Raw genomic sequence first — 57671 nt, forward strand, 5'->3', positions numbered from 1 at the left:
TCCCTCTCCCCAACCCTCTCCCGCGAAGGGCATCATCATACTATCAAAGCTCCTATCGTGGGAGAGGGGGTAGATCGAAGTGAAATAGAAAAATTTGTGCTCAATTTAAGATGAAATCTTGTCTAAAAAACTTTAGGGACGTTGCCTACTATGCAAGGGATTAATGCCGTTTTTCTTAATTGCTCATGTTATTAGCGGATAGCTAATTGGGTATGGATTGCTCTTCATCAAAAAAATACACTTGACCCGTTTTAATATCATGTAAGCCTGCAATAATACCTACTTGCTTGTTTTTAACCAGTTCTTTAAGTATTAAACTTTTTTCTTGCATATCTCGGACTACTTGCAGGGCATTGGCTTTAGCTATTTCATCGATCAGCTTTGTATCATCACAATTGTTTAACCCAGTCACTTCCATAACTGGCTTAACAGTAGGTGCAATTTTATTCAAAACATCGGTTAAGTGCCCCATTTTGACCTGCTGACAAGCTCCTGCTACCGCCCCACAAGAAGTATGCCCCAGAACGACAATAAGACGTACGCCTACTACCTTGGTGGCAAATTCAACACTTCCTAAAATATCATTATTAAGCACATTCCCGGCAACCCTTAGGGTAAATAAATCAGCCAATCCTTGGTCAAAAAACAATTCGGGCACACTGCGCGAATCCATACAATTAAGAACCACGGCAAAAGGATATTGTCCATAAGCTGCCTGCTTTGCCTGCGCATGATAATCACGAACTATGGTTGTATTCGTTAAAAAACGTTGATTTCCCTCTTTTAGTCGCTGCAAGGCTTGCTTGGGCGTCATTTGTTGTTGTTTGGCTTGAGTTAGAGTTTTGCCAAGAATAGGAATATCTTTGGAAGGAGTATCGGAAAAACTATTGGAAAACCAAATGAACCAGCTGAAAAATATAACTAGTTTGCAGAGTGAGGATTGCATAGTTTCTCCATTTTTTGTAAAGATTCATCTTGCATGAATTACCTTTAAAAGATTCTAGTATGCCCAGGAAATATTGCAAAAAATAAGGATTTAAAAATATTATTTGCAAATCAGAGCCATAAATCATCCATAACTGCTGATAGTGAATTAAGAGATTATGCTGTTGGTCAGATTAGAAAGTAAGCCGGCACAGTAACTATCCTGGCTTTGAAATACAGCGGATCAATGCAGAAATTTAAAGGGCGGCATAGGCCGGAGTGCCTGCTCATACATTGCTTTGCAAGGTATGCTTTTGCTAAAGTATTAACGCAGATGAAACTAATACGAATAAAGCCAAATAAAATTATAATCATCCAGAAGTTAAAACATCATGGCCATACAGCAGCACCGCGGTAGTATTTACGCTATTTTATCCGGATTTTTATATGGGTTTCTCGGTTATTTTGGCTTAAGCGTCATGCAGGCAGGAATTTCTGCCAGCACCATGTTATTTTGGCGATTTTTAATTTCAAGCGTGGTTATTTTTTTAATTTTATTGCCTTCTTTAAAACGCATTCAAGACTCATGGCGCGACATTGGGTTTGCTTTTCTAAACGGTGCTGCTTTTTATAGCTTTTCCACGGTTCTTTATTTTTGGTCTTGCACGTACATTGGCTCTGGTTTGGCCATGGTCATATTTTTTACCTATCCGGGCATAGTAATTTTATGTAATTTTTTTGCTTACGGACAGAAAATTTCGCCAGCTTATTATGTAGCAATGTTTTTGATTTTTATGGGTATGTTGCTATTTGTCGATCTTCATGAAATGAAACTTGATTTTATCGGTATCATTCTTGCCGTTATTTCGGCGGCTTTTTATGCCTTTTATATTTTTTTCAGTAAAAAAAATATAATTTCTGCAAATTTATCCGCATTGATGGTTTCCCTAGGGTGTATGCTAAGCTGCTTGTGTCTAAGCTTACTCAATCAGAGTTTCTCCATACCGGTTGCAGGCGATGTTTGGCTGAATCTTTTGGGCATTGGCATATTATCCACGGCGTTTCCCATTTTATTATTATTGTACAGTTTAAGGTATGTCAGTTCAGAAAAAGCCTCCATTCTATCGGTCCTTGAACCGGTTTTTGTCGTGCTTTGCGGTGTGGTTTTATTGGGGGAAACGTTAAAGCCTGCCCACATCCTGGGCGTGGTTATTGTGCTTGGTGGGGCTTTACTTACTCTTTTTAGTGATAAATTACGCTTATCTTTCCTAAATTCACGCAAGTTAGTCTAGTATACCGCAGGACACCCGTTGGTAGTAATTGCTCACATTGTGTATAAATATGATATTATTGAAGTTTATATTATTGCTTAAGAAAAAATTATGCGGGGACTTGGGAACCATATCTCTATTCTTTTCAGCTACATGAACAAGCAAACGCTTGAATCCAGCAAGCAGATTAATTTGTTTGCCATCGTGATGCTAATAAATTTTCCTGTATTTGGTTTGGTATGGAGAGTAGAGGCTATCCTCCTGAAAGAAGAATATATCCTCAGGGTAACTGCCACTTGCTTATGCGCTTTGCTTTTTTCTACCCGTTTTTGGCCGTCTTCCTTACTAAAATGTTTACCTCTGCTGTGGTATGTCACTTTATTATTTTGTTTGCCGTTCTTTTTCTCTTATTTAACCTTGTTACACAATTGCTCAACCATCTGGCTTATGAATTGTGTGTCTGCAATCTTTTTGCTCTTATTAGTTACCCGCGTCATGGATGCTCTTATCCTGATGTTCCTAGGTTTTGGCCTGGCTTTTACGAGTTATTTTTTAGGGGAGCACACGTTATCTTATATTCCAGGGGAAATATCTTTATTCAGTTTAAGCATGACCTTCGCTGCAGCAGTGATTATCGGCGCTCTTTTCGCCAGAGACAGGGAAATTAGCCACGCCGACAAGATTTCAGGGATGCGGCTTTTAGCTGGAAGTCTGGCGCATGATTTACGTACTTCCTTAGCCAGTATTCATTTGCAGGCTGAGTTGCAGGATATGATCATTAATAAATTAAAAAACCCTGCTATTCAAAAAGATCTTAAGCGAAGTTTGAGTAAAATAAATCGCGGAATTGAATTGGGAAATCAATTGATCAGCATGCAACTTAATAACATTCAACATGAAAAATTTGATACGACGCGTTTCACCATTCAACCCGTCAGCAATCTAATGGTTAGAACTTTGCAAGAATACCCTTTCAGAAAAGAGCAAAGAAAATTGCTGCGAGTCGATTTACAAAGTGATTTTCTCGTCTGGATAGAAGAAGTTGCATTTAAAAATCTTATCTGGAATTTATTAAAAAATAGTATGGATTATATCGATGAAACCGGAAAAGGCGACGTTGAGATTTGGCTGACTCAAGGAGATAAAAACGATGATTTCAATTACTTAAACTTTAAAGATACTGCAAAAGGTATCTATCCTAAGCAAGCTGCAAAAATATTTGACTCATTTTATTCCGATCGTAAGGGTGGGACTGGAGTTGGTTTAGCTTATTGCAAATTACTGATGAAAGCCGCAGGCGGCGATATTTATTGTCAGGGAAAATCCAATGAATTTGCACATTTTACTTTAAAGTTCCCGAAGATTGATTAAGTCTGGTTATTTTAAACGTAATTTGTGTTGCCAGGCAGAAATATGACTCATAAGCAACCGAATGTACGACCTTCTCCTGGAGCCTGAGCTTCTACAACCGTTGCGCCAATTCGGCTTATTGCCCCGATCACAGTCATAAGCGGGGACAACAAGGTTATTACAGCACAAGCTAGTGTAAGTGCCATATGGGGCGGTGCTTTTTTTAGGGAATTTAATGCCGACTCATAGCATTGTTCTGCTGCCCAGGATTGCTCAACAAGGGATAAATACCCGGATGCGATAAAACCTACAGCTGCCTTTGCCAAATAAAAAAGGGCGCCTATGCCGTTTATTAGGGCAGTTACGGCAAAAAAAGCTGGGTAAGTCACAGGGGAAATGAGCGTAAAGGCAACATCAAACACACCACGATAAGGTCGCCAGAAGGTATACTTCAATCCTTTGTCAACGATGGGGACTATAGAGTGGATGGAGTTGGTCATTTAGAAACCTCTTATATTTGCGCAAATATTATCGCATATCGTTTATTTATGTTCAATATGTAAAATAATGCGCATATATTTATAATTAACAGAGCATATTTGATAATTCCTGCCACATGTTTAATTGATGCGAATATATGAAATTGAAGCTTTTTTTAACTTTTTCTGCATCAGCAATCCAAATTTCTTTTAATATTTCGGTTGTCACATCAAAATGATTTACCCTTTCATGGACTTTGAAAAAAGTCAGAGCATCGTTAGGAATGGCCAGGGATTGAGCTAATGCAGTTAAATATGGGTAATCTGTATTATCAAGCTTTTCATAGGCGGCAAAAGTTGCAAACTGCTCTTGCAGGCTATGTTCCGTAAGCCACTGTAGATGAGTCTGGTTGAATTTTCTTGCAAAAGGCAGGTAGTTAGATTCATATGCTATTTCATGCTGTACATCAACGCCGCAAACCTCAGCAAATCGCACGTATAATTTTTCATGGGAAATTCTGTTGTCTATGCCCAATTCTTCCTGAATATTTTCAAAAATGATTTTTTTAATTCTCAGGTCATCGGCAAAATTGGCTACATACCACATAAAATTCACAAAATGTCCGCGTATATGATAAAACACAGCTGCAAAAGCTTTTTTTTGAGAATCCTCCCAAGTTGCAGTGTGTGTTATATCAAACAATGGTAATTTAACCAGCTGCTGACGGTACTGAGAATCGGTTTCTTCTAAGAAGTTATAAAATTCAGATGACACGGTAAATATCACTCCAAATATAAAATTGGCTTTATGGGTAATTAAAGTTCAAAAAGTAGTTATTTTACCATATATTTTTTATATAATCATAATCTTTAACGAATAAATGTTAAGTCGTGTTCATTTCAACTTGCACCTTGATGTCCGATGGGAAAATAGAATGTATCAAAAATTGAAATTGGGTTTAATGCTGGGGTTATTGTTTCAAGTGTTTGCCGTATGCGCCGCAAGCCACCATCCTCAGGATTTTTTGAAAGAAGTGGCTGGAGCTAAAGACGAAGGGGAGCAAATAGTGCAGCATTACTGTGCGAATTGTCATGCAAAAAAGCCACTGATTTCCCTGGGAGCCCCGCGTATGGGCCATGTTCATGACTGGCAACCGCGTATAAAGCAAGGAATTGCCTCCTTGTTAAATCATACTAATGAAGGCATTAATGCCATGCCGCCGCGTGGGGGATGTTTTGAATGCAGCGACGAACAACTCCTTTTAGCCGTCTTGGCCATGCTTCCACCGGAAGATGCCAAGTTACTGATTAAAGATAAAAAGATTATAAAAAAAACAGATAGTTAAAAAAATTATTAAAAAATGCTAAATAAATTGTCAGTCTGCCCGATAAAATAGAAAAATAGGGAGGATTGACACATGAAAAATAAATTAATAATTTTGCCTTTCTGTTTAGGAACTGTAGCTTGTGCTCCTATTGATCCATCCACCGTTGTAGTTGACGACGCGGGTAATGCGCATCACACAATGCATTACAGCATGGATAGCCGCGGCAGCAATTACTTCCCGGAGGAGCGCCAGGCTACAGGCAGAAAAGTATTTATATTCGATCCTAAGATTGCTGCTTGGGCAGTATATGATGCCCAAGGCAAACGGGTTAGAACCGGTAGCGCATCAGGAGGGAAGGATTTCTGCGAGGATGTAGGCCGGCCTTGTCGTACAGTGACTGGTACGTTTAAAGTTTATTCGAAAAAAGGGGAAGAATGCACTTCGAGTATCTATCCTATTGAAACGAATGGTGGAGCTAAAATGCCATATTGCATGCACTTTAATGGCGGTTATTCCATCCATGGTGCCTATGAAGTGCCCACTTACAATGCTAGCCACGGATGCATTCGGGTTTTGCCAAGTGCTGCCAAATGGTTAAATGAGAATTTTATGGATATCGGGACTACGGTTATTGTGAAGCCTTATCACTAATAAATACAAAAATAAAAAGCCAACTTAAGTTGGCTTTTTATTTGCTACTAAGCTTGATTAATTGGTGGAATTTTTATTTGGATTATTGAAAAGCGGTTTATGCTCCTTCAATTCCATGGATATGCGCTCAACGCCATCCATACCAGTAATATTATTATGTGTCGCCCATTTCAAAAGTTCTTCGGTTGTTTTAATAGCCACGACAGCACCTTTTTCTTCATGAATCCGGCTTAGTGCAGGAATGGCTTCCTGGCCTAAATTAGCCGAATTTTTATCAATATCGTACAAAGATAAAATTTCAGGGAATCGAGGCGCTGTACGGCCAAAAAAACCATGGGCATGAGAGGATGCATGATTGATTTGATAAGCTTTGACCATCGTCCTGATTCTTGCGATTTGTTGAGCTAATTCAGGATCTTGTTCCAAGTTTAAATGAGGATCATGATTTAAAGAGTGCAAATATTCACGGCCCAGCGCATACATGTCTGCATTTTTCCCACTTTTTTGTGCTTTCAACATCTTTGCTAAAACGACATTAGCCGAGAAGATAGTTTCAGATGGAGAGACATCTTCTGCGGCGACAATGGCTACACCGCCCCCAATTTTTTTACCTTGGGATGCAGTTACAAATTTTGCGGCTTCCCGATCAAGTACTGCCGTATTGGTGGATTTGTAAATTGGCTGGTCCCAGTCCGAAATTGTTCCCTCAACGTAGCCCGTGTTAAGGACAGGGATGGTTCGTGCATACACTTTAAATCTTGGCTCATCATCTCCCTGAGTGGGCATGTGCATGGGTGCCATTAAATTTAAAAAATTAGTAAAAAGCAGCCGCACATCTTTTTCAATATCAGGATGATTGGGTGCATTTAAAATCGTTTTGGCTTGTTGTTGCAATTGCTCTTTTTGCTCTTTCAGCGCACCAGTAAAATCCATGTGTGCAAAAGCTTTTCCCAGAAAAGCTTTACCTTCTGCAATTTCTTTAATTAAATCTGTACCGATTTCTTTCCAAAATGGGTTGATGACTTTGGGGTTCTGTTCCCCTCCAAAATTATAAAATAACTTGCTATAGCGTTCGTCTTTACATAAATTTTCAGCCGTCGTCCAACGTCCACTTTCTGGAAAATCATCGAAACTTTGACCGTTGTTTGCCCACATAAATGCATCAACATAATCCTGAACGGTCATGGTATGGTCGTTAGCCCACGCATTTAATTCCCTGGATACAAAAGGGTCAATTTCCAAAGGATCCGCTGCAATCTTTGTGATGTGTTCTTCGGCTATATAGATGTGATTGGCAATAGAATGGTGAATAATTTGTAAAAATAACTGGTTTTCCATTTCGACTGTTTTAGCACCATATCGCCCAACTGCTTTTTTATCATGTTCTGTAAAGAATAAATTTCCAGAGGCGGTGATGCTAAACTCATAATCAGACGCTTCTTTTTTAAAGAATGCCTCATACATTTTTTTATCTGAAACAATGTGGTTCTGTAGGGCAATGTCGGCATCTTTATAATTTATTTTTTGATAGATACTTTTGTTTTTTCGGGCAATTTCTTTTTCAATATCAATTAAATCAGTATAAAAAGTCCTTAAGTGTCCGGATAAAGCCTGAGCTTTGAACTTAAATTCATCATGGTTTTCCAAATCTTTAATATGCGTTTCCAAAAGCTCATTTCTTTGGCTTTGCAGCTGGTGGATTTGTGTATTGAGAGCATTTATATTGTCATGACAGTAACGTTGAATCCTCGCATCATGATGGCTTTGTGCATACACTTTCAGTAAGTGTTGCACCATTCCATAGCATTCGCTCAATTCAGCTGCACATTTTTGGTAGGCTTCCTGTACTTCTGTAGTTAAAACTTGGACTTCCTGACTCAGTGGGTGAGTTAACAAGCGGTTGATTTTTTCAGATAATTTTTGCTGATTTTCATAATAGACATCATTGGTTTCCATAAATTTATGCAGCTCTTCCGCATGTTTTTTATAGCCAATGCTCATTTGCTGCAAGAAGAGTTGTAATTCTTTTTGTAGCCGATTTTGACCACTGTTTCCTTCAAAGGGCTGGCCTTCTTTATCATCGCTCATTCTATGAATAGTAAAAATGCCGGAATTTGGCGTACCATAAGTGATTTCCCCATAATAACGCTTATCTTCGGGGCGCATTTTTTCCATAATCTTAACGCTGCTATGGCCAGTGGCATCTGCGGCTAATCTGGCAAGATTAGCTACATCATGCACCATATTAATGCCGGTATAATTGGGATCTTGAGCCTGAGCTTTGATTTCTTCAGCCAATTTGTAAAATTTTGTGTAAGCCAATTCTTTATTTAAACTGGTTGTGTCCATTCGTGTGCGCTCATGTTGCGTTTTGCAGTATTTTTCCAGATAGTCAATCAGGCAAAGTGGATCCACATGAGTACGGATATCAATAACACCTTCGGTAGTCGTCATCGTGCCCGGTGCGACATCTTTGTGGGAAGAGCCGCCAGCTCCGTAGGTTTTGATATGAATGGGACGGGGTCTGCCACGTTCATGAAATATCCCATTATCAATTAAGGAATTCATGATGATATCGCTTTCGTGTAGAACCAAATCACCGTTTAAACCCATGTTTAACTGCTGATGTACAATGCCCTTGATACTGGTGATTTCCTCATTTGCGTTTTTTGTTACCAGACCAAAACAAATCCCATGATTGTCAAATGCTTTAATTTTGGCATTACCTTGAGAAAAGAGCTTGTTTGCTACGCGATTTTCCTCTGCATTTTTAGAAAGATTGTCTACCAATTCTTGCATGGGACCGTCCTGGTTCCCACCGGACACATAATTCCAGTCATGGCCAGAAATTTGCTGGATATTGGATTCAAGTAAGACGCTGCTGTTAGCTCCTTTTTCCAGGCGAAAGACCACTAATGCCGCTTCACCAGGATTTAAATTTTCAATGTATCTTTTAAGAAGAGGGCGCGTTTCTTCATCCATGACTCCGCCAATATATTCAATGGGTTTGACTGTATCTTTTTGAAGAGATTCCTGCAGGTTTTCTTCACGGGGCATGGCTCAACTCATAAAGGCTGATTTGTAATAAGTATAGACAAATTTTATCTTTACTGTTTTTTATTTGCGCTAAAAAGCGATGAAATTTTTTAGTGTTTTACGCTGGTTTTTTGAGAAATTAATTGTTCAAAAAATAAAATAATTCATCATATTGTCTGTTTTTATATCTTATTTTGCAGTATGATCCCTTTCCAGCCTAGGCAGAGAGGTCAATATGCACTTAGCATTAAATAAATTAAGCATTGAAGAAATTATTACAACAATTCAATTAATACCCGCACAGGATGATGTACTGGATTTGAGCAGTAATGATTTGGTGACGAGACTTTCGGGAACAGAACTCAATCATACGCTGGTCAACTCCGGGGAGCAGATTAGAAAAGTTTATCTTGCCGATAATGAATTGGGTTATATGGACAATCCGGAGCTCATCACAGGATTAAAAGGGCTTAAGCCCTTGGTTCAAGAGCTTAGCTTAAACAATAATAAATTTTACCAAAAAACATCAGAAGAAATGCAAGAAGTTATGGCTGCGTTGCCGGAAGGTATTCAGCACATCGATTTAATGGATAACAAATTTGAAACGAAAGATACCCTGGAATTGGAGACAATCTTGCTTGCTGCCCCAAATTCAGTTCATACAATCCGCATTTCATTTACTAAAACAATTGATTTAATTGCGCTAAGGAATCAGCACAAAGAATGTGAGTTGGTTAAACACAGCATGTTTAATGCAAAACAGGAATCACAAGCAGCTGAAGCAGAAGAAGATAAAGCCAATGCTTATCAGTTTATCTGAAAGCGGCTTTATCAGTTGCTTTTAGATAAATAAGTTTTCAGTAAATCACTTACCTGTGCAGGATCGGCTTTGCCTTTCGTTTCTCGCATAACTAAGCCTACAAAAAAGCCTAATAATTTTTCCTTTCCTGCCCGGTAATCGCAAGCTTGCAGAGGATGATTGTCAACGATCGTTTCAATTAATTCGGCAAGCGCTGCTTGATTGGTATTCATGCCTTGGTTTTCCAAAGCAATGATTGCTTCGACGTCTTTAGCACCTGAGATTAGTTTTGAGAAAACGTTTTTTGCAATTTGGGCTGATAACAGGCCTTGCTGCAATTTATCCAGCAATAAGGCAAGTTGGGCGGCCGGTACTGGGGGATTGTCGAAAGTCAATCCAGCATCATTCAAGGCGGCTGAATAGGGGCCTTTTAACCAGTTCACAATGGATTTTATGGGGGATTTACTTTGATTTTTGACTTCAGAAAAAAAATTATAGAGTGCGGGGGAGGATAATAAAAACTCAATGTCGCCGTCGGACAATTGTTGCTCCTGCTGCATTTGCAAACGAATCTCGTGCGGCAAGGGCGGCATGTTTTTTCTGACTGTGGTCAAATCATCCTCAGTGATTTGAATGGGCAGTAAATCCGGATCTGGAAAATAACGATAATCATGCTCGCTTTCTTTTTCCCGCATTGGCTGGGTAGTATCGGTAGTAGGAGAATATAACCTGGTTTCCTGCTTTATGCACTGTCCCGTCTCCAGCAAATCCTGATGTCTCCATTGTTCATAGCGAATTGCTTTCTCAATAAATCGAAATGAATTGAGATTTTTTAATTCCGTTCTTGTCCCCAGGTTTTTTTCACCGCTCGGGCGTAATGAAATATTTACGTCACAGCGAAAAGAACCTTCCTGCATATTGCCATCGCATATTCCCAGGAAACGCACGAGTTGATGCAACGTTTTTAAATAAGCGACTGCTTCCTCAGCCGAAAAAAGACAGGGAGCCGTGACAATTTCCAATAGCGGTGTACCGGCGCGATTTAAGTCAATCCCGGTATAATGCGGGTGAATGTCATGTAAGGATTTTCCAGCATCTTCTTCCAAATGGGCACGCACAATGTGGACGTATTTAGCTAAGCCGGTGGGCGTTTTAATCCCCAGCTGGCCGTTACTGATGATAGGGCGTTGAAATTGGCTGATTTGATATCCTTTAGGCAAATCCGGATAAAAATAATTTTTGCGTTCAAAATAGGATGAATCATTAATTTCCGCTGCAATAGCCAGTCCAAACTTAATGGCCATGCGCACTGCTTCTTCATTCAATACAGGCAAGACGCCAGGCAGGCCGGCATCGATGAAACTAGCTTGTGAGTTGGGCGCAGCGCCATATTTTACCGAAGCATTGGAAAATAATTTTGACTTTGTTTTTAACTGGACATGTACTTCTAATCCTATGACGGTTTCCCAATTCATAAACTGTCCTCATCCGTAGTCGGCCTTGCCCGGTGCCAAGTGGTGCATTGCTGATAGTTATGGGCTAAATGCAATAATCGGGCTTCACTAAAATGAGGGCCGATAATTTGCATGCCGATGGGTAATCCTTGGCTGAATCCAACTGGGATGGAGAGCGCGGGAAGCCCTGCAAGATTTGCGGCAACTGTGAAGACATCCGCTAAATAACGCTGAGTGGGATCGCTTATTTTTTCACCGAGTTTAAATGCAGCAGTAGGTGTTGTCGGGCCAATAATAACATCTACGTGTTCCAGGGTTTGCAGTAATTCATCTTGAATCATGCGCCGTACTTTTTGTGCTTGCAAATAATAGGCATCAAAATATCCTGAAGAGAGCACGTAGGTTCCAGTCAGAATACGCCGTTTTACTTCAAGGCCAAAGCCCTCGTCGCGCGAACGTGTAATCAGCTCAAAGAGAGTTTCTACTTGGGTAGCTTGATGGCCAAACCGTATGCCATCATATCGGGATAGATTGGAAGATGCTTCGGCACAAGCAATGACGTAATAACAGGGCACCCATAAGGATTGCAAATGCAGGTCAAGTTCAATCACCTCGTGCCCGGCCTCAGTGAGCAAGCTGATGGCAGTTTGCAAAGCTTGCCGAACTTCTGCATCTACCTGGGACTGAAAAAAACAGGCAGGTAAGCCAATTTTTAATGGTTTAAGCGGTGTGTCGAGAAGATTAAGATAATTCGGAATGGCTTGCTTGACTGAAGTTGAATCTTGTTCATCAAAGCCTGCCATGACTTGTAAAATCAAGGCGATATCGCTGACGCTATAAGCCATGGGCCCAGCCTGATCAAGACTTGAGGCAAAAGCAACCATACCGAAACGTGAAACAAGCCCATACGTGGGTTTTAACCCTGAGATACCACAAAAAGCGGCTGGTTGTCTGATTGAGCCGCCTGTGTCAGAACCGGTGGCATACGGTACTAAACCCGCTGCAACAGCTGCTGCCGATCCGCCAGAAGATCCTCCTGCAACGCAGGTTTTATCCCAAGGGTTTTTTACTGGTCCAAAATAACTGGTTTCACTGGTGGAGCCCATGGCAAATTCATCCATATTGGTTTTGCCCAGCAGCACTGCTCCCTGTGCTTGTATACGATTAACCACAGTTGCATTGTACGGAGCATGGAAATTGGCAAGCATCCTAGAGCCGCAAGTCGTTGGCATGATTTGCGTACAAAAAATATCTTTATGCGCCATGGGGATGCCTGTTAATGCATGTGCTCTCCCTTGCTGAAGCAAGCGATCGGCTGCTGTGGCTGCTTTAAAAGCATGTTCCTCATCCAGACTGATAAAGGCGTTGAGTTCCTGCATTTTTTGCATGCGCTTTAAATAATATTCTGTTAGCTCTTTACTGGAAATGCGTCTTGTGTGTAAAGACTCGCTTAATGCACGGAGTGATGATAAAGGCATGCGTTATTTTCCTGGTTCAATGACTTTCGGCACTAGGTATAAGTTATCGGTAAATAAAGGGGCTATTTTCGCCAATTCTTGGCTTCGATCTGGCTCATTAACTTCATCTAAACGTAAACGTTGCTTTAAATTTAAAGGATGGAACAATGGGGATATACCTTCAGTATTCACCTGATGCAGTTGTTCTACAAACTTTAAGATAGCATCCACATCCTTCGCAAGTGAGGCGGCGCTTGCAGTGTTTAAGTCGATGCAAGCCAAGGCTGCAATTTTTTTTAAATCTTGAGATGAAGGCATGATGACTCCAGTGCAAGGTGCAGATACAAATAAAGAATGCAAAGATTATACCGCGCGAATAAGCCAAACGCACGACAGGAAAATTAACGTATCCTGCTGCTATTGCGGGTAAAACGCAGTAATCTTAAGTTTTTTGCAGCAATTAGGCCGGATAAACAAAAGTGCGAGGTGCTTGGGCTTTTTGTTGCAGATAAAAGGTACAATTTTAAAGTCCCAGTGTTTACAATGGGTAAACGAAAAAAGTGAGATTCCTATGTTGCTACAGGTGAAGACAGCAAGTGGTGTTCATATTGAATATGAACAGCAAAAATTAATCTATGCAAAGGCCATCGAACCCCTTTTAGAGCGTTTGGATTCACAACGCGGTGCATTATTTGCTTCAAGTTTTGAATATCCTGGCCGTTACACTTGTTGGGATATAGGGTTTTATAATCCGCCACTGGCCATTGTTTGTACGGGCCAGGTGATTCAATTCCAGGCATTAAATCAGCGCGGAGAAGTTTTGCTTTCCATGTTCACCGAGATCATGGAGAAAATGGAAAATATAAAAATCACGACGCAAGAAAAGAAGCTGCATCAGTTTGAGGTGACACCCAGTTTAAAAATTTTCAGTGAAGAAGAGCGCAGCCATAAACCTTCGGTTTTTAGTGTGCTGAGAGCATTGCTGGCATTCTTTAAAGAAGATGACGAAGAATATTTAGGTTTGTATGGGGCATTTGGTTATGACCTTATTTTCCAGTTTGAAGAAGTGCTTGTGCAGCAAACCCGCTCTGAGAAACAACGCGACATGATACTTTATTTGCCAGATGAAATTTTTGTTGTGAATCATAGGAAAGAAGAAGCTTTCGTCAGACGTTACGATTTTCAGTTTCAAGGTAAATCGACGCAAGGCTTGCCACGTGAGGGCGACTTTTTTGCTTATGAGGCAAATAGGACACCTGGTAAACCATGTGATCATGAACCCGGGGAATATGCTGCCTTAGTCAATCAGGCTAAAGAGAGATTTGCATGCGGTGATTTGTTCGAAGTCGTGCCCAGCCAGACTTTTTACATGCATTGTCCTGCCAAACCTTCTGAAATTTTTAAACGCATGCGGGTAAAAAATCCTTCACCGTATGGTTTTTTTATCAATCTTGGGCAAGCTGAATATTTAGTAGGTGCGTCGCCGGAAATGTACGTGCGTGTACAGGGCAAACGAGTAGAAACCTGTCCGATTTCCGGTACGATTAAGCGAGGTCAGGATGCAATCGAAGATGCATATAACATTCAGTTACTCCTGGATTCCGAAAAAGAAGCGTCTGAACTAACCATGTGTACGGATGTGGATCGCAATGATAAATCACGCATTTGTGAAGCAGGTAGTGTGAAAGTCATCGGGCGCAGACAAATTGAAATGTATTCGCGCCTAATCCATACGGTTGATCATATCGAGGGGAAATTGCGTGAAGGTTTTGATGCCATAGACGCTTTTTTAACCCATATGTGGGTAGTCACGGTGACGGGCGCTCCCAAATTGTGGGCAATGAATTTTATTGAACAACATGAAAAATCACCACGTAGATGGTATGGCGGAGCGGTGGGCTGGTTGAATTTCAATGGTGATATGAATACTGGTTTGGTATTACGTACCATGCGCATTGAAGAAGGTATTGCTGAAATCAGAGTTGGCGCGACTTTATTGTATGATTCTCAACCGGAGGCGGAAGAAGAGGAAACAAGGCTTAAAGCATCGGCTTTTATGGATTTGCTGGAAAATACCGCTGCGTCTAAACCGCAAGACTGGTGCTCTTCGTTGCATGCGGCCGGTAAAAAAGTTCTTTTAGTGGATCATCAAGATTCTTTCGTACACACTTTGGCCAATTACATTCGCCAAACTGGAGCTCTGGTCGTTACTGTGCGTTCTGAGCATGCGCTTAATTATCTTAACAGCAACCAATACGACTTGGTTTTATTGTCGCCTGGTCCTGGAAAGCCTCAAGATTTCAATTTACAGCAAACTATTAAGGCCGTACTTGAGCGAAATATACCCTTGTTTGGCGTGTGTTTAGGTTTGCAAGGCATTGTTGAATATTTCGGTGGTAAATTGGGAGTATTGGCTTATCCCATGCATGGTAAAGCATCCCTTATCAAAGTGCTGAACGAGGAGGGATTGTTCGCAGGGCTGGGTAAGGAATTTACAGCTGGCCGATATCATTCCCTGTATGCGCAAAAAGATCATATGCCTGATGAGTTGGAAATTACGGCAGTCAGTGAAGATGACGTGGTGATGGCGATTGCTCACCGTGAGTTGCCAATCCAGGCTGTGCAATTTCATCCGGAAACCATTTTGTCTATGCATGAGCAAGCGGGATTGCGGATTATCAATAATTTAATGCAGATGATTTGCAAAAATGCGCACTAAAATTCTTCTCCTTTATGGAGTTGCAATTCTCTTGGGAGCATTTACCGGGTTGCTTGGTTCGTGTTTGCAGCTGACTATTATAAAAGTCAATCAAATATTAGCCTTTGGGTTTTATTATGCCCATGAACAGCAGTGGCCGGCAGGGTTGATTTCCGCATTGATTTCCATGTGCATGGTGTTTGGTGCCTGGCTTTTAGTGAAATGGGTGGCGGCTGAAGCTGCTGGCAGCGGCGTGCAGGAAATTGAAGGGGCTTTGCTGCATGAGCGCGCCATTTTTTGGCGGCGTTTGCTGCCTGTAAAATTTATAGGTGGTGTCTTGGCTATTTCTGCCAAAATGGTGCTTGGACGCGAAGGGCCTATGATCCAGATGGGGGGAAATCTTGGTGAGATGTTAGGCGAATGGTTCAAGATTTCTCGCCGCAGACGCGATACCTTAATTGCTGCAGGGGCCGCTGCAGGTTTAGCCGCCGCGTTCAATGCTCCTCTGGCCGGGGTTTTATTTGTAATAGAAGAAATGCGTAATGAATTTAATTTCTCGTTTACCAATTTTAAAACAGTAGCCATCAGTTGCGTGAGCGCTACGATTGTTTTACATATGATAATCGGTGCTGCCCCTGTTATTCCCATGGACGTTTTCCAGCTCCCCAGTTTAAGTTCCTTATGGCTTTTTTTTATTTTAGGGGTTGTCGTTGGTTTCGCAGGGCTTTTTTTCAATCTAATTTTAATGAAAAGTTTGGGGCTCATCGACCGCTTAAGCATGCGCGTACGCGAAGCTTATGTTCTTCTCACCGGTTTATTGGTCGGCTATTTAGCTTATATTTATCCGGACATCGTCGGGGGAGGGTATGAAATCATTGAGCGCTCCTTAACGATGGAACCGGCATTTGGGGTGTTGCTTTTGCTCTTGGCGGTACGTTTTATTCTCACTGTCTTTTGTTATGGCACTGGAGTACCTGGCGGAATTTTCGCGCCTATGCTTGCTTTGGGGACTTTATTAGGATTAGCCGTATTTTATATTGTTCAATCGCTGATAAGCGATGTCACGGTGCATGCAGGAATGTTTGCTGTGGCTGGAATGGGAGCTTTATTTTCAGCAGCAGTACGGGCCCCTGTCACAGGCATTGTGTTGATTGTCGAACTTACCCAAAATTATCTGCTGATCTTGCCGTTAATGGTTTGTTGCCTGACTTCCACTACCATCGTGCAGTTGGCAAAGAATCCACCAATTTATATACAATTATTGAAGCGCAGTCTAAAAAGACATGTTAATTAATCAAGTTTGGGCAACTCATTTTCATCAAGTGTTTTTTTTATTTTGTTTTCTAGCATGGCAATCTGTGCCTGAAAACGTTGGGAAATAATTTGGGTAATATTGTGGAGAATTTGCGGAAATTCATTGGTAATAGTAAAGAAATGCTCTTTATCAAGCACCAGCAATAAAGCACGATCTTTTGCTATCACCGTAGAGGTGCGCTTGTTTCCTCCAAAAAAAGCCATTTCGCCAAAACATTTAAACGGCTTGAGGCTTGCAAGCAATTCATTATTTTTATAAATCAGTACCTCGCCTTGGACGAGCACATAAAGGCTGTCTCCTTCTTCACCTTCCGTGATGATGACTTGTTCGGGAGCACAGTCCAAAAGCTCACAGGATTGTCCTAGTTCAAACAATACTTCGTCGGGTAAGGACTCGAAAAAGTCTGTTTGCTGTAACGCAATAGTACGTTGTAAAGGATTCATTTCCGTCGCTACTCCAATTAAGTATTTCGACAAGCACTGCATAAGCCAGGGATCATCGATTAATATCGCTTCCCAATCCTCTGTTTTTGGTTCTTGCTTTAAATGGCTGGCATCGGTAAAAGCAGCTTCTATAAGTTTACGCAGAATTAATTTATTTTCATTGGCAATGAGGTATTCAATTGCCTTATCCTGAATATTTTTGTTGGCTCGCGTGACATAATAAGGATTTATTTTGGCAATACTTGCCGAAATGTTTACTGTGTTTTCATGATAAGAAGCATACCAGTATAAAAAACGTTGTTTGGCATAGTAAATGCGATTGTGTAATACAGGCTTAACGGATTGCAAACTATCCAAACTGAGCAATAATTTGTATTGCTGAATGAGAGACGTCTCAAAATGTAAAGCATCGAGCAAGGAGTTAACGAGTGGTTTGGAAAAAGTAACTTTCAATTTTCGCTCTAACAATTGCATGGCAATGATTGTTCTTAAATAAATATTTTTTTCTTTTAAGAATTCAATAATGAAGGGTTCGACACTTTGATGAGGTAAGGGAACAATGAATGCTTGTGCCGATTCCCTGTATTCATGGGGATTTTTATAATAAAGTGTCATTAATTGCTTCGCCAGAGGAAGCAATTTTTTCATCTCAAAACGCTGATGTAAAATTTTAATTGTATTGCGGTTTAGAAATTTCCCTAAAGCAGGCAACATATCCAATACGTCTTGTGCCGGCAAATTATGAAAAGCAGTAAGGCGTACCAATGGTTCCTTATCCGTTAATAATTTTCCCTTTAAATCATAAAGTCGTCCAGGTCCCAATGCATGCAGCAATTTAGCAGCAATCACCCGATGTTTTGTTTGCGGTGATTTAACCAAGTCTATCATTAAGTCAATTGCGAACAGATAGTCTTTGACATCGCCATTTTTTAACAACATCAGTAAGGCATTTTTTGCAGTGGGATTTTCTTTAAGCCTTGCTTTAGCATCTTTAATAAGAATATCCGAATGAACGTCACTTAAAAGTTTATATAATAATTCCCGTGCCTTTAGGTTTAGTTCAGCATGCCGGTAAAGATCGATTAATTTATTGGCATTTAAACTATCAGGTGGATATTGATCTAACACATGAATGACTACATCTTGTATCTCTTTTTTTCTATTATCACTCAAGATCTGATAGAGCAAAGAAGGGGGTGTTGCAAACAATTTAGGAGTGATTAAGGCTATTTCAAGGGGACCTACTGAAGGTTTGTTTAAGGTTGTCAATACTAAATTTTGGATGTACTCCCGCTCTTTTTCATCACGTGTGATAACTGAAAAACCGCTGGTCATGACCATTTCTTTTAATGTCATTGAGTACCGTTTAAAAAGTTCAATAGAAAGTAAAATTCCAAGGAGTGAAAATACAATAAAAAGAAGCGGAAGATAGTTTATAAAAAGGGTCGAATGCGTTGAGATTAGAGCAAAAAATGCTGCAATAATAACAGAAATAGGACCACAATAAGATTTAACAAAGATTTCGCCTTTTATGATGATAACCGGAGGAAAAACATTGACTATATTTTTAAAAATCATGGTAAGCCAACCATAGGAAAAAATAACTCCCAAGCCATTTAATACTGCAATTAGCCAAAGTGAAGGGTAAAGCCAATAAATGGTGCCCATAACTAAAATTAATGACAATATAAATTGCAGAACGTTAGAAAATTTAATCCTTGCAAATACCATTGACGCGAGTAATTGTGTGCCTAATGATATGGTATTGCATACGGATAAAAAGAGAGCAACGAACGTGCCAATTTCCTCTTTATTAAAATTAAGATCCAGTTGCGTTCTGAATAAAAACTCAGCTATTTGGAATATCGTCGTAAAGAGCACTATCAAGAGGACTAATGTCCTAAACAATGGGTAATGCAAAGGGGAGCGAGAGCTAATCTTATTTTTATCCTGCTCGCTTGCATCTGATGCAACGATTCTTACGGTAAAGTCAGAAATAAAAAAAGCCATGACTAAAAATAAAATGAACACAAGAGGCAGCAAAGAGATTGGCAAAAAAGAAGTAATGCCTGCATATAAAAGAGGCGTCATAATGGATGATAATGATGCAGTGACCGTAAAACGATTAAAAATGGCTTTAAACTGCCGGTAATAGAATAACGTTGAAATAAAGCTCCACATGATCGCGGCAAGAATACTCGCACAAGCTCTAAAGAGTAGGATGCTTGTAAATGGCGCCCAATACCAAGACGCCTGGTTTAAAAATAGGACTAAAATTAAAATGAAGCCAATGGCCAAGAAACTGGCTTGCACGTATTTTTTTAGATTTTTTGGAGTGTATAGAGAAAAAAGATTCCCAAGCAGGAAAATGGTGATGGCTTCGCCAAGCATCCAGTAAGGAATCCAGGATGTAGGATAAGTGGAGAGAAAAACCGAATAACTAAATACCGTAGCACCAAGAGAAAAAGCAGCAGGAAAAGTGCTTAATATCAAGGACAGGAAAAAATTTTTTTGTAAATCCCTGTCTCCTAAAAGAACTTTGGGAATTAACTTGCTAAACCAGGCTTTCATTTTTTTAAACCTAATTTATCAGTTTAAAATGCGGCTTCCCACGCTAAGCAGGGAGTTTCAGGACGGACGTTTGTCCTTTAGCATCTCCCATTTGCAGCGCGAGGGTTAGTGGATAAATGATAAGTTTTTTGAATTGCTATCATTATCCCACTTTGTAATACCAACCATTACGCTGAAATACTGCAACGGTACAGTTCTGGAGTTTGCTGCATGGATTTCATTATGTCCCTTTATGACTCCACTCCATCGAAATAACTGCTATCCGGATTTGGTCGATTCGACCACACCGCTCCTAATTTCATCTTGGGTGACTTCCTCTGATTTTGCAAGGTCATGCATATTCCAACCCACTGCTTAACGAATTGCTTTTGTATCCAGCGTTTCCGGCTAATGACATGCATGAATTCTTATTTACATAATATCGAGCCTGGTAAACGAAAATAGCCGGGTTGAGTTAGGTAAATACTCGGTGCGGAAGCTAAATACGATCAGACTTTGATACGCTTGTTCTATTTCGCGTGGATACTCGTTATACTCACGAGAGATTAGTAATCCTGACGTTTTAATGGCCAAATTTACTCACCATTCTAAAATTGCATTTCTATTCATTGCACCCCAGTTACTGGTCACCTTGTTATTTTTTATATGGCCAGCATTCGGCGCTATTGTGCAATCCTTGTTTTTAAGTGACCCCTTTGATTTGCATACGCAATTTGCCGGATTGGAAAATTATATTGATTTATTCCTAAATCCAGATTATGGAAAAGCGATAGGGGTTACAGCGGTTTTAGCCATCGCCATTACTGCTTTGACGATGTGCTTTGGATTAGGTCTTGCCGTGTTGGTAAATGGCAGACGCAGGAGCCAATCCCTTTATAAGTCCCTGTTGCTATGGCCATACGCGGTTGCTCCTGCCGTTGCGGCTATTTTATGGCGTTTTTTGTTTCATCCGGCTCTTGGCTGGCTGCCCGGCCTGGCGGGCTGGTGGGGTATTGATTTTAATTACATGATTCATCCATCCCAAGCTTTAATTGTAATTATTATTGCCGCTTCCTGGCAGCAATTTAGTTATAATTTTTTATTTTTTTTTGCAGCCTTAAAGCTTGTTCCGAATTCTTTGATAGAAGCTGCAATTATTGATGGCGCCTCTTCCTGGCGGCGATTCTGGCAAATTATTTTCCCTTTACTGGCACCTACGACTTTTTTCCTATTTGTCATGAACCTGGCATACGCCTTTTTTGATACTTTTGGCATGATTCAAGTCATTACGAATGGCGGTCCGCAATCCAGTACCACGACATTAATTTATAAAGTGTATGAAGATGGATTTATTGGCATGGATCCCGGCAGTTCTTCTGCCCAATCCGTAGTGCTTATGCTGATTGTTTTGGGACTTACCCTCCTGCAATTTCGCTATCTTGAAAAAAAAATTTACTATCAATGACTCAAACAACGATTATTACTCAGCAAATGAAACAATGGAAAACATCATGAATGAGATGCTAAACGTAAGCTCTGAGGCTAAGGCTGTTTTCCACGAAAAAGCTGCGTACAAAAAAGGCATCATGATTCAGCAGTTGCGCACGTGGTGTTTACGCGCCATCCCCCATGGTTTACTTTGGCTATTCATCCTATTTTTGTTTTTACCGCTTTATTTGGCTCTCATCGCCGCAAGCCATGATGCATCTGCGCTGATGCAGGCGCCACTGCCAAGTTTCCCCGGGAAAATGCTGTGGCAGAACATGAAAGTGGTCTGCATGCATGGAATAACCGCCACGGGAGGAGAGCCAATAGCCAATATGCTATGGAATAGTTTTTTTATGGCTGTATTAATTGCTGTTGGCAAAATAACACTTGCATTGTTTTCTGCTTTTGCTCTGGTTTATTTTGATTTTCCCTACAAAAAAATGTGCTTCTCTTTGATATTATTGACGATGATGTTGCCGGTTGAAGTAAGAATTGTACCCACGTTTCAAGTGGTTGCTTCAATGGGGTGGTTAAATTCGTTTGCCGGCCTTACCTTGCCGCTTATTGCATCTGCAACTGCTACCTTTCTTTTTCAACAATTCTTCAAAACAGTACCCAAAGAATTAGTGGATGCAGCAAAGATAGATGGTGCAGGGCCCGTGCGTTTTTTTATTGACGTTTTATTGCCGTTATCACGCTCTCATATCGCAGCCATGTTTATTATCATGTTTGTGTATGGATGGAACCAGTATTTATGGCCTCTTATCATTACCACAGAGCCGAAGATGGCCACCATTGTCATGGGGATTCATTATTTAGCTGGAGTTGCCGATCAAGTGCCTCAATGGCATTACATTATGACGGTAGCATTAATTGCATTATTACCTCCCTGTCTCGTTGTCATTATATTACAACGTTGGTTTGAAAAAGGATTAAGACAATAATGGCTGCAGTAAATATGATAGCGGTTAATAAATTTTGTGATGGTCACAAAATTTTAAACAATATTAATTTGAATATAGAAAAAGGTGAATTCGTAGCAGTGGTGGGCCCATCGGGTAGTGGGAAATCGACTCTGTTAAGATTAGTGGCCGGCCTTGATTCGGTAAGCCAAGGTAGTATTCTCATTGATGATCAATGTGTGAATAAAATTCCTCCGGCGCAACGAAATATGGCCATGGTTTTTCAAAATTATGCTCTTTACCCGCATATGACTGTGTTTGATAATATGGCATATGGTTTAAAAATGCGCGGCATAAAAAAGCAAGTTATCAAAGAACGCGTCGAAGAAGTCAGTAATTTGCTGCAGTTAGATGATTATCTACAGCGTAAACCTGCTTCGCTTTCGGGTGGACAGCGGCAACGTGTGGCCATGGGCCGGGCGATTGTGCGTTCACCGGCAGTGTTTTTATTTGATGAACCTTTATCAAATCTTGATGCAAAATTACGCACGGAAATGCGACATGAAATAAAAAAACTCCATAACAAACTTAACACGACTTGTTTGTATGTAACTCATGATCAAACGGAAGCAATGACGCTGGCCAACCGCATTGTGATGTTAAATAAGGGTTGCATCGAACAAGTTGGCACGCCTATGGAACTTTATCTGCGCCCGGCAACTGAATTTGTGGCAAGCTTTATCGGCCATTATCCAATGAATTTTTTGTCGGGTAGTATTGAGCTTACAAGCAATAAGATTAAGACGGTTCTTGGTATTGAGCTACCGCTGCCGAATTGTCTTAAAGCCAGATCTTCAGGGGATAAAGTGGTAGTTGGCATCAGGCCAGAACATATTTTGCCAGCGGTAGAGCCAGCTTCCAATAGCATAGAAGCCACAGTGGATTTTATTGATGATATGGGCTCTGATAAGATTCTGCATTTATTCAGTGTAACCGGGAATATAAAGTTTTTAGTTCGCGTATTTGCAGATACGCATTTAGCATATGAAAAATTAAATTTTCAACTTGATCTAGCCAAAGCAAATATTTTTTGTCAGGAGACCGGGATTCGGTTAGGAGGATGGAATGATTAAGGGAAAGGGAAAGCTGCGCGCGCTGGATGCTCCTGTTTACCGATATTGGCAAGCTGTTTATTTATCTTTTTATTCATATCGCCTGTATGTTGATGTATTTAAGCGGTGGCGTGGTTATGGGATTTTATATTTGCTATTTTTGCTTACTTTGACGACGATTCCTTTGGCATTGCGAATGATCGTTGAATTTAATACCTTTTTTAACGAGCAAGTGCTTTTTCCATTACAAGAATTGCCACCTCTTTATGTGCAAGATGGAAAAATTTCGCTGGATAAACCTACGCCATACTTCATTAAAAATAAGGGGGGTGAGGTGGTAGCCATCGTTGATACTACAGGCTCCATCACCTCGATAAAAAATAAACAGTATCCTCACTTAACGATGCTCATCACCAGCAATCAAATTCACTTCCGCCCGCCCGTGCCGCAATTATTTTTTAGCCAGCAAATTCCTGGGACATTAAAAGAAGACTCCGTATATACTCAAACATTAACCAACAATACCAATGAAATTTTCGTTGCCAAAAAATGGGTGCAAGCAAGTGGGATTTTAAACATGAAGTTATTGGCGGATGCTTTAATTTATCCAATGTTGCTGGGTTTTTTTATTTCACTTTACTTAGTCCTCATGCTCATTTTGGGTTTTTTAGGACAAGTTTTTGCCTCTACCCTATTCGGATTGAAGCTTCGCTTTAAAGATTCTACACGTTTATTTGCTGTGTCCGTGACGCCCCAGGTTATTTTTTCCACTCTGTTATTAATCGCTAAAATTAGTTTTGCTGCTTCAGGCTTGGTTAATATGATATTAGTGGCAGTTTATTACAGTTATGCAGTGGCATCCGTAAAACGTGAGCATACGAAAATGGTTCTCTCATGAAAGAACAAGTGCATTTTGCCCATGGCAACGGGTTCCCTTCGCCTTGCTACCGTCAATTTCTCCTCCACTTACAGGAGCGATTCACTTGCTTTTTTATCGACAGAATTGGCCATTCTCCAGATTTTCCTGTCACAGAAAACTGGCATTATTTGGTTGATGAAGTGGTTGCGAGCATCAAACAGCAAGCGTCCTCGCCGGTTATTGCTATCGGACATTCTTTAGGCGGCGTGCTGAGTTTTCTTGCAGCTATTGAGCAACCTGACTTATTTAAAGCTGTTATTTTACTCGATTCACCGATTATCGGGCGATTAAAATCCAATATTTTAAGATTTTCCAAAAAACTGGGCATTATTGATCATATCACCCCTGCATTTCGCACCCGCGGCAGACGGCAATATTGGCCCACTCGTGAACAAGCTTTGCATTATTTAAAAAGCCGGAAACTTTTTAAAACATTTCACGATGCATGCCTGCAGGATTATATTGATTATGGCATGCAAAAAGATGAACATGGTTATTCGCTGCGTTTTAATCGTCACATCGAATATCAAATTTATCGCACCATTCCGCATATATTGCATGAACATGAAGGAAAGTTAAAATTACCTGCAGCTTTAATTTATGGCAGTAAAAGTAATGTTATCGATAAGTTTGATTTGCGTTATATGAAAAAACATTATGGCATAATCAATTTTGAGATCTCCGGCACCCACATGTTTCCCATGGAGCATCCCAAGGAAGCTGCGGACTTAGTCTTGCGTGCAATAGATACTATAGTTAAATAAAAAGGAAGTCGTTTAAAATTTTTGTTAGTTAAAATCTGCATCGTATTAATTGGAATATTTGCAAAAGGAGAAAGACCGTGATGACTGCTCTGATGGTTCTTATTGTTTTAAGTTTGTGTTTTACCTTATTTATCCAGCAGGCTTCCATTGCGGTTTGGACAATAAGTTTTACTGTATTTGCCCTTCTACTTCTTAAGTATGCTTCTTTAGGAATTATTGCCAAGACCGGGATTTGTCTGTTATTTGCTCTCTTTTTAATCGGTTCTATAAAGCCCTTGCGTAAAAACTTATTATCCAGTTTCTTATTTCGTGCCGTAAGCCGAGTCATTCCTTCCATGTCTAAAACCGAACGGGAAGCTCTGGAAGCTGGAACAGTTGGCTGGGAGGGTGACTTATTCAGCGGCTCTCCTGATTTTGAAAAATTACGCTCTTCATTAGGAGTATCTCTTAGTGAAGAAGAGCAGGTTTTTATGAATGGGCCGGTAAACGCATTGTGCCGTATGATAGATGATTGGGATATAACGCATAACCGTGCCGATTTGCCGCCTGAAATGTGGGAATTTATTAAAAAACAAGGCTTTTTAGGGATGATTATTCCCAAACGTTATGGCGGATTGGGTTTTTCCGCCACAGCGCAAACGGCGGTATTGAGCAAGCTTTATGGGCGCTCGATCACCGTTGCTTCCACTATTGCGGTACCCAATTCATTAGGGCCTGGTGAGTTGTTGCTAAAATACGGGACAGAAGAGCAAAAAGAATATTATTTACCACGCCTTGCTGATGGTCGGGAAATTCCCTGTTTTGCATTGACCGGTCCGAATGCTGGCTCGGATGCTGCTTCCATCCCGGATAAAGGCGTGGTATGCAAGGAAACAATAAACGGTAAAGAAGTTTTGGGAATACGCTTAAATTGGGACAAGCGCTACATAACTTTATGTCCGGTTGCTACCCTGATTGGTTTAGCTTTTCGTTTGTTTGATCCCGATAACTTGTTGGGCAAAGGGTATGATGTGGGCATCAGCTGTGCTTTAATTCCCGAAAACACGCCGGGAGTTACGAAAGGCAGACGGCATTTTCCGTTGAACATCGTTTTTCAAAATGGACCTACACAAGGGAAAAATGTATTTATCCCGGTCGATTATTTAATTGGCGGTGCAAAAATGGCAGGGCAAGGCTGGCGGATGTTAATGGAATGTCTGAGTGCAGGACGTGCTATCTCCTTGCCATCAAGCGCTGCCGGCGCTACGCAAGCAGCAGCTCTGGCTTGTGGTGCTTATGCGAGAATACGCAAACAATTTAATCAACCTATTTCCAAGTTCGAGGGGATAGAAGAAGTGTTGGCGAGGATTGCCGGCAATACTTATTTGATTGATGCCGCATTGAGTATGACGGTTGCCGCCATTGATCATGGCGCAAAATCAGGGGTTGCCGGTGCTATTTTAAAATACCATACCACAGAGCGGGCTCGGCAAATTGGCTGCGATGCCATGGATATTCATGGTGGCAAGGGTATCTGCCTGGGGCCTAATAACTATTTGGGCCGTGGTTATCAGGGCGCACCGATTAGCATTACTGTTGAAGGGGCAAATATTTTAACGCGCAGTTTGATTATATTTGGTCAGGGCGCTGTACGTTGCCATCCTTATGTGTTCAAAGAAATGGAAAGCATCCGCACTAAGGATTTAAGTGCATTTGATGATGCCATTTGGGGGCATGCAGGCTTTATTTTTGCGAATTTCAGTAAATCCCTATTATTCAATTTTACCGATGGCCATTTTACACGGGCACCCACCGGTACAACAAAACGCTATTATCAATTAATCCACCGCTACAGTAGCAACCTGGCATTTTTGGCTGATTTTTCCTTATTGGTTTTGGGGGGAGCGCTCAAGCGCAAGGAAAGAGTTTCAGCGCGATTGGGAGATGTGCTCAGCTATTTGTATTTGGCATCCGGGGTTTTACAGCGTTTTTATTTGGATGGTGAGCCAAAAGAAGACTTGGTTTTAGTGGATTGGTGCTGTCAGCATTTGTTTTACGAATGCGAGCAAGCCATTAATGGGGTCATAGCAAACTTTCCCGCACGCTGGAGTCGTATCTTCTTAAAATGCATGGTGCAGCCTTTCGGTGGCAGACGTAGCAAGCCTGCTGATGCACTTGAGAAGCAGTTAGCTCATTTACTAACCACCTCTAATCCAGCTCGCACGCGGCTTACCCGCACTGTATTTTCCGAACCGATTGAAAATTGCCCTTTAGGAAGACTGGAAGAAGCATTCCACAAAATAGGTGCCGTCGCGGGCTTGGAAAAGAAAATTTCCTCAGCCATCCGCGAAGGCAAGCTCCATTCTTTAACATTGCTTGAGCAAATTGAAGAAGCAAAAGAATTGGGCATCCTTTCTCCTGATGAAGTCAAAGAATTAAAAAATGCTGAATTGGCGCGTCAACAAATCATTGCCGTGGATGATTTCGATAACAGCGAGTTGAGGCATGAACCGAAAAAGGAAGAGGTAAAGAAAAAGAAAATACGCGATAAAGATGATTTAACCTTTGAGCCGGTATAAGTTTCAGGTTACCGGTAAAACGGTAACCTGAAGCAGACGTTGAGCCTATATCCTCACTGCTAAAATCCTTTTAGTGTTTTAAGGTAGGCGTAGGAGACGATTCTCTAATTACCTGTTCATCTTTGGCGGCTGTTTTTTCCACAGGTTTATCGCCAATTTCCTGAACTTGCTCCAGCATGGCTTGGCCATGAGACTTCCAGAAAGCAAATGTACCTTTCGTGACTTTTGAATAAATTCCCAGGGTGACAATATTAAGTATCGTTTCTAAAAAGCGATCTTCAGCTGGTAAGCCGCGATGTTTTTTCAAAATATCTGCGTAAGTCTCACCACTCCCATATCGTTTAGAACGAAGCGCCAGCATATCATTGATTTTTTCCTCTGCGCCTTTGCTGGAATTTAATGCTTGCTCCATCTCCGTTACTATTCTGTATTTTCGCAGACCTTCATAAAGGGCTGGATGCTTTTCTTGCACAACGGCAGCGTTAACATCCTCTCCAGTTATGCCGTATTTTTCCGTAGTGGATGTATCAGCCCAGTATATGGAAAGGCCGTTACTGAATGGTCCCCCTAGTAATGCAGTAGTCAAAGATGGATATTTTTTTTGCTCTTTTTCTTTTTTTTCTTCATATGCTGCAAGCACGTCTTCTGGTAATTCCTTGGCAAGCTTCTCGATACTTGCTTCCAGATGCGCTTTATAATCTTGGCAAGCTAATTTTAATAATTCGACTTTACGCTCGATGGAAATGGCTTTGGACATGTGCTTCACCTCAAATTATTTCTTACTATTATAAAAAATAATTATTAAGGCAATATGATGTATATTTTTACTGAGTGTGATTTTTATGATAAAAAAGGATAAGCCGAGGTCACTAAAAAGCCCTAAAGAACAATATTAAGACAAAATGAAGATTATTCCGATAAAGCTTCATCCGGCATCGTTACATTAAGTTCCAAAACGGCGCTATCGCCCATGCGCTCCAAATTGACACTCACTTTGTCACGGCTTATTGGAATGTATTTCGCAATGACTGCGAGGATTTCCTCCTGCAGTTTGGGTAAATAATCGGGCGTATTACGCTGGGAGCGCTCATGAGAAATGATGATTTGTAATCGTTCTTTCGCAACTTTTGCCGTACTGGTGCGTTTACGTAAATAATTAAAAATACTCATGCTGGAACATCCTCCTTGTGTTTGCCAAACAAGCGCCGTAATAATCCTTTACGTTCGTTGCTGATAAAGCGCATGGGTCTTTCTTCACCAAGAAATCGGGCAATTGCATCTTTGTAAGCAAGCCCGGCATCGCTATTTTCATCCAAAATAACTGGCGTACCTGTGTTGGAAGCTTTTAATACGGCTTTGGATTCCGGGATAATACCAATTAAAGGGATAGCTAAAATTTCCTTTACGTCCTGAACCGACAACATATCGCCTTTTTCAACCCGCTCGGCGTCATAGCGGGTGAGTAAGAGATGCTCTTGGACGCCTTGCCCTTCTTTCGCCCGCTTGGTTTTGCTGGCAAGAATGCCCAAAATTCGATCGGAGTCGCGCACCGAGGAAACTTCGGGGTTGGTGACCACAATGGCGTGATCGGCATAATACATTGCCATTAATGCGCCTGTTTCAATGCCGGCCGGAGAATCGCACACAATATAATCAAAATCCTTGGCTAATTCAGTCAAAACTTTTTCCACACCTTCAAGCGTCAAGGCGTCTTTATCCCGTGTTTGTGAAGCGGGTAAAATGTAGAGTTCAGGAATGCGCTTGTCTTTTATGAGTGCTTGTTTCAAGGTGGCATCACCGTTAATGACGTTTACGAAATCATAAACCACGCGACGCTCACAACCCATGATGAGATCAAGATTGCGCAGCCCGATGTCAAAGTCAATCACGACCGTTTTATGTCCGCGCAGTGCAAGACCGGATGAAATTGCCGCAGAAGAAGTAGTTTTACCTACGCCGCCTTTGCCTGATGTAATAACGATAATTTTAGCCAACGCTGAACCCTTCCTGTTAGTTGACAAAATGGTACAAAAAATATGCCTCCAGTTTACACATACTTGTTTGTTTTATTCAACTGTTTATTGTATTAAATTATTCCAAAAGCTCATTCCTGTATTGGCTAAGGGACGATTAGCTTTTGTGACTGGATATTCTTCTTAAAATATTCCTCGGCTATGCGTGCTGTTTGCGGCAATGCAGGATGCCGTATGATCAGCGAAACTCACGAAATATAATTATCTTTTTACTCGTCTTATATTTATTGCCCGCGACAAAGATTGTATAATGTCTGGTTAATTTTAATTAACAGGAGGTGGTATGCCACTTTCCATTATTCAACAAGCGTTGACTTTTGATGACGTTTTATTAGTTCCTGCTCATTCCACCATTCTTCCTAAAGAAGTTTCTTTAAAAACACGTCTAACAAGAGAAATTGAATTAAACATGCCTTTAATCTCTGCTGCAATGGATACCGTTACAGAATCCAGGTTGGCAATTGCCATGGCGCAAGAAGGGGGGATTGGTATCATCCATAAAAACATGAATATTCACGCGCAGGCGGAAGAAGTAAGGCGTGTTAAGAAATTTGAAAGTGGCATGGTAAAAGATCCCATTTCGGTGCCGCCCTCGCTTACTGTGCAGGAATTATTGGATGTCATGGCAAAACATAATTTTTCCGGTGTACCTGTCGTTGAAGGAGAACGATTGGTCGGTATTGTCACCAGCCGGGACATTCGTTTTGAGACGAATTTATCTTTGCCGGTATCTGCGGTGATGACGCCAAAAGAGCGCCTGGTTACCGTAAAAGAAGGGGCAAGTCGTGAGGAAATCCGCAGCCTCTTGCACAAACATCGGCTGGAAAAGTTACTGGTGGTGAATGATGCATTTTGTCTGCGCGGTTTGATCACGGTTAAAGATATCCAGAAGGCTAAAGAAAATCCTTTCGCTTGTAAGGACAGCTCGGAGCAATTGCGAGTTGGGGCAGCAGTAGGCGTAGGCGAAGGAACAGATGAACGCGTGGCGGCATTAGTAGATGCTGGCGTAGACGTTATCGTAGTCGATACGGCACATGGCCATTCTCAAGGCGTATTGGACAGGGTGAAATGGATTAAAAAGAACTTTCCTGATGTGCAAATTATCGGTGGAAACATTGCCACGGCAACGGCAGGCATGGACTTGGTCGCTGCAGGTGCTGATGCAGTAAAAGTTGGCATTGGCCCTGGCTCTATTTGCACCACCCGCATCGTAACCGGCGTTGGGGTGCCGCAAATCACAGCCATTGCAAATGTTGCTGCGGGCCTCAAGGGGCAGGTTCCAGTCATTGCCGATGGCGGCATCCGTTTTTCCGGCGATATATGTAAAGCATTGGCAGTCGGTGCAAATACGGTCATGCTAGGGGGGATGTTTGCTGGTACGGAAGAGTCGCCTGGGGAAATTGAATTGTACCAAGGCCGCACTTATAAAGGGTATCGTGGTATGGGTTCCATCGGTGCAATGGCACAAGCGCAAGGTTCAAGCGATCGTTATTTTCAAGATGCTGCGCAAGGAGCTGAAAAATTAGTGCCGGAAGGCATAGAAGGCCGCGTGCCGTATAAAGGACCAGTGCAAACCATCATCCATCAAATGCTTGGAGGATTACGTTCCTGTATGGGATATACCGGGTGCAAAACCATTAAGGAAATGCATGAAAAAGTGGAATTTGTGCGTGTGACTAATGCTGGCATGCGCGAGTCGCATGTTCACGATGTCAGTATCACTAAGCAAGCCCCCAATTATCAGGTTGATTCCTAAGCTCACGTTAAGAGAATACACCCTTTATTTAAGAAAGTTTTAATATGAAAAATATCAAACAAAAACCCATTATTATTCTCGACTTTGGTTCGCAGTATACCCAGTTAATCGGCCGTCGCATTCGCGAAATGGGCGTTTATTGTGAAATTCACCCGTTTGACGTGGAGGAGAGCGTTTTGCAGGCATTAGCTCCCTGCGGAGTCATTTTGTCAGGCGGGCCCTCTACTGTGATTCACGACGCCAATCCGCGCGCGCCATCCTGGATCTTTGCGGCTGGTATTCCGCTTTTGGGTATTTGTTATGGCATGCAAACCATGGCTGTACAGTTGGGAGGGCAAGTTGAATCTTCCGCTATTCGAGAATTTGGTTACGCTGAGTTAAGGTTACATGGCCATAGCCGGTTGCTGAGCCATATTGAAGACAGTGCAACAGCCGAAGGCGCTGCTCTTTTGGATGTATGGATGAGCCATGGCGATAAGGTCACCGTGCTGCCTCCAGGGTTTAAAGTCATTTGCGAAACCCGAAATGCTCCCATAGCCGGCATGGCGCATGAAACGCGTCCCTGGTTTGGATTGCAGTTTCACCCGGAAGTTACGCACACGTTGCAAGGTACACGTATTTTACAACGATTTGTAATTGACATTTGCCAGGCACAAACGAACTGGACTTCGGATCATATTATTGAACAGGCAATTGCCAAAATCAGGCAGCAAGTGGGCGATGATCATGTGTTGCTCGCTTTGTCCGGTGGTGTGGATTCTTCGGTGGTTGCCGCTTTGTTGCATCGAGCGCTTGGCGAGCAATTGACTTGTGTTTTTGTGGATACGGGATTATTACGCCTCAATGAAGCCGAGCAAGTCATGACCATGTTTGGCCAACACATGGGCATTAAAATCATAGCGGTAAATGCTGAGGAAAAATTCCTAAAAGCCCTGCAGGGGGTTACTTGTCCTGAAACCAAGAGAAAAATTATCGGGCGAACGTTTATTGACGTGTTTGAGCAAGAAGCCAAGCGGCTTGATAAGATAAGCTGGCTCGCGCAGGGAACCATCTACCCCGATGTAATTGAATCCGCTGCGACGCACATAAAAGGTGGAGCCGAAGTGATTAAATCGCATCATAATGTCGGCGGGTTGCCTGAAGTGATGAATTTAAAGTTACTGGAACCCATCCGGGAGTTATTTAAGGATGAAGTGCGCAAAATAGGTTTGGAACTTGGATTGCCTTATGAAATGGTTTATCGGCATCCATTTCCTGGCCCTGGTTTGGGTGTTCGCATTTTGGGCGAAGTTAAAAAAGACTATGCGGATATTTTACGGCAGGCAGATGCTATATTTCTCGACGAATTACGGGCTGCGGGCTTATACCATGAAGTAAGCCAGGCTTTTGCCGTTTTTTTACCGGTACGCAGCGTAGGTGTCATGGGAGATGGTCGCCGTTATGATTTTGTTATTTGTTTACGTGCAGTGAAAACGATTGATTTCATGACAGCGGAATGGGCTGAATTACCCTGGAATTTTTTAGCGCATGTTTCCAATCGTATTATTAATGAAGTAGCTGGAGTTTCCAGAGTGACTTATGATATTTCCGGGAAACCGCCGGCTACCATTGAGTGGGAATAATGGTAAAAGATGATATTTTTTGGATGCGGCAAGCGTTGCAATTGGCACAAAAAGCAAAGGAGCAGGGAGAGATTCCCGTAGGCGCTGTGTTGGTCAGCAGGGATGGCGAATTGTTAGGGGAAGGTTGGAATCAAGTTCTACAAACCCAGGATCCTTGCGCTCATGCAGAGCTTATGGCCATCCGTACAGCAGCAAGCTGCCTGCAAAACTATCGTTTACTAGATTGCACTCTATACGTTACTCTGGAACCTTGTTGCATGTGTGCAGGTGCTATGGTGCATGCGCGCATTAAGCGCCTGGCATTTGCCACCCGCGATTTAAAAGCAGGAGCGGCTGGTTCTGTCTTTAATCTCCTGCATGGGTATCCATTAAACCATAGGGTGCAAATTGATGAGGGTTTTTTACAAAAAGAATGCGCTGATTTGCTGAGTAATTTTTTTGAAGCACGCCGATGATTCACATGTTGCTTATTTCCACAATAAGCTTGTGGCGAAGCGTGTTTTGTTCTTCCTGGGTTAACAGCATCCCAAGAGGATTCGTTATTGAAAACATGTCTTCCACTCGCTCCCCGGCAGTCGCAATTTTAGCGCTGTGCAAGTGAATTTTTTCCCGCAGAAACACATGGCTGATTCTTGCCAGCAAGCCAGGTTTATCCGCAGTGATTAGAAACAGGCACGTGAGGTTGTTTTCTTCATCTTCGGTAAAGGTAATTTGAGGTTTTAATTTAAAATGCGCCTGGATTCTTGAGATCCGCCGTTGGGAAATATTGGGAAGATGTTTAGCATGCAATTGCTTGGTTAGATCGTGCTGGACTTGCACTGTTTTTTGCTCATCGAGGAATGCTTGATCATTTTCATTCAAAATAATGTAGGTATCTAAATCAAATTGATTGTCGCAAGTTAAAATGGTTGCTTCCTGAATGGTGAGATGATGATTGTTAAGTACTGTAGTGGTCACGGTGAAGCGTTCATCACGATGCGGCATGTAGATGAATACTTCCGTCCCTCCCTGGCTGTGATGCGGCATGATCATGACTAATGGAAATTGTTCGCAAGTTAAGATAGCTTTTGTGTGCCTTGCAATCACTTCAGAAGATTCGTGTAAAAAATATTTGCTTTTAAAAAATTGCCATAATTGATTTACCTTTTTTTTCTGAATAGGTTCTGCCGATAAAATAGTTAATGCTTCTTTTTGGCGCGAAGCAACTAAAGCTGCTTCATCCAGTAAAGTTTTTTTCTGCTGCATGGCTTGCTTTGTATTGAAATATAATTCTTTTAGCAATGAATCCTTCCATGCGTTCCACAATCCCGGGTTTGTCCCGCAAATATCTGCCACGGTTAACAGATAAAGGTAATCAAGATAATGTTCTTCAGGAAATTGTTTGCAAAATTGTTGAATGGTTTTTGGGTCATAAATATCTTTGCGTTGGGCAGTATGTGACATTAAAAGATGGTTGCAAACCAGCCATATCAAAAGCTCTTTGTCCGCTTTACTTAATCCATGCAGTTCCGAAAACTTTTTTGCTTCTTCGGCAGCCAAGAGAGAATGATCTCCACCGCGTCCTTTTGCAATATCATGAAAAAGGGCGGCAAGATAAATTATATTGCGCATGGGCAGCTGCGACATAAGCTGATTGCATAAAGGGAATTGCCGTGCATAGTTTGATTCTAAAAACCGCCCCAGATTACGGATAACGAATAAAGTATGCTGATCCACCGTAAAAACATGGAAAAGATCATATTGCATCTGACCGGTGACCATGGCAAACGCTTCAAGATAGTAATCCAGTACACCATAGCGGCTCATAAGCTGTAGAGCATTGTAAGGATTATTTTCAGTTTGAAAGATTTCAAGAAATATTTTTTTTACAATTGTGGATGCACAAAATCGTCTATCAATTAAATAAAGATGTTGCCTAATCAGGCGCACGGTACTGGCCCGAATACCGTCAATGTCAGGAGTTTTGGCAATCCACAAGAAAATTTCTAACAGCGTGTATGGTTTTTGCGCAAACAGCTTGGCATGCTTTATTTCGATGTAATCATTGGCTAGCTGGAAGGACTCATTTAAAGGAATGAGTTTTTGCTTCTGGTGGTAAACAATGGTTTCTGCAAACCATTGCTGCAGCATTTCGTTTAATTCACGGCTACGCTTGAGTATTTTAAAATAAGCTTTCATAAATTGTTCAATGGCGAGGGATTCGGCATTATCTTGATAATTAAACAAAGCAGCCAATTTGATTTGATGATCAAATAGCAGGCGATCTTCTTTTTTTTGCGCGATTAAATGCAAAGCGAAGCGAATGCGCCACAAAAAATGCTGGCAATGCATCAGCTCTTCATATTCTTTCGAAGTAATAAACCCGTAGTGGATACCATCTGAGAAGTGTTTGACAGCAAAGTGGCGCTTGCTGATATGAGCCAAAACTTGGATGTCGCGTAATCCGCCAGGCCCGTTTTTGACATTCGGTTCAAGGTTGTAGGCGGTTTCTCCGTATTTGGCATAACGCTGCCCCTGTTCTTTTTGTTTGGCGAAAAAAAAATCTTCGCTTCGCCACATGTGCAGGGGATGAGTCTTGTATGTTAATTCTTCCATTAAAGCGCTGCGCCCAAACAGCAAGCGCATATCGAGAATGCTTGAAATAACACTCAAATCCTCGTTGGCCAATTCAGCGCAAGCAGCCACCGTTGTAATTTGGTGACTCACTTCAAGTCCTGTATCCCAACAATCCTGGATGAATAATTGGGCTCGTTGTATGAGAGCTTGATCCGTCGGCTCCTCATGCAACAATAACAAATCAATATCCGAGTAAAGTTGCAACTCACGCCGACCATAACTTCCTAAAGCTAATAAACAAATCGCATTGTTTTGCCCAAGTTCATGCTTATGGAAGAGAATTCCCAATAATTCATCAATCCCTGTAACCAGCTTTTGCGTAAGTGAAACAATGTTTGTTTTTTGCAAAAACTCTTGCCGCAACTCTTCCTTGAATTGCTTAAGGCGCTGCTTTAAGGAAAGTTTATCGTTCTTCGTTCCGTAAAGTGAGGATTTCAACTCCATGTTCAGTCACCAGTAAAGTATGTTCCCATTGTGCTGAAAGGCTGTGATCTTTCGTGACAACCGTCCAATTATCAGGCAGCAGGCGAGTTTGATATTTACCGGCATTAATCATCGGTTCGATGGTAAAAGTCATGCCTGGGCGCAATACTTCCCCGGTTCCTGGCGTACCGTAGTGCAAGACTTGCGGGTCTTCATGAAAAATACGGCCAATCCCGTGGCCACAATATTCACGTACGACAGAGCAGCGGTTTTTTTCCGCATGCTGCTGAATCGCATGCCCGATATCCCCCAAGCGAACCCCTGGCTTTACCAGGTCGATGCCAATAAAAAGACATTCATGGGCGATTTTAACCACATGCGCTGCTTTGATGGAAGGGGTGCCAACCAAGAACATTTTGCTGGTATCGCCATGATAGCCATCTTTAATGACGGTGATATCAATATTAATGATGTCACCGTTTTTTAATGCTCTTTTGCCGGGAATGCCATGGCAGACAACATGATTGATCGATGTACAAATGGATTTGGGAAAACCATTATAATTTAAAGGGGCAGGGATCGCTTTTTGTTCATTTACAATGTAATCATGGCAAATGGAATTCAATTCATCCGTAGTAATACCTTCCTGCACGTGCGGGCCAATCATCTCCAATACTTCGCCCGCCAGGCGTCCAGCCACCCGCATTTTTTCAATTTCATCCGCTGTTTTAATTGTTACTGCCATAGTTAAATCCGCAAAAACTTAAATAATAACATAATGAAAGGAACAGCAGAATCTTACTTTGCCAGCTTATTCTCATGGTTAAAGCAAGTAAAGAGCAATTCGGCGAGTCTAAGGCAATCAGTGGTTTGGCCAGTAGTGCAAGAGCGGCCCAAAGATATTTAAAATAGAGTTATGTTGTGCCCCCACGCAGGCACGTATGAAATATCTTTGTCGATTCTGCCCAAATATTTAACTATTGCACGTAAATTGCTATAATTAAGCTATTAAAAACTCTGGAAATGCTCATGAGACAGTATTATGAAAACTGGTTCCTTCGTTTTTTAAGGTGGCCGAAGGAGAAGCTTTTTGGTTTGGATTATCATTATTGGGCTTACAGAAATTCCTATGCTGTTGAAAAGCGTGAGCCAATAGACAATTTTTTTTATAAAATTCCTCTGTTTTTTTTGTATTTACTGTTTAACCCGATTGCTTTTATTGTGGAAAAGATTAATCACTTATTGTTTCCTTTCCAGGTTCTTAATCCCGAACAGCAAGCGTTGGTGGAACATAATAATGTCATAGCAGATAACCAGAATGATAAATTGGCAAAATTTCATGAGGCCGAGGAAGAATTATTCTTTGAAGTTATAAAATTACAAAGTAAATTTACTTGTGAGGAAGATTGGAAAGAACCGAAGTTGCTTAATGAATTTAATTCATTGTTTACAAAGTCAGCTCATAATTTTCTCTATTTCATCCATGTCGTTAAAGATGCAGTTAAAAAAGACGGCATGCAAGATGTGGCTATTAGTTTGTTGTATTCTACTCATCGCCAGAATCAAAATTTAGCACACGAAGGCGCTTTTTCTGCATTCGTGGAGCTTTATCATTTTGCCAGGAGTAAAGCGTGTTTTTCAAGCTTATGCACGCAAAAAAGTTTGACCACTGTTGAGCCTAGCCGGCAGTTATTCTCGACAACTGTCGACTATGATGAGTACTGGGTACTTGAAAAACACCCTGAATTTTTGCAAGAAGGAACGCTGCAAAATAGCTGGCGGTTAATGTTTAACACCTGTGTGGAATTATTTGAAAAAGAAATCAAACCTCATGGCGAAATCATAAACATGATGATTGACACACAGGGTGAAGTAGTTAAAAACCGGTTTTTTCGCTGGTTATGTAAAGATGAACCGGTAAATTCAAATCGTGAATCCCCTTTTATACCATACCCTCTTAACGGTGAAAGATATCCATGTTATAGTGATAATCCTTCCTATATTCTGGGCAACATGGAACGCGGATCTACTCCAGAATTTAAAGCCAAAGTGAAGGCATTTTATCAGAGTCCTGCATCTTTTTTTAGTTCTGGCCACACTTTCTTCTCTGTTTCTCAGGTTAAAAAGGTGGATGCCGAACCAGAAGCAAGCCACAGCATGAGCCCTAACTGATAGCTTAGGGAGAGTAGATGGATGCTGGTTTTATTCCAACGGCAACTTTGCTTGCTAAATTGATGCTGGAGAAGTGTCGCAGTGGTGTGAAATTTTGGCAATATATACTGATGGTAATCAAAAAACACGTAGAGGCAGAATCCTGCCTCTACGCTAAACAGATGGATTAATCGTCGTGAGAATCATCATCCATTTCTTGGGATTTCTCTTGTTCCCACTTGTCCATCATGGCAGCAAATTTTGCTTTTTGTTGAGCATCTAAAACATTGTAAATTTGATTTTTCATCATGATCTTAGCTTTCATTTTAGAAGCCATTAATTCTTTTTTCTGGTTAATCAATTGATCAAGCTTTGCTTCATCCATTTTTTCTGAACGAACAAGCTCTTTCATTTGTTTCTTCAGGGACATCATTTCTTCGCGCTTGGCTTGCATATTGGATTTTGCATTATCTTTAATTTCCTTGATTTTGGTTTGCTGCTCGGGCGTCAGGTTAAGCTCTTGCATCATCTTTTTCATATGCATGCACGTGCAGTGACCATCACCTTTGTTAGCAAAAGTAACCGGGCTAAATGCCAATGAAAGGGCAAGCAATGGCAATAAAATAATTTGTTTCATCATGTTTATCTTCCTTAGGTTGATTATTTATTCTTTATAAAATTATCTCTTTGCACGGCAATTACAAAGAGTAAACCGTGACGCACTTAGTATAGACATAATTCCAGATTTGCCAAGATATAAGGCTGGTACAGATAAGTGATGAAGAGGTAATAAGCCATCATTGCAAGAACTTATAGGTCATGTAAATGACTTGTCTTCAATATAAATTGCTGCCACCCGTTGATTGTGCTATGATTCCCGCGCTTTAACTACACACACGCTTCGTCACATGCGATAGGGTCCTGAGGATTTGCTTTAGCAAAGTCTTGCGGGTGTCGTATGGGAAGTGTGGAGGCCTAACCCTGGAGAATATAAATGTCTGTAAGTATGCGTGAATTATTGGAAGCAGGTGCACATTTTGGTCACCGTACCCGGTTTTGGAACCCTAAAATGTCTGAGTACATTTTTGGCTCCCGCAATAAAATCCACATCATCAATTTAGAAAAAACCATGCCCATGTTAAACGATGCGCTTAATTACATTGGTCGTTTAGCTGCTAACAAGGCAAAAATTTTATTTGTGGGCACCAAAAGAGCTGCTCAAGAAAGCATCCGCGAACAAGCTAGACGTTGTGGCATGCCTTATGTTGATCATCGTTGGCTGGGTGGCATGTTAACCAACTACAAAACAGTTCGCCAATCTATTTTCCGTTTGAAAGAATTGAAGAAAATGCGTGATGATGGTGCGTTTAATCACATGATTAAAAAAGAAGCGTTGATGTTGACTCGTGAACTGGAAAAACTTGAGCGCAGCCTTGGTGGTATAGAAGACATGGGCGGCTTACCAGATGCCTTGTTTGTAGTGGATGTCGGTTTTGAGCATATTGCTGTAGAAGAAGCCCGTCGGCTGAAAATCCCCGTTATTGGTATTGTAGATACCAACAATGATCCAGACAATGTGGATTACGTCATTCCAGGTAACGACGATTCCATGCGTGCAGTTGATATCTATGTTCGCTGCGTTGCGGATGCCATCATTAATGCGCAAAGGGGCAATACAGTAGGTAACATGTCAGCGGATGCAGAATTTGTTGAAGTTCCTACTGAAAAGGAAGGAAAAGAATAATTCTTTCCTACGGCATTAGTGAGCATAATTTGCTTATGCTCACTAATGTACATAGTCTAATTTTTATTATCCCTGTTCATTTAGACTACTAGTTTAAACTGATAACGAAATACTGTAGCCGGCAACCTTATTAGGGGTGAAGGGATACATGTAAACTTTCCCAATAACGCAATTCCGCTACAAATTTGATGATACGGAGAAGAATATGGCAACAATCAGTGCTGCATTAGTTATGAAGCTGCGTGAGCTCACCGGCGCAGGTATGATGGAATGCAAAAAATTCTTGATTGAAACAGAAGGTGATATAGAAAAAGCAATTACGGAAATGCGTAAAGCCGGTCAAGCCAAAGCAGATAAAAAGGCAGGTCGTATTGCTGCAGAAGGTGCAATCGTAATTGCACGCGCTGCCGATGGTCGCCGTGCTGTGATGATGGAAGTAAACAGCGAAACCGATTTCGTTGCACGTGACGTTAATTTCAATAATTTTGCCAACCAGGCTGCAGAAACAGCGTTAAACAGTCAAGCAAAAGATGTGGATGCCATAGCGAATGAAGGATTGGCCGGCGGTAGCAGTACAGTCGAGCAGGCACGACAAGAATTAATTGCAAAAATCGGCGAAAACATCAAACTGCGTCGTTTGCATCCGATGGAATGCGATGGCGTTATCGGCCATTATTTGCACGGCAGTAAAATTGGTGTGTTGGTTGCATTGAAAGGTGGAGATGAAAACCTGGCAAAAGACATTGCCATGCACATCGCTGCAAGCCGTCCTATTGTGGTCAGCCGTGAGCAGGTTCCCGCCGATGCGATTGAAAATGAGCGTGAAATATTCCAGGCACAGGCTCGTGAAAGCGGTAAACCGCAAGAGATCGTTGATAAAATGATTGAAGGCCGCATCAGTAAATTTATCGATGAAGTCAGTTTGCATGGCCAACCTTTTGTAAAAGATCCAAACAAGAAAGTTGGGCAATTGTTAAAAGAGAAAAATGCAGAAGTGACTTCTTTTGTGCGTTTCGAAGTTGGCGAAGGAATCGAGAAGAAGGAAGATAACTTTGTTGCGGAAGTAATGGCACAAGTTCGCGACCAAGAATAAGTTTCGTCATTAATTGATTCTTACATTTTTTAGATATTAAGCCCCCTTGCTGTAGATGGTAATTATTCTGCGGCAAATTTGGGGCTTTTTTACGAGTGAACTTTCATGAATGACAATCAACCAAAACTAAAATATAAACGCATAGTATTAAAATGCAGCGGCGAAGCCTTGATGGGCAAAGCACAATTTGGTATCGATCCTGCTATTTTGGATAGGATGGCTAAAGAAGTTGCCGAGCTTATCCAAATGGGCGTTGAGGTTGGTTTAGTTGTTGGCGGTGGGAATTTATTTCGCGGCAAGGCATTGTCGCAGGCAGGATTAGGACGGGTTACCGGCGATCACATGGGTATGCTGGCGACTGTGATGAATGCTTTGGCTTTGCGTGATGCGCTTGAGCGCATTGATTTACCTGCGCGTATTATGTCGGCTATCCCAATGCTTGGAGTTGTCGATCCATACCACCGCCGTAAAGCAATGACGCATTTGCGTAATGGACATGCAGTCATTTTTGCTGCAGGCACAGGCAATCCTTTTTTTACAACGGATTCGGCTGCTTGTTTACGGGCAATTGAAATAGGGGCGGATATCGTATTGAAAGCAACAAAAGTTGACGGCGTTTATTCAGCTGATCCTCTTAAAAATCCGGAAGCGATACGCTATGATTTCTTAACTTATCGCGACGTGTTAAGTCAAGGCTTACAAGTGATGGATTCAACCGCAATTTGCTTATGTCAGGAGCAAGGGATGCCATTACAAGTGTTTAATATGTCAGAACCCAACGCATTAAAGAAAATTGTTACCGGCGAGCGGGTTGGAACTATCATAGGAGCAAACCATGAGTGAGGATATCAAACGCGACGCTGAAAAGCGCATGAAAAAGGCCGTGGAATCGCTGCAGCATGAAATGGCTAAAATCCGTACCGGAAGAGCCAATGCAAGCCTTCTTGATCATATACAAGTTGATTATTACGGCAGTCTTACCCCGTTAAACCAGGTAGCCAATGTAACCAGCAGCGATGCACGCACATTGATGGTTACTCCTTGGGATAAAAGCATGATTGCTGCAGTTGAAAAAGCGATTTTAAATTCAGATCTCGGTTTAAATCCTGCTACTGCTGGTACAGCTATACGCGTTCCCATGCCTGCTTTGACGGAAGAGCGCCGTAAAGAAATGATTCGCATCGTCCGGGCGGAAGCAGAACAAGGACGCGTTTCCATAAGGAATATCCGTCGCGATGCAAACAACCAACTGAAAGATTTGGTTAAAGAGAAAGCCATTTCTGAAGATGATGAGCGCCGTGCCAATGAAGTAGTGCAAAAGTTGACTGACAAGTACATTGCCGAAGTGGATGCAGTCTTGGCGGAGAAAGAAAAAGATTTAATGGAAATTTAATCTGGTAATACAATAAATACATACAGACTGGTCATCCCTGCTAAGCTGGCCAGGCTGTAAATTTTGCTAATATTCATACTGGAAGCTATATCTCTGCTACATGTCCCCACCTAGGCTCCCAAAATAGTTTTTTTAATTCCCCACTTTTTCTAAGCGTTTCTAAATAAGGCGATAAGGTTGCAGTACGGCAGGCAAGGATAATTAAGTTTGCTGTGTTTTTTACCGGTAAAGCAATTAAATTACCATTAAACTGTGTATGGATGTGACGAAATATGCTCCAATGTTCATTTATATTGGCTAGATTTACGGCAAGGATGCCGTTTTTATACAGTAAATTGTAACAAGCATTGAAAAATTTAGGTGTATTGCAATGCGACGGGAAAGAGTGGGCTTCATATAAATCAAGGAGTACATGCTGGTAACGCCGCGTATGTTGCTGCACAAACAAGTTTGCATCTTCCTGCAACACGTGCAGATTCTTGATTTCACCAGCCATAAAATACTTATAAGCTATATGGATGACTTCCGGATTGTTTTCTACTGCAAGCATGCTAAGCGATGGGAATAGCGGCGCCAGCGCATGCGCAACGCCGGCACCTCCCAAGCCAAGCAGACAACAGTCGGCAGGTTGCGTGCGGACAGCAAAGGTTAAATGCTTTATATAGCTTAAACCAGGCTTTGCCGGGTTGCGGCGGTTGATCATACTTTGCAGGGAGTCGCTTCCTAAAGTTAACCACCGGTAGAATAAATTCTGATGTACTTTTGCCCCATTTGGCGTTGCAAAAATACACTGTCCTGCTAGCGTCTTCCACATATTAGCATTGGAATGGGTAAATAGAGCCTAAATCAAGTATAGATGTTAGCTCATCAAGTGCGGTAAAACATTCGGTGATTAAAGCTGGATCATCCAATTCATCGGCATGCAATTGCGGGCGGTAATGTTTGTCTATCCAAATCTCCAGGGTATCCAGTAATGCATCGGTTACAATCACACCAGAATGCATGGCCGCCAATTCTTCTTCGTTTAAAAGCACACGCAGCCGCAGGCAGGCAGGCCCTCCGCCATTGCGCATGCTTTGCTTTAAATCCATGTAATGCGCCATGGTTATTGGATTGCTGGCATCGGCTAATAAAGCGTCAATAAATGACTTGATTTGTGTATGTTGCTCGCACTCAATAGGAGAAATTAATGCCATGTGTTTTTCACGGGTATTGGCAGCAGGCAAAGTGACCAACTGGGAGTTAAATAAATAACTATTAACTGCATCCGCTATCGAAATTTGTTTTTGATTCACTTCAATAAGGCAGAGCGGAAAATCAGCCATGGTTTTCAACTGCTGCAAGATTTTCTTTTGGTGTAGCAAGGCTTCTTCATGCAAGAGCATGACAAATTCATTCGCAACGCCAATCACATCATTATGGAAAACCCCCTGATCGATGGCTTTGGGGTTTTGGCAGGCAAACAAAACGCGTTGCGGGTTAAGCAGGTGGTTGCGGGCAATGGCTTGCGACGCTTCCAGGGTTTGCCGGGCAGGGTAGCGCAAAGGTGCAGGATAAGAATTGTTAGCAGGCAATGCTTGTTTTCCATACACAAAGAAATTTATCCCTGCCACACCATGCTCGGCGCATAAACGGTTATGGTTGGCGGCCCCTTCATCACCCATGGTCACGGTGCGTGGCAAGCATTCATGATGTTGAAAATACCGTTCATCAGCAAATATCTTTTTTAATAGTTTCGCTGAAAAATCAGCTTCCTGGCAGCGATGCAGATTCGTAATTAAATTCGCTGCGGTAAAATGAACGCGTTGATCTGCTGTATCCAGACTGGAACTCACGGTGGCTGTATTCGCGGTCCACATGCTGGCCGCAGAATAACAAGCGCTTAATAAGCCTGGATCAGTCATTTTGGCCTTGCGCACTTGCTCTGCAGGAGCGCCGGTAAAACCTAATTGGCTTAGCAAATGCAAATTGGGTCTTTGCTGTGGGGGCAGCAAGGCTTGTTTTATCCCCAAATGATGCAGTAAGCGCATTTTTGTAATGCCTTGCCGTGCTGCCGCGGCTGGATTAGCAAGGGTAAACGCGTTTGCAGTAGAAGCAATATTGCCCGCTGCCAAACCGGCATAACTATAGCTTGGGCCAACCAGCCCATCCATATTAAGTTCATATACCTTCATCGTATTTCGTCGCCAGGGATGCCTGGCAGCCATTGTGCAGGGGGTTGTAATTCACTTTGCTCCAGGCTTGCTATGGGATAGGCACAATAATCGGCTGCAAAATAAGCGCTGGGTCTGTGATTACCACTATGGCCTATACCGCCAAACGGCAAATTGCTTGCAGCACCTGTTGTCGGTCTGTTTAAGCTTAATACGCCGGCGCGTATTGTGGCAAAAAAATGCTGATAATGGTGTTCATTATCGCTTAACAAACCTGCCGCCAAACCGTAACGCGTTTGATTCGCCAAAGTTAACGCTTCATCAAAATCCCGATACCGGTAAACTTGTACAAAAGGCGCGAAAATTTCTGTATCGGGCGGATTATTGACTTTGGACATGTCCATAATCCCTGGGGAAAGAAAACCAGTGTTTTCACGCAGCAAAGTCATGGGCAATAAAGAGATCCCGCCTGCTTCTTGTAGATGTTTTTGTGCAGCGAGATGGGATAAGGCATGTTCATAACGAATCACCGGCCCCATAAAGGGCTCAGGTTGTTCATTAAACTTACCTATCTTCACTTGCTGACAAAGCTTGATAAACTTAGCAAGAAATTCATCCCCTTTCTGGCTATCCGGAATTAACAGCCTGCGTGCACAAGTACAGCGTTGTCCTGCAGTAATTAGCGTTGATAAAAGGGTATAATAAAGTGCGGCTTTAATATTATTAACTTCATCAAGAATTAAGGGATTATTGCCGCCCATTTCCAAGGCCAGGATCACTTCAGGCCGCTCACTGAATTGTTGATGAATCTTTAATCCAGTCTGATAGCTTCCTGTAAAAAAAACACCCTGAATATCCTGGCTCAGTAAAGTTTTCGCGGCTTGTGCCTCCCCTTGTATGCAATTGAAAACCCCGGCCGGTAAATCGCTGTCATGCCAGCATTCAGCAATAAGCTGCGCTACGCCTGGTGTTAACTCACTGGGTTTATAAACGATGGTGTTGCCCGCTAATAGCGCCGGGACAATATGGCCATTGCTCAAGTGAGCCGGGAAATTAAATGGACCGAGAACCGCGACCACTCCATGGGGTTTATAACGAACATAACCTGTAGCATCAGCATTGCTGACTTTTTTTTCGGCAGTTCTTTCTTCATATGCTTTAATAGATAAGCTAATTTTACCGATCACGGCATTGACTTCGGTATCGGATTCCCAAAGCGGCTTACCTGTTTCCAGTGATATAAGTTGAGCAAGTTGTTTACGTTTTGCTGCAACATGCTGGGAAAAATTTTGCACACGTTTGACCCGTTCGGCGAAAGGAAAATTTGCCCAGTGTTGCAAGGCTTGCCTTGCAGCTGCAAAAGCAGCGGATACTTCTTCATGCGCTGCCAATCGGCCTTGCCAAACACTGGAGCCATTTGCCGGATTGATTGAATCAAGAGCCATGCCCGTACCTGCAACAAATGTCCCGTTGATATAATGCGATGGCTTATTTTTTAGCAGGTTGTTTATCATAACCTTCCTTGTTTGACAGGATGTTTTCATCAAGTTGCAGCGGCACGATCCGAACCGAATCACCGCTTTGGACTTCTAATATTTCAGCTGTTTCTTTGCTGAGGATGCAATGATTGTTTTCATTAAAAATAACTTGACTAATGGTAGCACGAAAATCGAGCTTCGTATTGGCGACGATAAAACGCTTGCCGCATACATCATCAATCAGATTTTTCACAATGTAAACGCGGCTTGCTGCGGTACTGCGAATTGCGGTTTTGGGTGCCTCCAAAGTTGGGCCTGCGTCAAAAATATCAACGTAGTGATTAAAACGAAATCCTTCACGCAATAAAATATTCATGGCAGCTAGACTCGTTTCATGTGGTTTACCAAGGACTGCTTGCGCAGCGCTGGGTAAAAGTTTTATATACACCGGATTTCTTGGCATTAAATCCGCTATAAATTGTTTATTGGTAGAAAGTGTTAATCGATCCGCTTCCGCAAAGCTCATATGAAAAAAATGACTGCCTACTGCATCCCAAAATGGGGAGTCGCCTTTAGCATCGGAAATTCCGCGCATTTCTGCAATTACGGTCGTGGCGAAGCGCTCGGGATATTGTGCCATGAACAGGAAACGTGCGCGGGAGAGCAACAAGCCGTTGCTGGTGTGGCGATAATCTGGACGTAAAAAGAGCGTGCAAATTTCACTGCATCCCTGGTAATCATTCACCAGGCTTAATACTTCATAATCCGTTCTTATATTCAGGGAATGGCACATACGTGTGCGTTTTGAAACCTTATAGGAATAAAAAGGTGAATCATGTCCAATATAAGCTTCAATGGCTGAAGTGCCCACCACTGTTTTTTTATCCAAATCTTCAATTACAAATAAATAATATTCATTTTCTGGATGTTCAACGGTTTTATTGAACGAATACGTAGCCCAGGAGAGACGTTTGCGCAATAATTCCTTATCTTTTGGAAGGGTTGTAATGCCTATGCCGCTTTCTTCCGCAAGATGGCAAATCGCGACGAGATCTTTCTCTTTGGCACTGCGAAATAACATCATGGTGACACCTTCAGTCGTGTAATTCTTCAAGGCCGCCTTCTGCCAGATTGGCTAATAATAAGGCACTTAACAAAGCTCGTTCCGCCAGGCTGTCTATTAATATAAATTCCTCTGGTGTATGGATATGCCCACCGCGCACGCCTAAGGTATCTATCACAGGTAAACCATGCTGTGCAAGGTTATTCCCATCACAACAACCGCCGCTATCTTGCCAATTGATGGTTAATCCCAACTGCTTTCCTATAGATTGTATGCGTTCAAATAAACGCTGCGTGGCTCGATTCACCTGTTTAACCGGACGATGGAAACTTCCTGTCCATGACAGGAAATAATCGTGGCGTCGGAATTTTTTTGTGATTTCATCAAGTTTTGCATGCACCCAATTTGCATCTTCTGCTTGGCTTATCCGTACATCTAATTTGGCAACAGCTTTATCAGGAACTATATTTAAAGCGCTACCGCCTGATATTTTGCCAACATTGATGGTAACGCCTGGCCGTGTACCATTTAATGCGTCAATGGCAAGCACGATTTCTGCCAAATAGCAAATAGCATTGCGTCCTTCGTGAAAGTTACGTCCCGCATGCGCGGCTTTGCCAATAGCTACCAAAGTGAATTTTCCACTGCCCCGGCGATTTTTTGCCAACTGACCCAATTCATCCATTGCGGGTTCATAGACGAATGCAGCTTGATAGTTATTGGCTATTTGATCTAAAAAAATGCTGGAAGAAGGAGAGCCGATTTCTTCATCGGCATTGATGACCACATCCCAGCCTAATTCATGTGCCAGAGGGGTTTGTTCAAATGCGTTTAAAGCCTGTAACATGACGATTAAGCCACCTTTCATGTCTGTAACGCCAGGCCCGTTTAAGCGGTTAGCGTCAACATGAGTCAGTTTTTGGAAGGGATGGTCAATGCCATATACGGTATCCATATGTCCGCAAAGAAGAATGCGGCGTTTTAATTCTGGGCGTTTTCTTATAAATAATGTTTCGCCACAGATAAGAGCAGTCTTTTCCCCAGTCATGTCAATGATAGTAGTTGCAATGGGAGGCAGAGTATTCATCTCCTCGGCCAAGGGAGCAAAAAGAGATTGCAGGGCACGGTTGGTCTGTTGCAAGCCTTGAAGATTGTATGAGCCTGAATTGATTTCACAAAGTTGATGCAGCTGCTCCAGCATGATTTGCTGGTTATGCTGAATGAATTTGGAGAGTTCCAATAATGATTTTAGCACCATTTGCTCCCTGTCAGGGTCTAAACATTATTTGAAATGGGTGTGCGCCCCCGGACAGGTAGCCGGAAAGCGCCTAAGAATATTATTGACTTAATGACTCCCATAAAGCAATGCGTGCACCCGTGGGGTCAATAATTACGGCAAATTGCCCAAAATCGCCGACAGGTGTATTGGGAACTTGAATTTGAGCGCCATATTGTTGCGCTTTCTTAAGGCTTTCTTCGATGCTGCGCACAAGGACATAACTCATCCAATGCGGAGGAACGTGGCCGGCTTTCTCTTTGGAAATCTCCCAAATGCCGGCAAACTCATCACCGCCTGCCTTAATCATGGTATAGGTTTGCCCATTTCCCATGTCATGATCGACAAATTGCCAATCGAATAAGTTGCCATAAAAATCTTTGGCAGCTTGTAGGTCAGATGTTGCCAGTTCGTTCCAACAAAATTCGCCGAAAGTTGGTTGTGTACTCATATTTCCCCCTTAATTATTGTCCATTAAAGGCAAAAGAGTAGTCTTGCGTATGCATGAATGCAAGCGCGCAATTGTTTATGCTATACAATAAGTTCATTTTATTACGGGGATTTGCATGATCCAATTGGCAAGATTGATTTTTATGATGGTTCTGGGTATTAATGCTGCAGCAAGCTTTGCCGCTGTAACAATTGAACAATGTGTTAATGTGAAAAAGGCTGAGGCAGCTGGCAGGGATTTGATTGCTATGTTTGAACAGGACGTGTGCCGGCAAAAAACAAAGCCCGTTCTTTTTGCTGATGTGGTCAATATCTATTTACCCCGAGTCATGAACGAAAATTTTCTTGGCGTACCTCCTCCGGCTAACTGGCAATTGTTAGCCGATGATGTCGTGACTGCTTGTACAAGCCAAAGCGATGTTTGCTTAAAAGAAGTACGCAAGGAAATTGCTTCATGCATTACAGGAAGGCTGCCGGGTATACTTCTTGTTTTTGGACCGTGGTTTGCCGAGAATTGCGAAATGCTTAATAAGCATGTGATTTTGAATTGGGACAATAAAAAAGCAATCATTCAGGGGTGGCTGCAACAGTCGCAAACAAGTAATGGCGATTAGGAGTTATCCACTTTCCTGCTCTGCGCATAAATCGATGTTCTAACGCTCGCAAAATCACTGAGAGTATATATAATGCCTTTGTTATTTCGAACTTGGAGAGCGCATGCATCCTTTGCTTAAGCAAGCTCATCCGCAGTGGCATATCATTTTGGATAAAGCACTAGGTCACGTGGATCCTGACTATTTAAAGGAATTGGAAACAATGGGAAGTTGTTTGCCCAACAAAGAATGTATATTCAGGGCTTTTAGCATACCACTTGCTGCTACCGAATATGTATTGTTGGGTGAGTCTCCTTATCCACGCCCGGAATCTGCAAATGGTTTTGCTTTCTGGGATAATGCGGTGGGCAGTTTATGGAGTAGCACAGGCTTAAGCAAAGAAGTCAACCGCGCAACTTCGCTGCGTAACTGGATCAAAATGTTATTATACGCGCGCGGTGACTTACAACAAGATTTTTCGCAAAATGCAATTGCCAAGCTTAATAAAACCTCCTATGTTCAAACAGCAAGTGAATTATTCAATGCATTCCTGAATAAAGGGTTTTTGTTATTAAATGCCACACTGGTTTATAGCAAAGGCGATGTTAATTATCATGCGCGTAAATGGAAACCTTTTATTCAACAGTTGTTTTTACAATTGGCGGAAATAAAACCATCATTGAAACTGGTGTTATTCGGAAGGATAGCCAATGAAATCCCTGGATCTGATTTATTTTCCAGTTTAATCGCAGAGCATCCTTATAATCTTAGTTTTATCACGAATCCCAATGTAGTAGCCTTCTTTAAACCTTTGGATTTACTGTCTCATGAAAAAAAGCACAATTGACTCTGCAGAAGTGGCTAAATTTTCACAATTAGCCGCACAATGGTGGAATGCAAACGGACCTCTGAAAACATTGCATGATATCAATCCTGCCCGTATTAATTTCATTGAAAAATTTATAAATGTTAAAGAACAACGCGTATTGGATGTAGGTTGTGGCGGAGGAATTTTATCGGAGGGTTTGGCGGCGTTGGGAGCAGACGTAACCGGATTAGACGTGGAGGAGGAAGCCATTCATGCTGCATGTGCCCATGCTAAAGAAAGCGGGGTGAATATAGACTACCTTTGTATGCCTATTGAAGAATATGACCAGGCACCGTTTGCTGTAATCACTTGTATGGAAATGCTTGAACACGTCACTGAGCCACAATTGGTCATAAAACATTGTGCCCGTTTATTAAAGCAAGACGGATATTTATTCCTATCCACGATTAACAGAACATTCGCAGCATACCTTGGCGCGGTAATTGCCGCTGAATACGTTTTGGAACTTTTGCCAAGACAAACGCATGACTACAAAAAATTTATTAAACCCAGCGAATTGGCGGCCATGGTGCGCGAAGCCGGCATGGAAACTGTAGGAATAGCAGGAATGAGTTATAACCCGCTTACCCGTACAGCTTCCCTGCAGGATTCAGTTTCCATTAATTACTTATTTGCTTGCCGCAAGCTTTGATTTTTGTCCAGATAGCGTTGCTGATAGCGCTGCTGGGCATATTTCGCTTGTTCTCCGGTGACCACGTCTACTTCGTTGCCAAATAAGTCGACGCGTGCTGTATTTTCCTTTTGACAATTAAGATAAGCTGGAGAGGCGCTGTAATAGTTTAATGCCTCACGTAAAGTTTTTTTGCTAAATGGCGGCGCGTCAAGGCGTTCATAAAAATCGATGATGTCGTCAAAAATACCAATTTTCAAAGGCCTTACTTGATTTGCTTTTTTAAAAAAAGCGGCTGGAAAATGTTCGATTAACCAATCGATCGTTTTCAGTTTTTCTTTTTTAGCGGTATCATGAGCTGAATTTGTTTGCATTCCTAATTTCCTACCGGGTAATTAAAATTAAACTTAGCATAAGCCCAGTATCATGCACAACGCACAACGGATGTCTTATATACCAACAAGAAATGTCTCATTTTATCCCAAGAAATTTCTCATTTTATGTATTTCTTCTTCTGTATTTCTAATTAACCCATTGATTTATAAGGGATTTTTTTTTGAAAATACTCTGGTTTTCAGAAACTAATTTGCCAAGCTGTGTTGCATATGAACATTACTGCTGCTAGATTTATTTTAGACTTTCAAGGATTGGAAGTCTGTTAAAAAAAGGATTTTTGATCAGACGGATCTGATTTTCAAGGATGATTTTTTCAAGACATGTATGTCTTGATTGGAAGACTGTGAAGCCAGGGTAAATCCCTGGCTTTTTTTATGCTACGGCAAACCCAGAGCGTGACAGGTAATTTCGGTCCGGGTAATAAGCAAAGACTACGGATCCGCCTTTGATGGTATTGATTACAGGCTTTGCTAAAGTTTGCGCAATAGATGGACAACCCCAACTTCTGCCAGCGCGTCCTGCTTTCTTGATGAAGCTTGGTTCTACATACCATGCGCCATGGATTACCACGCGCCGATTAAAGGCATTATCATTAAACCCTTTTTCAAGCCCCTGTAAATTCAAAGAGTAGCCTTTTGAACCGATGTAGGTGTTGCGGGTGACGAATGTACCCAAGCTGGTTGCTTTACTGGAGGGTTTGTTGGAAAAATGATGCGGTATATCCAAGCCTGAATTTTTACCATGCGCAACATAAGTATTGTATAAAAGACGTTCTTTACTGACGTCAAATACCCACATGCGTTGTTTGGAAGAGGGGAGTGAGTAATCAATTACGGTAAGTACTGGTTTTTTAACAGCCCCTTTTTGTTTTGCCTTTTGATAGGCTGCCAAGGCCAGTTTGAGGACCTTTTTGTTGAGTGTAGGTGCTTTGCGGCTTAACTGATTTACTTCAGCGTTAATATCCAATGCTTTTGGTTGCAAGTGTTGCCTTGCTTTTGGTTGGTGTAATGCAGGTTTAGCAAAAAGTGGTGCACTGGATGTCATATTGCTAGTTAGCATTGCTACTGAAATTAGAGTTAAGATCGTATTCATAATGCTCCATTTTCTAGTTAGTTTTTGCCTTAGGCGGTAAATCTGAATCCAAGTAGGCTTTTCGTGAAAGGTGATTTTGAACCATAACTTGATTGACAAAGCAAGGTCGTTTTTTGACTTGTCCTGACCATTGCAAACAAGTCGAATTAAAATCACAGGCCTTGTTGATTTCAGAAAAATGGCAATTATATTGACAAATTAGGCAAAAGTAAAATCAGAAGGTTTTTCATTGATCATTGGGGGGAAATAATAAACAATTCAGAGGGTTATAGTACTTAAATAACTTTTTTTGTACTTATTATTGCGGCATTTGGTATATTTTTTGATCAAATAGGTTATATTTAATTCTGTTTTTTTGCTTAAAATTGAATCTTTTAGTATTAAATTTGCACTTTTACTGCGAAATACGCTGCTCAAATATACCGGTTTATGTAATAAAATCCAGATAGAGTTTTGTTTTTCTCGACAAATTAAATTATTCTTCGCAGTCATATGAAATATTGTTTTTTTCGGAGGCACCATGCTTGATAAACGGTCTTTACAAATCCCGCAAGGTCTTAGGGCAACTATTAATGAGGCGTATCGTGCGGGAGAATTAAGCATTGTCACCGCCCTTTTGGAAAATGCAGAATTGGGTGCGAATCAAACAGCAGCAATTCGGCAGACAGCGATAAAGCTGGTGGAAAAAGTACGTAACGAGCGAAAAAATAACACAGGGATTGATTCTTTTTTGGCTGAGTATGCTTTATCGAGCAATGAGGGCATCGCCTTGATGTGCCTTGCCGAGGCATTGTTGCGCGTTCCTGATAAAGCCACTATGGATAGTTTAATAAAAGATAAGCTGGTGGCTGCCGATTGGAAGTCTCACCAGGGACAGAGCGATTCTTTTTTTGTCAATGCTACAACCTGGGCTTTGATGCTAACGGGTAAAGTTTTAGCCCCGGAAAAAGCAGAATCGATTTTGAGCAAGGCATTAATGAAAGTCATTAGCCGCGGCAGTGAAAGTATGGTGCGCGCTGCCGTGGATAAAGCTATGCGCATTATGAGCAAGCAATTTGTTATGGGGCGGACCATCCACGAAGCCATATCGCGGGCCAGGAAAAAAGAAGCACGTGGATATCGGTATTCTTATGATATGTTAGGTGAGGCAGCACTTACTTCCATTGATGCACAGCGTTATTTTAATGCTTACAAAAATGCTATTGAGGCAATCGGCAAAGAGAGATTGAACCATTCTGATATTTATCGAAGCCCTGGGATTTCAATCAAATTATCTGCATTGCATCCGCGCTACCAAGAGGCACAATACGAGCGTGTCCTGGCTGAATTGACACCTAAGCTGCTTGCTTTATCGCAGTTAGCAAAACAATATGACATTGCCTTAACCATTGATGCAGAAGAATCCGAACGTTTAGAACTTTCGCTGGATGTTATTGAGCGGGTATTTAATGATCATAGCTTGGATGGTTGGCATGGCTTTGGCATGGCTGTCCAATCCTACCAAAAGCGTGCTTTTTACCTGCTCGACTGGGTAGCAGACATGGCAAGGAAGAAAAAGCGGCGTATGATGGTGCGCTTGATAAAAGGAGCTTACTGGGATAGTGAAATTAAGAAATCTCAAGCCCAGGGGCTGCCGGATTACCCAGTCTTTACGCGAAAAGTTTTTACAGATGTTTCTTTCCAAGCTTGCGCTAAAAAACTGCTGACGATGACAGACGTAATTTATCCGCAGTTTGCGACACATAATGCTTATTCGGTTGCCTTGATACTAAATTTAGTTGGCGATTATCGAGATTTTGAATTCCAGTGCCTGCATGGCATGGGAACGGAATTATATGAGCAAGTCGTTCCTGCCAGTCACATGGGTATTCCTTGCCGTATTTATGCGCCAGTCGGTAGCCATGAAGATTTACTCCCTTATTTAGTTCGGCGCCTGCTGGAAAACGGAGCTAATTCTTCTTTTGTGAATCGAATAGTGGATGATAATGCGCCTCTTAGCGAATTAGTTGAAGATCCAGTAAGCAAAGCCAGACATTTGCTGGGCAAAATAAATCAAAACATCCCTCTTCCAGCTTCCATTTTCCTTCCCGAACGCAAAAATTCTGCCGGATTGGATTTAACAGATAGAAAAAATATTGCCTCATTGCAGCAACAGTATGCAGAAATGGATTTATCCGGTTGGCAAGCGAGTCCCGTGATTGCTGGACAAACTCGGCAATTTAAGGAGGGTGGCCAAGCCATTACTTCCCCGCAGCGACATAAGCAAAAAATTGGTACGGTAATTAATGCGACTGCAGAAGATGTTGATTTGGCGCTCTGCGAAGCGGTTGCCGCTTCTCCCGGTTGGGCAGCGACATCCGTTAATGAACGGGCGGCTTGCCTTGATCGCTTTGCAACCCTTTTAGAAAAAAATATGCCGACTTTTTTGGCACTTGCGTGTCTGGAAGCTGGGAAAACCTGGAATGATGGGGTGGCAGAAGTGCGTGAAGCAGTTGATTTCTGCCGCTATTATGCAAGACAATCCGAAAAATTGATGGGCAAACCTTTACATCTGCACGGCTATACAGGCGAATTGAACCAATTAAGTCTGCATCCGCGCGGCACTATTTTATGCATTAGTCCATGGAATTTCCCTTTGGCTATTTTCACAGGACAAGTGGTGGCTGCATTGGTTACAGGCAACTGCGTTATTGCCAAGCCTGCCGAACAAACACCGCTCATTGCTTATTTTGCTGTGCAGTTAATGCTGGAAGCTGGTATTCCGCAAGGTGTATTGCAATATTTGCCTGGGCCTGGAGAGACGATAGGTGCTGCCTTGGTAGCCGATCCGCGCGTAAAAGGCGTCATTTTTACCGGCTCTACCCAAACTGCTGCACATATTAATCGCACTTTGGCCACGCGTGGAGGGGAAATTATTCCTTTGATTGCAGAAACCGGTGGACAAAACGCCATGATTGTCGATTCATCTGCCTTGTTAGAACAGGTTGTGGTGGATGTCGTGACTTCCGCGTTTGGTTCTGCAGGGCAAAGATGCTCGGCTCTGCGCGTACTCTATATCCAGGAAGAAGTATATCCGCGCTTTGTTGAATTGCTCAAGGGAGCAATGGCGGAGTTAAAAATTGGTGATCCGCAGTGGTTGTGCACGGATATTGGACCTGTGATCGATGCAGACGCCTTGGCTGTCTTAAAAGAACACGTTGATTTAATAATTGAAAACCATGAATTGATTTATCAATGCCAGCTCGATAATACCTGTGCTGCAGGGTACTTTATGCCGCCTACAGCGATTGCTATCGGACACATCAACGCATTAAGCAAAGAAGTGTTCGGCCCTGTTTTACATGTGATTAAATACAAACGCCGTGATTTGGATGAAGTGATTGCACAAGTAAACAGCACTGGATTTGGTTTAACCTTTGGAATCCACAGCCGTATTAATCGCACAGTCGAATACATCCGCCAGCGAGTGCATGCAGGAAATTGCTATGTAAACCGCAATATGATTGGGGCAGTGGTGGGATTGCAACCATTTGGAGGCGAAAGTTTATCAGGCACAGGGCCAAAAGCAGGTGGTCCGCATTATTTACAGCGTTTGTGCCTGGAGAGAACTTATACTGTCGATACGACAGCCGCAGGTGGTAATGCAAGCTTGATGTCTTTGCCCGAAGATTAATTATCCTATTCCCGCTCTATCCAGGTTCTCAACTTGGCCTGGGTAGATGATCTTGAGATGAATAGATTATGCATGGCAGTCCATTTGATACGTGCTAAGGACCATATAAGCCAAAATTAGTACTGGTCCTGGTTTCGCGAACAGGCGCCAGTATGATGTCATTAAAGTGAAAAGCGTCAAAATAATTCATTACCATATAGCCTGCATTAATCACCACATTTCCTTGGCTCATGCAAACCATAGGGCAGCCCCACTTTGGCTTTAAGTTCGGGTACCGGCGTGGTAAAAAGAGAATAAACAGGATTGTAAGCCTACCTCCCAGCCGCTAGCCGGGCAAGGAAGGGTCATGCATATCGAGCCATATTACCTGCTGAGGCTGTAGATGCTCGGAAAAATAAGCTTGTAGTTTTTTTAATACAGTCACTATAGTTACTCTTGTAAAGAATCCTGACATTAATTTTGCCGGGAATACTCTCATGAATTTCTTAGATGTATTAAGTATTCCTTAATCTAACTGCTATAAAATAATAATAAATGTGCAAAAAACGGTGGTTTTGTGGGCTTAGTGCTACAAGATTTATTAATTTGGCGAGTGAACAGGCACTTTAGAAAGAATAACCAGGCGGAATTACAATTTGATACGGGTGGGGTTTGTAATGGATTAGCCAGCGTATTCGTCAAGTATCATATACTTGATAAAGATAAAGAGTTTGAAAACATACTCAATCGCATCGCATGGGGGCAATTTACTCCAAAAAACACTGACGGTGAGCCATGGTCTAATATCAATTACTTTGCAACCCAAGTTCTTCTCGCTTATCAACCAATTGAGTATGTGAGCGGTGTAGCACAACAACGCTCCACTGCATTGCTTAAGATCAATGGGCAGCCGCTAGATCCCTCCTTTAATTTGACATTAAGTACTGGTGATAAGAATTGGGCAGAAATTTTTAAGTCGATTAATCTGCAAAGTGAAGACCGTACGGAAAAAGAAGGAATGATTGTTTCCAGTGCAAATCACTCCATAGCCATCACGCGTGAAAAAGATGGTTCGTATAAGATTTATGACCCAAATTATTTTTTTGGTTTTAAAGTATTTAAAAATGAAGAAGCCGTTATCCGCGAACTGCATTATAATGTTTTTGAATACCGTCCTTTCGGTAACATGGGTTTGAATGTCCGCATAATAAGACATCCTGAAGCAGTACAACCCAGAGCATTTCCCGGTGCAGCTGACCTTTATGAAACCTATTATAAGCCAGACAATCGCAAAGCTTATTCAGGATTTCCTACGTATTCTTCCAAATTTGATACCATGGCCTTGGCGCTGCGTGCAGTGCATGATGAAATTGCCTTTGGTGTTTTACTGGAAAAGACAAAATCTCAGCAAAAAAATAAAGAATTCCAGCAAGAAGAATTGGAAAATTGGATAGTAGAGGCTGGCCAATATAACAATGTACCCGCCTTGAAAAAACTTTTAAAAGAGTTCACGGTGACGGATGCAGAAACTATCGCTCGAATTTTTGCACAAGTTTGTGTAGCAGGGCCGGTGGATAGCTTTAAGATGCTTTATGAGCATTACCAAGATAAATTAGAAGATTTACCTGTGTTTAAATTTGTGCAAGCCGCCATTATCAGTGAGAATCCTGAGCTGGTAAAAGAAACACTT

50 protein-coding genes (1 of these 50 running past the window's edge) are annotated in these 57671 nt (G+C 41.9%); 27 read left to right on the forward strand and 23 right to left on the reverse strand.

The features are described from left to right. Nucleotides 1-202: 202 nt before the first annotated feature. A complete protein-coding gene (locus ELY11_RS04205; RefSeq protein WP_127032580.1) occupies nt 203-946 on the reverse strand; it encodes a carbonic anhydrase in 744 nt (247 codons plus the stop codon). Nucleotides 947-1316: 370 nt separating this feature from the next. Between ELY11_RS04205 and ELY11_RS04210 the strand changes: the two genes are divergently transcribed. Both ELY11_RS04210 and ELY11_RS04215 read left to right on the forward strand, forming a co-directional pair. Next, nucleotides 1317-2216: a DMT family transporter gene (locus ELY11_RS04210; RefSeq protein WP_127032581.1), complete on the forward strand. Its 900-nt coding sequence runs from the start codon at nt 1317-1319 to the stop codon at nt 2214-2216. Between the two features lie 90 nt (nt 2217-2306). Then, nucleotides 2307-3566, forward strand: coding sequence for a sensor histidine kinase (locus tag ELY11_RS04215; RefSeq protein ID WP_127032582.1), 1260 nt, complete (start codon nt 2307-2309; stop codon nt 3564-3566). 47 nt (nt 3567-3613) lie between these two features. On the opposite strand, the gene ELY11_RS04220 is transcribed toward ELY11_RS04215, so the two are convergent. Then, on the reverse strand, nt 3614-4045 hold the full coding sequence (locus ELY11_RS04220; RefSeq protein WP_126953545.1) for a hypothetical protein: 432 nt from the start codon (nt 4043-4045) through the stop codon (nt 3614-3616). A gap of 85 nt (nt 4046-4130) precedes the next feature. After that, nucleotides 4131-4799 (reverse strand): iron-containing redox enzyme family protein, encoded by a 669-nt coding sequence (locus ELY11_RS04225; protein WP_233579642.1) that lies wholly within the window; start codon nt 4797-4799, stop codon nt 4131-4133. A gap of 160 nt (nt 4800-4959) precedes the next feature. On the opposite strand from ELY11_RS04225, the gene ELY11_RS04230 reads away from it, so the two are divergent. Both ELY11_RS04230 and ELY11_RS04235 read left to right on the forward strand, forming a co-directional pair. Continuing rightward, the gene (locus tag ELY11_RS04230) at nt 4960-5370 is read left to right on the forward strand and encodes a c-type cytochrome (RefSeq protein WP_126953547.1); all 411 of its coding nucleotides are present in this window, start codon (nt 4960-4962) and stop codon (nt 5368-5370) included. 72 nt (nt 5371-5442) lie between these two features. Beyond that, nucleotides 5443-6003, forward strand: a complete 561-nt coding sequence (locus tag ELY11_RS04235) for a L,D-transpeptidase (RefSeq protein WP_126953548.1) — start codon at nt 5443-5445, stop codon at nt 6001-6003. 57 nt (nt 6004-6060) lie between these two features. Here ELY11_RS04235 and ELY11_RS04240 read toward each other — a convergent pair whose 3' ends face one another. Then, entirely contained in the window at nt 6061-9060 is a 3000-nt protein-coding gene (locus tag ELY11_RS04240; RefSeq protein ID WP_126953549.1) for a hypothetical protein, read from the reverse strand. A 214-nt stretch (nt 9061-9274) separates the two neighbouring features. On the opposite strand from ELY11_RS04240, the gene ELY11_RS04245 reads away from it, so the two are divergent. Beyond that, nucleotides 9275-9859, forward strand: coding sequence for a leucine-rich repeat domain-containing protein (locus ELY11_RS04245; protein ID WP_126953550.1), 585 nt, complete (start codon nt 9275-9277; stop codon nt 9857-9859). An 11-nt stretch (nt 9860-9870) separates the two neighbouring features. Here the strand turns inward: ELY11_RS04245 and gatB are convergent, their stop codons facing one another. Genes gatB through gatC form a run of 3 tightly spaced genes read right to left on the reverse strand, consistent with a single transcriptional unit; the run spans nt 9871 to nt 13067 of the window. After that, entirely contained in the window at nt 9871-11313 is a 1443-nt protein-coding gene (gene gatB / locus ELY11_RS04250) for an Asp-tRNA(Asn)/Glu-tRNA(Gln) amidotransferase subunit GatB (RefSeq protein ID WP_126953551.1), read from the reverse strand. Further along, nucleotides 11310-12770 carry an Asp-tRNA(Asn)/Glu-tRNA(Gln) amidotransferase subunit GatA gene (gatA, locus tag ELY11_RS04255; RefSeq protein ID WP_126953552.1) on the reverse strand — a complete coding sequence of 487 codons (1461 nt, stop codon included), beginning with the start codon at nt 12768-12770 and terminating at the stop codon, nt 11310-11312. Before gatA ends, gatB begins: the two co-directional genes overlap by 4 nt. A 3-nt stretch (nt 12771-12773) precedes the next feature. Further along, nucleotides 12774-13067, reverse strand: coding sequence for an Asp-tRNA(Asn)/Glu-tRNA(Gln) amidotransferase subunit GatC (gene gatC, locus ELY11_RS04260; RefSeq protein WP_256478742.1), 294 nt, complete (start codon nt 13065-13067; stop codon nt 12774-12776). Between the two features lie 253 nt (nt 13068-13320). Here gatC and ELY11_RS04265 point away from each other — a divergent pair, with 253 nt between their 5' ends. Together ELY11_RS04265 and clcA are read left to right on the forward strand one after the other, a co-directional pair. Beyond that, the gene (locus ELY11_RS04265) at nt 13321-15468 is read left to right on the forward strand and encodes an anthranilate synthase component I (protein ID WP_127032583.1); all 2148 of its coding nucleotides are present in this window, start codon (nt 13321-13323) and stop codon (nt 15466-15468) included. After that, complete coding sequence (gene clcA / locus ELY11_RS04270) at nt 15458-16741, forward strand: H(+)/Cl(-) exchange transporter ClcA (protein ID WP_127032584.1); 1284 nt, start codon at nt 15458-15460, stop codon at nt 16739-16741. The genes ELY11_RS04265 and clcA overlap by 11 nt, the downstream gene beginning before the upstream one ends. Here the strand turns inward: clcA and ELY11_RS04275 are convergent. Beyond that, nucleotides 16738-19776, reverse strand: coding sequence for a cyclic nucleotide-binding domain-containing protein (locus ELY11_RS04275; RefSeq protein WP_127032585.1), 3039 nt, complete (start codon nt 19774-19776; stop codon nt 16738-16740). The two genes, clcA and ELY11_RS04275, sit on opposite strands and share 4 nt — an antisense overlap. Nucleotides 19777-20341: 565 nt before the next feature. On the opposite strand from ELY11_RS04275, the gene ELY11_RS04280 reads away from it, so the two are divergent. The 6 genes from ELY11_RS04280 (at nt 20342) to ELY11_RS04305 (ending at nt 27498) form a co-directional block, all read left to right on the forward strand. Further along, the gene (locus ELY11_RS04280; protein ID WP_127032586.1) at nt 20342-21220 is read left to right on the forward strand and encodes an ABC transporter permease subunit; all 879 of its coding nucleotides are present in this window, start codon (nt 20342-20344) and stop codon (nt 21218-21220) included. Nucleotides 21221-21341: 121 nt separating this feature from the next. Continuing rightward, nucleotides 21342-22187, forward strand: coding sequence for a sn-glycerol-3-phosphate ABC transporter permease UgpE (gene ugpE, locus ELY11_RS04285; protein WP_126953575.1), 846 nt, complete (start codon nt 21342-21344; stop codon nt 22185-22187). Next, nucleotides 22187-23278 (forward strand): ABC transporter ATP-binding protein, encoded by a 1092-nt coding sequence (locus tag ELY11_RS04290; RefSeq protein ID WP_127032587.1) that lies wholly within the window; start codon nt 22187-22189, stop codon nt 23276-23278. Before ugpE ends, ELY11_RS04290 begins: the two co-directional genes overlap by 1 nt. Then, entirely contained in the window at nt 23271-24155 is an 885-nt protein-coding gene (locus ELY11_RS04295) for a DUF1189 family protein (RefSeq protein WP_126953558.1), read from the forward strand. Before ELY11_RS04290 ends, ELY11_RS04295 begins: the two co-directional genes overlap by 8 nt. Further along, nucleotides 24152-24940 carry an alpha/beta fold hydrolase gene (locus ELY11_RS04300; protein ID WP_126953559.1) on the forward strand — a complete coding sequence of 263 codons (789 nt, stop codon included), beginning with the start codon at nt 24152-24154 and terminating at the stop codon, nt 24938-24940. Before ELY11_RS04295 ends, ELY11_RS04300 begins: the two co-directional genes overlap by 4 nt. A gap of 77 nt (nt 24941-25017) precedes the next feature. Next, nucleotides 25018-27498 (forward strand): acyl-CoA dehydrogenase, encoded by a 2481-nt coding sequence (locus ELY11_RS04305; protein ID WP_126953560.1) that lies wholly within the window; start codon nt 25018-25020, stop codon nt 27496-27498. A gap of 70 nt (nt 27499-27568) precedes the next feature. Here the strand turns inward: ELY11_RS04305 and ELY11_RS12725 are convergent, their stop codons facing one another. The 3 genes from ELY11_RS12725 to minD all read right to left on the reverse strand — a co-directional run bounded on the left by ELY11_RS12725 (nt 27569) and on the right by minD (nt 29492). Beyond that, complete coding sequence (locus ELY11_RS12725; RefSeq protein ID WP_126953561.1) at nt 27569-28255, reverse strand: hypothetical protein; 687 nt, start codon at nt 28253-28255, stop codon at nt 27569-27571. A 152-nt stretch (nt 28256-28407) separates the two neighbouring features. After that, nucleotides 28408-28668, reverse strand: a complete 261-nt coding sequence (gene minE, locus ELY11_RS04315; protein ID WP_126953562.1) for a cell division topological specificity factor MinE — start codon at nt 28666-28668, stop codon at nt 28408-28410. Next, nucleotides 28665-29492, reverse strand: coding sequence for a septum site-determining protein MinD (minD, locus tag ELY11_RS04320; RefSeq protein WP_126953563.1), 828 nt, complete (start codon nt 29490-29492; stop codon nt 28665-28667). The genes minE and minD overlap by 4 nt, the downstream gene beginning before the upstream one ends. Before the next feature lie 322 nt (nt 29493-29814). Between minD and guaB the strand changes: the two genes are divergently transcribed. The 3 genes from guaB to tadA are packed head-to-tail and all read left to right on the forward strand — an operon-like array spanning nt 29815 to nt 33364. Continuing rightward, entirely contained in the window at nt 29815-31287 is a 1473-nt protein-coding gene (gene guaB / locus ELY11_RS04325; protein WP_126953564.1) for an IMP dehydrogenase, read from the forward strand. 44 nt (nt 31288-31331) lie between these two features. Next, entirely contained in the window at nt 31332-32909 is a 1578-nt protein-coding gene (gene guaA, locus ELY11_RS04330; RefSeq protein ID WP_126953565.1) for a glutamine-hydrolyzing GMP synthase, read from the forward strand. Then, on the forward strand, nt 32909-33364 hold the full coding sequence (tadA, locus tag ELY11_RS04335) for a tRNA adenosine(34) deaminase TadA (RefSeq protein WP_126953566.1): 456 nt from the start codon (nt 32909-32911) through the stop codon (nt 33362-33364). Before guaA ends, tadA begins: the two co-directional genes overlap by 1 nt. 1 nt (nt 33365) lies before the next feature. Here the strand turns inward: tadA and glnD are convergent, their stop codons facing one another. Further along, nucleotides 33366-35969, reverse strand: a complete 2604-nt coding sequence (gene glnD / locus ELY11_RS04340) for a [protein-PII] uridylyltransferase (RefSeq protein ID WP_126953567.1) — start codon at nt 35967-35969, stop codon at nt 33366-33368. Further along, nucleotides 35929-36693, reverse strand: a complete 765-nt coding sequence (map, locus tag ELY11_RS04345; protein ID WP_126953568.1) for a type I methionyl aminopeptidase — start codon at nt 36691-36693, stop codon at nt 35929-35931. The genes glnD and map overlap by 41 nt, the downstream gene beginning before the upstream one ends. Nucleotides 36694-36977: 284 nt before the next feature. On the opposite strand from map, the gene ELY11_RS04350 reads away from it, so the two are divergent. Next, the gene (locus ELY11_RS04350; RefSeq protein ID WP_127032588.1) at nt 36978-38120 is read left to right on the forward strand and encodes a hypothetical protein; all 1143 of its coding nucleotides are present in this window, start codon (nt 36978-36980) and stop codon (nt 38118-38120) included. Between the two features lie 17 nt (nt 38121-38137). Continuing rightward, a complete protein-coding gene (locus tag ELY11_RS12395) occupies nt 38138-38290 on the forward strand; it encodes a hypothetical protein (protein WP_158614988.1) in 153 nt (50 codons plus the stop codon). On the opposite strand, the gene ELY11_RS04355 is transcribed toward ELY11_RS12395, so the two are convergent. After that, nucleotides 38287-38739, reverse strand: coding sequence for a Spy/CpxP family protein refolding chaperone (locus tag ELY11_RS04355; RefSeq protein ID WP_126954308.1), 453 nt, complete (start codon nt 38737-38739; stop codon nt 38287-38289). The genes ELY11_RS12395 and ELY11_RS04355 overlap by 4 nt on opposite strands. Before the next feature lie 354 nt (nt 38740-39093). On the opposite strand from ELY11_RS04355, the gene rpsB reads away from it, so the two are divergent. The 4 genes from rpsB to frr all read left to right on the forward strand — a co-directional run bounded on the left by rpsB (nt 39094) and on the right by frr (nt 42329). Next, nucleotides 39094-39843, forward strand: a complete 750-nt coding sequence (rpsB, locus tag ELY11_RS04360) for a 30S ribosomal protein S2 (RefSeq protein ID WP_127032589.1) — start codon at nt 39094-39096, stop codon at nt 39841-39843. A 205-nt stretch (nt 39844-40048) separates the two neighbouring features. Then, a complete protein-coding gene (tsf, locus tag ELY11_RS04365) occupies nt 40049-40936 on the forward strand; it encodes a translation elongation factor Ts (RefSeq protein WP_126954310.1) in 888 nt (295 codons plus the stop codon). 105 nt (nt 40937-41041) lie between these two features. After that, nucleotides 41042-41779: a UMP kinase gene (gene pyrH / locus ELY11_RS04370; protein ID WP_126954311.1), complete on the forward strand. Its 738-nt coding sequence runs from the start codon at nt 41042-41044 to the stop codon at nt 41777-41779. Then, entirely contained in the window at nt 41772-42329 is a 558-nt protein-coding gene (gene frr / locus ELY11_RS04375; RefSeq protein WP_126954312.1) for a ribosome recycling factor, read from the forward strand. The genes pyrH and frr overlap by 8 nt, the downstream gene beginning before the upstream one ends. 85 nt (nt 42330-42414) lie before the next feature. On the opposite strand, the gene ELY11_RS04380 is transcribed toward frr, so the two are convergent. From ELY11_RS04380 to ELY11_RS04405, 6 genes are all read right to left on the reverse strand, one after another. Beyond that, nucleotides 42415-43143, reverse strand: a complete 729-nt coding sequence (locus ELY11_RS04380; protein ID WP_127032590.1) for a spermidine synthase — start codon at nt 43141-43143, stop codon at nt 42415-42417. Between the two features lies 1 nt (nt 43144). Beyond that, entirely contained in the window at nt 43145-44503 is a 1359-nt protein-coding gene (astB, locus tag ELY11_RS04385) for an N-succinylarginine dihydrolase (protein ID WP_127032591.1), read from the reverse strand. Further along, nucleotides 44500-45996: a succinylglutamate-semialdehyde dehydrogenase gene (gene astD / locus ELY11_RS04390; RefSeq protein ID WP_127032592.1), complete on the reverse strand. Its 1497-nt coding sequence runs from the start codon at nt 45994-45996 to the stop codon at nt 44500-44502. The genes astB and astD overlap by 4 nt, the downstream gene beginning before the upstream one ends. Then, nucleotides 45971-47044 carry an arginine N-succinyltransferase gene (locus ELY11_RS04395; RefSeq protein ID WP_126954316.1) on the reverse strand — a complete coding sequence of 358 codons (1074 nt, stop codon included), beginning with the start codon at nt 47042-47044 and terminating at the stop codon, nt 45971-45973. Before ELY11_RS04395 ends, astD begins: the two co-directional genes overlap by 26 nt. A gap of 10 nt (nt 47045-47054) precedes the next feature. Beyond that, nucleotides 47055-48278, reverse strand: coding sequence for a hydrolase (locus ELY11_RS04400; protein ID WP_371923169.1), 1224 nt, complete (start codon nt 48276-48278; stop codon nt 47055-47057). Between the two features lie 82 nt (nt 48279-48360). After that, nucleotides 48361-48750 carry a VOC family protein gene (locus ELY11_RS04405; RefSeq protein ID WP_126954318.1) on the reverse strand — a complete coding sequence of 130 codons (390 nt, stop codon included), beginning with the start codon at nt 48748-48750 and terminating at the stop codon, nt 48361-48363. Nucleotides 48751-48865: 115 nt separating this feature from the next. Between ELY11_RS04405 and ELY11_RS04410 the strand changes: the two genes are divergently transcribed. From ELY11_RS04410 to ubiG, 3 genes are all read left to right on the forward strand, one after another. After that, a complete protein-coding gene (locus tag ELY11_RS04410; RefSeq protein WP_127032593.1) occupies nt 48866-49363 on the forward strand; it encodes a hypothetical protein in 498 nt (165 codons plus the stop codon). Between the two features lie 103 nt (nt 49364-49466). Further along, nucleotides 49467-50189 (forward strand): uracil-DNA glycosylase family protein, encoded by a 723-nt coding sequence (locus tag ELY11_RS04415; protein WP_126954320.1) that lies wholly within the window; start codon nt 49467-49469, stop codon nt 50187-50189. Then, nucleotides 50170-50862, forward strand: a complete 693-nt coding sequence (gene ubiG / locus ELY11_RS04420; protein WP_127032594.1) for a bifunctional 2-polyprenyl-6-hydroxyphenol methylase/3-demethylubiquinol 3-O-methyltransferase UbiG — start codon at nt 50170-50172, stop codon at nt 50860-50862. Before ELY11_RS04415 ends, ubiG begins: the two co-directional genes overlap by 20 nt. Here the strand turns inward: ubiG and ELY11_RS04425 are convergent. After that, entirely contained in the window at nt 50835-51215 is a 381-nt protein-coding gene (locus ELY11_RS04425) for a ProQ/FINO family protein (protein WP_127032595.1), read from the reverse strand. The genes ubiG and ELY11_RS04425 overlap by 28 nt on opposite strands. A gap of 394 nt (nt 51216-51609) precedes the next feature. Beyond that, nucleotides 51610-52329, reverse strand: coding sequence for a murein L,D-transpeptidase catalytic domain family protein (locus tag ELY11_RS04430; RefSeq protein ID WP_126954323.1), 720 nt, complete (start codon nt 52327-52329; stop codon nt 51610-51612). Between the two features lie 520 nt (nt 52330-52849). On the opposite strand from ELY11_RS04430, the gene putA reads away from it, so the two are divergent. Continuing rightward, nucleotides 52850-56002: a bifunctional proline dehydrogenase/L-glutamate gamma-semialdehyde dehydrogenase PutA gene (putA, locus tag ELY11_RS04435; RefSeq protein ID WP_127032596.1), complete on the forward strand. Its 3153-nt coding sequence runs from the start codon at nt 52850-52852 to the stop codon at nt 56000-56002. Between the two features lie 94 nt (nt 56003-56096). On the opposite strand, the gene ELY11_RS12400 is transcribed toward putA, so the two are convergent. Further along, the gene (locus ELY11_RS12400) at nt 56097-56234 is read right to left on the reverse strand and encodes an Lpg1974 family pore-forming outer membrane protein (RefSeq protein WP_158615170.1); all 138 of its coding nucleotides are present in this window, start codon (nt 56232-56234) and stop codon (nt 56097-56099) included. A 324-nt stretch (nt 56235-56558) separates the two neighbouring features. Here ELY11_RS12400 and ELY11_RS04440 point away from each other — a divergent pair, with 324 nt between their 5' ends. After that, nucleotides 56559-57671 carry the 5' portion of a hypothetical protein gene (locus ELY11_RS04440; protein ID WP_127032597.1) on the forward strand. 933 nt of this gene lie beyond the right edge of the window, so only the first 1113 of its 2046 coding nucleotides appear in the window; its start codon is at nt 56559-56561; the stop codon falls past the right edge of the window.

It is taken from the genome of Legionella septentrionalis, from assembly GCF_003989745.1.
Classification (GTDB): Bacteria; Pseudomonadota; Gammaproteobacteria; order Legionellales; family Legionellaceae; genus Legionella_A; species Legionella_A septentrionalis.

What these genes read in the sequence shown, in the direction of transcription:
- ELY11_RS04205 (WP_127032580.1), bottom strand. Translation starts at nt 946, where the DNA reads ATGCAATCCTCACTCTGCAAACTAGTTATATTTTTCAGCTGGTTCATT.
- ELY11_RS04210 (WP_127032581.1), top strand. Translation starts at nt 1,317, where the DNA reads ATGGCCATACAGCAGCACCGCGGTAGTATTTACGCTATTTTATCCGGA.
- ELY11_RS04215 (WP_127032582.1), top strand. Translation starts at nt 2,307, where the DNA reads ATGCGGGGACTTGGGAACCATATCTCTATTCTTTTCAGCTACATGAAC.
- ELY11_RS04220 (WP_126953545.1), bottom strand. Translation starts at nt 4,045, where the DNA reads ATGACCAACTCCATCCACTCTATAGTCCCCATCGTTGACAAAGGATTG.
- ELY11_RS04230 (WP_126953547.1), top strand. Translation starts at nt 4,960, where the DNA reads ATGTATCAAAAATTGAAATTGGGTTTAATGCTGGGGTTATTGTTTCAA.
- ELY11_RS04235 (WP_126953548.1), top strand. Translation starts at nt 5,443, where the DNA reads ATGAAAAATAAATTAATAATTTTGCCTTTCTGTTTAGGAACTGTAGCT.
- ELY11_RS04240 (WP_126953549.1), bottom strand. Translation starts at nt 9,060, where the DNA reads ATGCCCCGTGAAGAAAACCTGCAGGAATCTCTTCAAAAAGATACAGTC.
- ELY11_RS04245 (WP_126953550.1), top strand. Translation starts at nt 9,275, where the DNA reads ATGCACTTAGCATTAAATAAATTAAGCATTGAAGAAATTATTACAACA.
- gatB (WP_126953551.1), bottom strand. Translation starts at nt 11,313, where the DNA reads ATGAATTGGGAAACCGTCATAGGATTAGAAGTACATGTCCAGTTAAAA.
- gatA (WP_126953552.1), bottom strand. Translation starts at nt 12,770, where the DNA reads ATGCCTTTATCATCACTCCGTGCATTAAGCGAGTCTTTACACACAAGA.
- gatC (WP_256478742.1), bottom strand. Translation starts at nt 13,067, where the DNA reads ATGCCTTCATCTCAAGATTTAAAAAAAATTGCAGCCTTGGCTTGCATC.
- ELY11_RS04265 (WP_127032583.1), top strand. Translation starts at nt 13,321, where the DNA reads ATGTTGCTACAGGTGAAGACAGCAAGTGGTGTTCATATTGAATATGAA.
- clcA (WP_127032584.1), top strand. Translation starts at nt 15,458, where the DNA reads ATGCGCACTAAAATTCTTCTCCTTTATGGAGTTGCAATTCTCTTGGGA.
- ELY11_RS04275 (WP_127032585.1), bottom strand. Translation starts at nt 19,776, where the DNA reads ATGAAAGCCTGGTTTAGCAAGTTAATTCCCAAAGTTCTTTTAGGAGAC.
- ELY11_RS04280 (WP_127032586.1), top strand. Translation starts at nt 20,342, where the DNA reads ATGGCCAAATTTACTCACCATTCTAAAATTGCATTTCTATTCATTGCA.
- ugpE (WP_126953575.1), top strand. Translation starts at nt 21,342, where the DNA reads ATGATTCAGCAGTTGCGCACGTGGTGTTTACGCGCCATCCCCCATGGT.
- ELY11_RS04290 (WP_127032587.1), top strand. Translation starts at nt 22,187, where the DNA reads ATGGCTGCAGTAAATATGATAGCGGTTAATAAATTTTGTGATGGTCAC.
- ELY11_RS04295 (WP_126953558.1), top strand. Translation starts at nt 23,271, where the DNA reads ATGATTAAGGGAAAGGGAAAGCTGCGCGCGCTGGATGCTCCTGTTTAC.
- ELY11_RS04300 (WP_126953559.1), top strand. Translation starts at nt 24,152, where the DNA reads ATGAAAGAACAAGTGCATTTTGCCCATGGCAACGGGTTCCCTTCGCCT.
- ELY11_RS12725 (WP_126953561.1), bottom strand. Translation starts at nt 28,255, where the DNA reads ATGTCCAAAGCCATTTCCATCGAGCGTAAAGTCGAATTATTAAAATTA.
- minE (WP_126953562.1), bottom strand. Translation starts at nt 28,668, where the DNA reads ATGAGTATTTTTAATTATTTACGTAAACGCACCAGTACGGCAAAAGTT.
- guaB (WP_126953564.1), top strand. Translation starts at nt 29,815, where the DNA reads ATGCCACTTTCCATTATTCAACAAGCGTTGACTTTTGATGACGTTTTA.
- guaA (WP_126953565.1), top strand. Translation starts at nt 31,332, where the DNA reads ATGAAAAATATCAAACAAAAACCCATTATTATTCTCGACTTTGGTTCG.
- tadA (WP_126953566.1), top strand. Translation starts at nt 32,909, where the DNA reads ATGGTAAAAGATGATATTTTTTGGATGCGGCAAGCGTTGCAATTGGCA.
- glnD (WP_126953567.1), bottom strand. Translation starts at nt 35,969, where the DNA reads ATGGAGTTGAAATCCTCACTTTACGGAACGAAGAACGATAAACTTTCC.
- map (WP_126953568.1), bottom strand. Translation starts at nt 36,693, where the DNA reads ATGGCAGTAACAATTAAAACAGCGGATGAAATTGAAAAAATGCGGGTG.
- ELY11_RS04350 (WP_127032588.1), top strand. Translation starts at nt 36,978, where the DNA reads ATGAGACAGTATTATGAAAACTGGTTCCTTCGTTTTTTAAGGTGGCCG.
- ELY11_RS12395 (WP_158614988.1), top strand. Translation starts at nt 38,138, where the DNA reads ATGGATGCTGGTTTTATTCCAACGGCAACTTTGCTTGCTAAATTGATG.
- ELY11_RS04355 (WP_126954308.1), bottom strand. Translation starts at nt 38,739, where the DNA reads ATGATGAAACAAATTATTTTATTGCCATTGCTTGCCCTTTCATTGGCA.
- rpsB (WP_127032589.1), top strand. Translation starts at nt 39,094, where the DNA reads ATGTCTGTAAGTATGCGTGAATTATTGGAAGCAGGTGCACATTTTGGT.
- tsf (WP_126954310.1), top strand. Translation starts at nt 40,049, where the DNA reads ATGGCAACAATCAGTGCTGCATTAGTTATGAAGCTGCGTGAGCTCACC.
- pyrH (WP_126954311.1), top strand. Translation starts at nt 41,042, where the DNA reads ATGAATGACAATCAACCAAAACTAAAATATAAACGCATAGTATTAAAA.
- frr (WP_126954312.1), top strand. Translation starts at nt 41,772, where the DNA reads ATGAGTGAGGATATCAAACGCGACGCTGAAAAGCGCATGAAAAAGGCC.
- ELY11_RS04380 (WP_127032590.1), bottom strand. Translation starts at nt 43,143, where the DNA reads ATGTGGAAGACGCTAGCAGGACAGTGTATTTTTGCAACGCCAAATGGG.
- astB (WP_127032591.1), bottom strand. Translation starts at nt 44,503, where the DNA reads ATGAAGGTATATGAACTTAATATGGATGGGCTGGTTGGCCCAAGCTAT.
- astD (WP_127032592.1), bottom strand. Translation starts at nt 45,996, where the DNA reads ATGATAAACAACCTGCTAAAAAATAAGCCATCGCATTATATCAACGGG.
- ELY11_RS04395 (WP_126954316.1), bottom strand. Translation starts at nt 47,044, where the DNA reads ATGATGTTATTTCGCAGTGCCAAAGAGAAAGATCTCGTCGCGATTTGC.
- ELY11_RS04405 (WP_126954318.1), bottom strand. Translation starts at nt 48,750, where the DNA reads ATGAGTACACAACCAACTTTCGGCGAATTTTGTTGGAACGAACTGGCA.
- ELY11_RS04410 (WP_127032593.1), top strand. Translation starts at nt 48,866, where the DNA reads ATGATCCAATTGGCAAGATTGATTTTTATGATGGTTCTGGGTATTAAT.
- ELY11_RS04415 (WP_126954320.1), top strand. Translation starts at nt 49,467, where the DNA reads ATGCATCCTTTGCTTAAGCAAGCTCATCCGCAGTGGCATATCATTTTG.
- ubiG (WP_127032594.1), top strand. Translation starts at nt 50,170, where the DNA reads ATGAAAAAAAGCACAATTGACTCTGCAGAAGTGGCTAAATTTTCACAA.
- ELY11_RS04425 (WP_127032595.1), bottom strand. Translation starts at nt 51,215, where the DNA reads ATGCAAACAAATTCAGCTCATGATACCGCTAAAAAAGAAAAACTGAAA.
- ELY11_RS04430 (WP_126954323.1), bottom strand. Translation starts at nt 52,329, where the DNA reads ATGAATACGATCTTAACTCTAATTTCAGTAGCAATGCTAACTAGCAAT.
- putA (WP_127032596.1), top strand. Translation starts at nt 52,850, where the DNA reads ATGCTTGATAAACGGTCTTTACAAATCCCGCAAGGTCTTAGGGCAACT.
- ELY11_RS12400 (WP_158615170.1), bottom strand. Translation starts at nt 56,234, where the DNA reads ATGAGCCAAGGAAATGTGGTGATTAATGCAGGCTATATGGTAATGAAT.